General features: G+C 57.4%; 51 protein-coding genes and 1 tRNA gene (2 of these 52 cut by a window edge). 28 read left to right on the top strand and 24 right to left on the bottom strand.

The window, feature by feature from the left end:
• Positions 1–484, top strand: partial view of a hypothetical protein gene (locus ACT2B1_RS14955; RefSeq protein WP_050602987.1) — the 3' portion only. Its footprint begins 20 nt before the window's first position; the window shows 484 of its 504 coding nt (coding positions 21–504); its start codon lies beyond the left edge, outside the window; the stop codon is at positions 482–484.
• 361 nt (positions 485–845) lie between these two features.
• Here ACT2B1_RS14955 and ACT2B1_RS14950 read toward each other — a convergent pair whose 3' ends face one another.
• The 6 genes from ACT2B1_RS14950 to ACT2B1_RS14925 all read right to left on the bottom strand — a co-directional run bounded on the left by ACT2B1_RS14950 (position 846) and on the right by ACT2B1_RS14925 (position 8,850).
• Complete coding sequence (locus ACT2B1_RS14950; RefSeq protein ID WP_481668034.1) at positions 846–2,711, bottom strand: AMP-binding protein; 1,866 nt, start codon at positions 2,709–2,711, stop codon at positions 846–848.
• A gap of 412 nt (positions 2,712–3,123) precedes the next feature.
• On the bottom strand, positions 3,124–4,281 hold the full coding sequence (locus ACT2B1_RS14945; protein WP_481668033.1) for a HupE/UreJ family protein: 1,158 nt from the start codon (positions 4,279–4,281) through the stop codon (positions 3,124–3,126).
• A gap of 19 nt (positions 4,282–4,300) precedes the next feature.
• Positions 4,301–5,464 carry a dipeptidase gene (locus ACT2B1_RS14940; protein WP_481668032.1) on the bottom strand — a complete coding sequence of 388 codons (1,164 nt, stop codon included), beginning with the start codon at positions 5,462–5,464 and terminating at the stop codon, positions 4,301–4,303.
• A gap of 134 nt (positions 5,465–5,598) precedes the next feature.
• Positions 5,599–5,997: a GYD domain-containing protein gene (locus ACT2B1_RS14935; RefSeq protein ID WP_481668031.1), complete on the bottom strand. Its 399-nt coding sequence runs from the start codon at positions 5,995–5,997 to the stop codon at positions 5,599–5,601.
• A 58-nt stretch (positions 5,998–6,055) separates the two neighbouring features.
• Entirely contained in the window at positions 6,056–7,408 is a 1,353-nt protein-coding gene (locus ACT2B1_RS14930; RefSeq protein ID WP_282121510.1) for a metal-dependent hydrolase family protein, read from the bottom strand.
• 68 nt (positions 7,409–7,476) lie between these two features.
• Complete coding sequence (locus ACT2B1_RS14925; protein ID WP_481668030.1) at positions 7,477–8,850, bottom strand: metal-dependent hydrolase family protein; 1,374 nt, start codon at positions 8,848–8,850, stop codon at positions 7,477–7,479.
• Positions 8,851–8,969: 119 nt separating this feature from the next.
• Between ACT2B1_RS14925 and ACT2B1_RS14920 the strand changes: the two genes are divergently transcribed.
• From ACT2B1_RS14920 to ACT2B1_RS14905, 4 genes are all read left to right on the top strand, one after another.
• On the top strand, positions 8,970–9,965 hold the full coding sequence (locus ACT2B1_RS14920; RefSeq protein ID WP_481668029.1) for a helix-turn-helix domain-containing protein: 996 nt from the start codon (positions 8,970–8,972) through the stop codon (positions 9,963–9,965).
• 331 nt (positions 9,966–10,296) lie between these two features.
• On the top strand, positions 10,297–10,494 hold the full coding sequence (locus ACT2B1_RS14915; protein ID WP_050602984.1) for a helix-turn-helix transcriptional regulator: 198 nt from the start codon (positions 10,297–10,299) through the stop codon (positions 10,492–10,494).
• Between the two features lie 22 nt (positions 10,495–10,516).
• Positions 10,517–11,125: a hypothetical protein gene (locus tag ACT2B1_RS14910; RefSeq protein ID WP_050602983.1), complete on the top strand. Its 609-nt coding sequence runs from the start codon at positions 10,517–10,519 to the stop codon at positions 11,123–11,125.
• A gap of 86 nt (positions 11,126–11,211) precedes the next feature.
• Entirely contained in the window at positions 11,212–12,873 is a 1,662-nt protein-coding gene (locus ACT2B1_RS14905) for a DNA polymerase (protein WP_481668028.1), read from the top strand.
• Positions 12,874–13,575: 702 nt separating this feature from the next.
• Here the strand turns inward: ACT2B1_RS14905 and ACT2B1_RS14900 are convergent.
• Positions 13,576–14,019: a hypothetical protein gene (locus ACT2B1_RS14900; protein WP_170768127.1), complete on the bottom strand. Its 444-nt coding sequence runs from the start codon at positions 14,017–14,019 to the stop codon at positions 13,576–13,578.
• Positions 14,020–14,056: 37 nt separating this feature from the next.
• On the bottom strand, positions 14,057–14,425 hold the full coding sequence (locus tag ACT2B1_RS14895) for an antibiotic biosynthesis monooxygenase family protein (RefSeq protein ID WP_170768125.1): 369 nt from the start codon (positions 14,423–14,425) through the stop codon (positions 14,057–14,059).
• A gap of 103 nt (positions 14,426–14,528) precedes the next feature.
• Between ACT2B1_RS14895 and ACT2B1_RS14890 the strand changes: the two genes are divergently transcribed.
• From ACT2B1_RS14890 to ACT2B1_RS14870, 5 genes are all read left to right on the top strand, one after another.
• Positions 14,529–15,017, top strand: coding sequence for a MarR family winged helix-turn-helix transcriptional regulator (locus tag ACT2B1_RS14890; protein ID WP_170768124.1), 489 nt, complete (start codon positions 14,529–14,531; stop codon positions 15,015–15,017).
• 180 nt (positions 15,018–15,197) lie between these two features.
• Positions 15,198–15,623, top strand: a complete 426-nt coding sequence (locus ACT2B1_RS14885) for a hypothetical protein (RefSeq protein WP_481668027.1) — start codon at positions 15,198–15,200, stop codon at positions 15,621–15,623.
• Between the two features lie 79 nt (positions 15,624–15,702).
• Positions 15,703–16,557 carry a terminase large subunit domain-containing protein gene (locus tag ACT2B1_RS14880; protein ID WP_050602974.1) on the top strand — a complete coding sequence of 285 codons (855 nt, stop codon included), beginning with the start codon at positions 15,703–15,705 and terminating at the stop codon, positions 16,555–16,557.
• Positions 16,557–17,345, top strand: a complete 789-nt coding sequence (locus ACT2B1_RS14875) for a hypothetical protein (protein ID WP_481668026.1) — start codon at positions 16,557–16,559, stop codon at positions 17,343–17,345. The genes ACT2B1_RS14880 and ACT2B1_RS14875 overlap by 1 nt, the downstream gene beginning before the upstream one ends.
• 74 nt (positions 17,346–17,419) lie before the next feature.
• Entirely contained in the window at positions 17,420–17,848 is a 429-nt protein-coding gene (locus ACT2B1_RS14870) for a hypothetical protein (RefSeq protein WP_481668025.1), read from the top strand.
• A gap of 149 nt (positions 17,849–17,997) precedes the next feature.
• Here ACT2B1_RS14870 and ACT2B1_RS14865 read toward each other — a convergent pair.
• A tRNA-Gln gene (locus ACT2B1_RS14865) sits at positions 17,998–18,072 on the bottom strand.
• A 311-nt stretch (positions 18,073–18,383) separates the two neighbouring features.
• Between ACT2B1_RS14865 and ACT2B1_RS14860 the strand changes: the two genes are divergently transcribed.
• Complete coding sequence (locus ACT2B1_RS14860; RefSeq protein WP_171241508.1) at positions 18,384–19,292, top strand: haloalkane dehalogenase; 909 nt, start codon at positions 18,384–18,386, stop codon at positions 19,290–19,292.
• 11 nt (positions 19,293–19,303) lie between these two features.
• Here ACT2B1_RS14860 and ACT2B1_RS14855 read toward each other — a convergent pair whose 3' ends face one another.
• Positions 19,304–19,825, bottom strand: coding sequence for an SH3 domain-containing protein (locus ACT2B1_RS14855; protein ID WP_171120126.1), 522 nt, complete (start codon positions 19,823–19,825; stop codon positions 19,304–19,306).
• 138 nt (positions 19,826–19,963) lie between these two features.
• Between ACT2B1_RS14855 and ACT2B1_RS14850 the strand changes: the two genes are divergently transcribed.
• From ACT2B1_RS14850 to ACT2B1_RS14830, 5 genes are all read left to right on the top strand, one after another.
• A complete protein-coding gene (locus ACT2B1_RS14850) occupies positions 19,964–20,950 on the top strand; it encodes a 2-hydroxyacid dehydrogenase (protein ID WP_481669028.1) in 987 nt (328 codons plus the stop codon).
• Positions 20,951–20,995: 45 nt separating this feature from the next.
• Entirely contained in the window at positions 20,996–22,789 is a 1,794-nt protein-coding gene (gene ggt / locus ACT2B1_RS14845; RefSeq protein WP_171241507.1) for a gamma-glutamyltransferase, read from the top strand.
• A gap of 24 nt (positions 22,790–22,813) precedes the next feature.
• The gene (locus tag ACT2B1_RS14840; RefSeq protein ID WP_171241506.1) at positions 22,814–24,226 is read left to right on the top strand and encodes an FAD-binding oxidoreductase; all 1,413 of its coding nucleotides are present in this window, start codon (positions 22,814–22,816) and stop codon (positions 24,224–24,226) included.
• A 94-nt stretch (positions 24,227–24,320) separates the two neighbouring features.
• Positions 24,321–25,643, top strand: a complete 1,323-nt coding sequence (locus tag ACT2B1_RS14835) for a hypothetical protein (RefSeq protein WP_481668024.1) — start codon at positions 24,321–24,323, stop codon at positions 25,641–25,643.
• Positions 25,644–25,784: 141 nt separating this feature from the next.
• Entirely contained in the window at positions 25,785–28,292 is a 2,508-nt protein-coding gene (locus ACT2B1_RS14830) for a GcvT family protein (protein ID WP_481668023.1), read from the top strand.
• Positions 28,293–28,575: 283 nt separating this feature from the next.
• On the opposite strand, the gene ACT2B1_RS14825 is transcribed toward ACT2B1_RS14830, so the two are convergent.
• The 3 genes from ACT2B1_RS14825 to ACT2B1_RS14815 all read right to left on the bottom strand — a co-directional run bounded on the left by ACT2B1_RS14825 (position 28,576) and on the right by ACT2B1_RS14815 (position 30,702).
• A complete protein-coding gene (locus tag ACT2B1_RS14825; protein ID WP_481668022.1) occupies positions 28,576–28,911 on the bottom strand; it encodes a carboxymuconolactone decarboxylase family protein in 336 nt (111 codons plus the stop codon).
• Positions 28,912–28,978: 67 nt separating this feature from the next.
• Positions 28,979–29,632, bottom strand: coding sequence for a DUF938 domain-containing protein (locus tag ACT2B1_RS14820; protein ID WP_171241502.1), 654 nt, complete (start codon positions 29,630–29,632; stop codon positions 28,979–28,981).
• On the bottom strand, positions 29,629–30,702 hold the full coding sequence (locus ACT2B1_RS14815; protein WP_481668021.1) for an NAD(P)/FAD-dependent oxidoreductase: 1,074 nt from the start codon (positions 30,700–30,702) through the stop codon (positions 29,629–29,631). The genes ACT2B1_RS14820 and ACT2B1_RS14815 overlap by 4 nt, the downstream gene beginning before the upstream one ends.
• 143 nt (positions 30,703–30,845) lie before the next feature.
• Between ACT2B1_RS14815 and ACT2B1_RS14810 the strand changes: the two genes are divergently transcribed.
• Positions 30,846–31,208: a hypothetical protein gene (locus tag ACT2B1_RS14810; RefSeq protein WP_171127034.1), complete on the top strand. Its 363-nt coding sequence runs from the start codon at positions 30,846–30,848 to the stop codon at positions 31,206–31,208.
• 3 nt (positions 31,209–31,211) lie between these two features.
• Complete coding sequence (locus tag ACT2B1_RS14805) at positions 31,212–32,444, top strand: HlyD family secretion protein (RefSeq protein WP_481668020.1); 1,233 nt, start codon at positions 31,212–31,214, stop codon at positions 32,442–32,444.
• A gap of 27 nt (positions 32,445–32,471) precedes the next feature.
• On the opposite strand, the gene ACT2B1_RS14800 is transcribed toward ACT2B1_RS14805, so the two are convergent.
• From ACT2B1_RS14800 to xdhA, 8 genes are all read right to left on the bottom strand, one after another.
• Complete coding sequence (locus tag ACT2B1_RS14800; protein ID WP_481668019.1) at positions 32,472–34,226, bottom strand: adenylate/guanylate cyclase domain-containing protein; 1,755 nt, start codon at positions 34,224–34,226, stop codon at positions 32,472–32,474.
• A gap of 118 nt (positions 34,227–34,344) precedes the next feature.
• Positions 34,345–35,418, bottom strand: a complete 1,074-nt coding sequence (locus ACT2B1_RS14795) for a BMP family ABC transporter substrate-binding protein (RefSeq protein WP_171120145.1) — start codon at positions 35,416–35,418, stop codon at positions 34,345–34,347.
• Positions 35,419–35,450: 32 nt separating this feature from the next.
• Positions 35,451–36,371 carry an ABC transporter permease gene (locus tag ACT2B1_RS14790; protein ID WP_170384942.1) on the bottom strand — a complete coding sequence of 307 codons (921 nt, stop codon included), beginning with the start codon at positions 36,369–36,371 and terminating at the stop codon, positions 35,451–35,453.
• Entirely contained in the window at positions 36,371–37,453 is a 1,083-nt protein-coding gene (locus tag ACT2B1_RS14785; protein WP_171120147.1) for an ABC transporter permease, read from the bottom strand. The genes ACT2B1_RS14790 and ACT2B1_RS14785 overlap by 1 nt, the downstream gene beginning before the upstream one ends.
• Positions 37,454–37,491: 38 nt before the next feature.
• On the bottom strand, positions 37,492–39,009 hold the full coding sequence (locus tag ACT2B1_RS14780) for an ABC transporter ATP-binding protein (RefSeq protein WP_171120149.1): 1,518 nt from the start codon (positions 39,007–39,009) through the stop codon (positions 37,492–37,494).
• Positions 39,006–39,941, bottom strand: a complete 936-nt coding sequence (gene xdhC / locus ACT2B1_RS14775; RefSeq protein WP_171241498.1) for a xanthine dehydrogenase accessory protein XdhC — start codon at positions 39,939–39,941, stop codon at positions 39,006–39,008. The genes ACT2B1_RS14780 and xdhC overlap by 4 nt, the downstream gene beginning before the upstream one ends.
• A complete protein-coding gene (xdhB, locus tag ACT2B1_RS14770) occupies positions 39,941–42,343 on the bottom strand; it encodes a xanthine dehydrogenase molybdopterin binding subunit (protein ID WP_481668018.1) in 2,403 nt (800 codons plus the stop codon). The genes xdhC and xdhB overlap by 1 nt, the downstream gene beginning before the upstream one ends.
• Entirely contained in the window at positions 42,340–43,737 is a 1,398-nt protein-coding gene (gene xdhA / locus ACT2B1_RS14765; protein ID WP_481668017.1) for a xanthine dehydrogenase small subunit, read from the bottom strand. Before xdhA ends, xdhB begins: the two co-directional genes overlap by 4 nt.
• Positions 43,738–44,081: 344 nt before the next feature.
• On the opposite strand from xdhA, the gene dnaE reads away from it, so the two are divergent.
• The 3 genes from dnaE (at position 44,082) to ACT2B1_RS14750 (ending at position 48,335) form a co-directional block, all read left to right on the top strand.
• A complete protein-coding gene (dnaE, locus tag ACT2B1_RS14760) occupies positions 44,082–47,609 on the top strand; it encodes a DNA polymerase III subunit alpha (RefSeq protein ID WP_481668016.1) in 3,528 nt (1,175 codons plus the stop codon).
• A gap of 90 nt (positions 47,610–47,699) precedes the next feature.
• Positions 47,700–47,915 carry a glycine zipper 2TM domain-containing protein gene (locus tag ACT2B1_RS14755; protein WP_171120159.1) on the top strand — a complete coding sequence of 72 codons (216 nt, stop codon included), beginning with the start codon at positions 47,700–47,702 and terminating at the stop codon, positions 47,913–47,915.
• A gap of 51 nt (positions 47,916–47,966) precedes the next feature.
• Positions 47,967–48,335: a hypothetical protein gene (locus ACT2B1_RS14750; RefSeq protein WP_171241494.1), complete on the top strand. Its 369-nt coding sequence runs from the start codon at positions 47,967–47,969 to the stop codon at positions 48,333–48,335.
• A 4-nt stretch (positions 48,336–48,339) separates the two neighbouring features.
• Here ACT2B1_RS14750 and ACT2B1_RS14745 read toward each other — a convergent pair whose 3' ends face one another.
• A complete protein-coding gene (locus tag ACT2B1_RS14745) occupies positions 48,340–48,534 on the bottom strand; it encodes a SlyX family protein (RefSeq protein WP_171120162.1) in 195 nt (64 codons plus the stop codon).
• 126 nt (positions 48,535–48,660) lie between these two features.
• Here ACT2B1_RS14745 and hisS point away from each other — a divergent pair, with 126 nt between their 5' ends.
• Genes hisS through hisG form a run of 3 tightly spaced genes read left to right on the top strand, consistent with a single transcriptional unit; the run spans position 48,661 to position 51,959 of the window.
• Entirely contained in the window at positions 48,661–50,181 is a 1,521-nt protein-coding gene (gene hisS, locus ACT2B1_RS14740) for a histidine--tRNA ligase (protein ID WP_171241493.1), read from the top strand.
• A gap of 3 nt (positions 50,182–50,184) precedes the next feature.
• Positions 50,185–51,273, top strand: coding sequence for an ATP phosphoribosyltransferase regulatory subunit (locus tag ACT2B1_RS14735; RefSeq protein WP_481668015.1), 1,089 nt, complete (start codon positions 50,185–50,187; stop codon positions 51,271–51,273).
• Complete coding sequence (gene hisG, locus ACT2B1_RS14730; RefSeq protein WP_171127010.1) at positions 51,270–51,959, top strand: ATP phosphoribosyltransferase; 690 nt, start codon at positions 51,270–51,272, stop codon at positions 51,957–51,959. The genes ACT2B1_RS14735 and hisG overlap by 4 nt, the downstream gene beginning before the upstream one ends.
• Here hisG and ACT2B1_RS14725 read toward each other — a convergent pair.
• Positions 51,956–52,387, bottom strand: coding sequence for a DUF1489 family protein (locus ACT2B1_RS14725; protein WP_171120170.1), 432 nt, complete (start codon positions 52,385–52,387; stop codon positions 51,956–51,958). The genes hisG and ACT2B1_RS14725 overlap by 4 nt on opposite strands.
• Positions 52,388–52,516: 129 nt before the next feature.
• On the opposite strand from ACT2B1_RS14725, the gene ACT2B1_RS14720 reads away from it, so the two are divergent.
• From ACT2B1_RS14720 to rpsD, 3 genes are all read left to right on the top strand, one after another.
• On the top strand, positions 52,517–54,799 hold the full coding sequence (locus tag ACT2B1_RS14720; RefSeq protein WP_481668014.1) for an adenosylcobalamin-dependent ribonucleoside-diphosphate reductase: 2,283 nt from the start codon (positions 52,517–52,519) through the stop codon (positions 54,797–54,799).
• A gap of 189 nt (positions 54,800–54,988) precedes the next feature.
• Entirely contained in the window at positions 54,989–55,483 is a 495-nt protein-coding gene (locus ACT2B1_RS14715; RefSeq protein ID WP_171127013.1) for a hypothetical protein, read from the top strand.
• 199 nt (positions 55,484–55,682) lie between these two features.
• Positions 55,683–56,303 carry a 30S ribosomal protein S4 gene (gene rpsD, locus ACT2B1_RS14710; RefSeq protein WP_170325974.1) on the top strand — a complete coding sequence of 207 codons (621 nt, stop codon included), beginning with the start codon at positions 55,683–55,685 and terminating at the stop codon, positions 56,301–56,303.
• Positions 56,304–56,423: 120 nt separating this feature from the next.
• Here the strand turns inward: rpsD and ACT2B1_RS14705 are convergent, their stop codons facing one another.
• Complete coding sequence (locus ACT2B1_RS14705) at positions 56,424–56,885, bottom strand: Lrp/AsnC family transcriptional regulator (RefSeq protein WP_171120176.1); 462 nt, start codon at positions 56,883–56,885, stop codon at positions 56,424–56,426.
• Positions 56,886–56,987: 102 nt separating this feature from the next.
• Here ACT2B1_RS14705 and ACT2B1_RS14700 point away from each other — a divergent pair, with 102 nt between their 5' ends.
• Positions 56,988–57,671, top strand: the 5' end (the start) of a protein-coding gene (locus tag ACT2B1_RS14700; protein WP_481668013.1) for an aminotransferase class V-fold PLP-dependent enzyme. 732 nt of this gene lie beyond the right edge of the window; 684 of the gene's 1,416 nt are visible here — the first part of the coding sequence; it begins with the start codon at positions 56,988–56,990; its stop codon lies off the right edge, out of view.

Genomic DNA, 57,671 nt, shown 5'->3' with positions numbered 1-57,671 from the left:
GGAGGGCTTGCTAGATATTTTCCTTTCGGACGAGGAGATTGCAGAGAAATACCGTGACAAACCGGATCCCCTACGCGGCATCGGCCTTGGCTTGGGCGCATCTGACAGGGCGCGAGAGTTGGTGTTGAAGGGTCTCGAATATGAGCAGCTTGAGATAATATCCAAAGTGCTCGAAAACCAGAAGAGGCAGCCGGGTCGGCCGAGCATAAACGACAAGCGTTTTACAAAACACAGCAAACGAGCGTTTTGTCTCTACGCAATGGCCGAACGCATCAAAAAGGAGCGCGGGATTGCCCCGGACGAGGGATTGGAAATCACGTTGCGCAAGCTCATTGAGGAGACGGAAAAGACATTTCCGACCCACGGCATATTTAAGAAGCCCAAGGATTTCGACAAAATGCGCAAGAGCATCAAACAAGGGTGCAAGGCGTTAGGCATAGAAGATCAGTGGCGGGGTCCACCACTTTCCGACCTAATGAAATAGGGTCTGACCGGATAACCAGAAGATGACGGTAGCGGCGACGCGGATTGCCGACAGGAACAGCTCACCACCTAGGTCATAGCGGTTTGCGATACGACGCCAGTCCTTAAGGCTAGCGAACAAGTTCTCGATCGGATGCCGCTTTGCGGTGGAGGTTGGTACTGAATGTCCGAAATGCGCAGATATGCGGACATCTGGGTAAAACCGTCAGATGACCGAATGGAGCCCATTGCAGCCGTTGTCATGGGAACTGGATTCTGTGATTGCATTTAGCAGCTGAACAATCAAAAGGCTCGCACAATGGCCACCGGCAACACAATATTTTTTTGGGATTGGCAATTTGAGCCGTGTTTAGAGTTGTCCCCTACGATCCCACTTCAACGCGCGTCTCGAAAAGGAAGTCATGAAGCTTCTGTTCAACGCTGGACCTAGACGACGCGTCTGTCTCAGAAAGGCACACTGTGACGCAAAGTCCGCGTGGCCCACCCGCCTCCACTTGCACGTGAGCGTCGGGCAACTTCAGTTGTTCACGAAGCAGATTTGATACTACCAGCTTTGCAGCATCGCACCGCAGACTTGGCTTGAAGATTTTGCCGACTGACGTCAGCGGTATCTCATCAACAATCTTAATGATCTTCGGCCAAGCTGGTCTTTCATCGATAGTGTTCTGAGCATGTGCCACTAGTTCTTCAACGGTAACCTCATCGGATGTGTGGACCTGAATGAAACATATCGGCAGTTCTCCGGCATAGGGATCGGGCATGCCGACCGCTGCTGCCAACGCGACAGCAGGGTGGGTACTCATCGCATTCTCAATCATGACCGGATCGATATTGTGGCCGCTTCGGATAATCAGATCTTTGGAGCGTCCGGCAACATAAAGGCACCCATTCGCATCTTTGTACCCCAAGTCGCCCGAATTCAGGACACCGTCTATGAACACCTCGCTGTTAAATTCTGGAACGCTGTAACCGGGCGACACGTGAGGACCTTTGATGGCTACAACACCGATTTCGCCAATCTCACACACCGCTCCAAGACCACCATCGCTTTCCAGCTTGAGAACGTCGACATTTGTGTAAGGTAACGCCCAGCCAACTGAACCTGCAGTACCTGTACCGCAGAGTGGATCGATACTGATCAATCCGGAAGCTTCCGTCATGCCCAGAATTTCAAAAAGAGTGCAGCCGGTCACTTCCTTGAACTTCTGCCCGACCGCAGGCGGTAGCAATGAAGCGCCAGTCGCGCCCGCCCGCACGTGCGAAATGTCATGATCGCCGATTGGCGTTTGCAAAATCGCCCCAATAGCAGTTGGTACGCCGCCAACAATTGTAACCTTATATTCTGCAACAAGACGCCAAAAGCTTGCGACAACTGCTGGGTTTCGCAGACCGGCAGGAGTCATTACGAGCAGTTCAACGCCTGCCATAAAGCAACTGAGGCCGCCGACAATCGTTCCGGCGACGTGAAAAAGAGGAAAAGTAGCGGTAAATACATCATCAGAGCGAAAGCCGCACATGACAGCTCCCCCGAATGCTGCGACCAGCTGGCTGCGGTGGGTGTGCGCAACGAGCTTTGGCACACCGGTTGTGCCCCCGGTGTGAAAATAGGCCGCCAGATCTGAACCCCTGCGCGCCTCCCCAAAAGTCAGATGATCATCAGGTTGGGCCATCAAAGCACTGGCAAGATCAATAACTCCTTCTTCGGGCGGTGTACCCGGCGGAGAAACGCGCACAAGTACGAGGCCCGGAACCTGCTCCCGCATTGCTAGAGCTTTCTCCCAAATGTCCAGCTGTGGATGAGGGCCAAGAGCAACAAGGATCTTTGCCTCGGAGGCTTTGAGAAGTTCTGCTATGCTCTCAGGCTGCAAAAGAAAATTGATCGGGACAGCGTACCCAGCTGTTTCTGCTCCCCACAAAGTGACGTGGGTTTCAATCAAAGCGGGCAGCATAAACGCAACGCCCGGTGCTTCACCTCCAATCGCTGCAAACAGATTTGCAGCGCGCATTATCTGTCCCAGCAACTGTTTATAGGTCACACGACGCGGCTCTTCGTCTTCAGTTCCGGTCATCAGCATTGTCAGCGCAGTCGCATCAGGATCGCGGTCAGCGCTGTTGATAAAGACATCCAAGATGCTTTGTTCAGGTAAACGCTCTTCAAGCGTCATTTCTTCTTCGAACTCAGAAATATCACTTTGAGTCCTGATCGGCTGTGTGCCCAGATTGACCATGGGATCTCCTTCAACTTCAGGAAAGTGTCACTTGAGCTTTGGTCGAGCAGCCGAACTTTGCAACACCAACATACAAGATAAAGCACAAAAACAAGCCAATCTACGAAAGGCCGCTTTGTCCGCAAGGCGGACATTCAGCGGAATTAACCGAACGTCTGCTTCGAGCCCATACTTGCCGTTACCCCGGTAAGCCGAATCCGACGCGATGGGCAGAAAGCAGCCGTCCGCCGCGTGCTGCACCGATGTCAGCTTCTGTGATTTCGGCTTGTTGTCTTTTGGGTGCTACGGATATTCCCAGTGGCGATTTCGACACGTGTGAACGCGATTTGGGCACTCGAACGCATAGGCTCTTCAAGTGCATTAGGCCGCGAACAACCCAAAGCGGGCTGTCAAAAAACTTGATGCCCAGGCCTTATGTCAACGCTGCAAGAGCCCGCTCGACAGTCCAGAAGGCGCCCACCAAAGCGATGACAAAACTCGCCGGTACCACGATGAGCGATCTGTACCACGGTTCCTTGCGCCAAAGTCCAACAGCCAGAAAGGCTGCCGCTATGACAACCAACTGGCCAATCTCAACGCCTACATTGAAGCCAATTAGCCGGGTCAACCAATGGTCGCCTGATGGGCTAATCTCCTCTAGAACTGACGCAAAACCGAACCCATGGAGCAGACCAAAGAAGAAAATTAGAGTGAAGCGGGCACCGCCTGGTTTGTTGCGCAATATGTTTTCAACAGCGGCATATACAATGGACAAGGCAATTAAAGGTTCAAAGAACCCTGTTGGCAAATCAACAAAGCCTAGCCAGCCGAGGGTCAGTGTCACCGAGTGCGCGACGGTAAAAGCCGTGACCTGCCAGATCAGGTCGCGGACCGTTTGCGCAAATAGGAACAGGCAGAGTACGAACAAGATGTGATCCAGCCCGTAAGGGACGATGTGAATGATCCCCTGCCATGTGAAATACAAGAAGTCGGCCACTGCTGAGCTCAGTGTTGTTTCTTGGGACCCAATAAGGTTCAGTGTCTGGCTGGTTCGTCCAGCCTGCAGCAGCGTGACACTTGGGACCGACACTTCAAGCCGCATATCCCCAAGTAAAGGCGACATTTTGATACTTACTGCGCTGGCACCTTGCGGAGCGTCACCATAACCGACGAAAACCAAGCGGTATTCAGTGCTGTCCGGTGGTCTGTCGAGAACAGCACGGATATCGCGCGGAGATGGAAAGGACAATGCCCGCAATTCGGCCGTATTCCCGTCGAACCGTATGAGCGTCTCTTCGGAGACTTCTGCACGTATTTCTGACAGCGTGGTTTCGATTGTGCCGAGATCCAGCCCGCGCACCTGCTCAACAAGAAATCGGTCGGATCCGTTCAAGCCTAAGTGCCGCTCGAAAGCCTCGATCAAGTCGGCGCTTACGGCAATCTGATAGCTTTCGCCTTCAATGGACAACCGTGCATCGCCCAACTCGAACTTATGTGCGAGAGCGGACTGCGCAAAGAGCACAAGCAAAAACGCAAGGGCTAGTCGGGTGAGCAATAACCCGACCAGCCTTATCAAGCGATGGGAAGTCATGTCTCGCTTTTCTTATCGACTACCCCCAAACCTGCTCGAAGATGCGCGTGAAGTTACCTCCCATCACTTTTTTGACGTCCTCGTCAGAGTACCCGCGCAACCACATTTCATCGATAATGGCCGCATAGATTTTCGCGGCTTCCCCTATGCCAGTTGTGGCCAATTTGTTTACCGCTGCACTGAGCCCGCCGTCGTCGAATTGTTCTGGATTTGACTTCCCAAACTCATAAATCTTAGACCAGTCAAAACCGTCGTCGGAGCTGAGTCCAACGTTGTCGATGCTTGTCAAATCCCGCATGTAGTCAATTCGGTCGACAACGTCCTGAGGACGAGTGAGCTCTGTCTGCGGGCTGATCATTATGAAAGGCAACATACAAAGGCTAACCACACCTCCGGTATCTGCAACCGCTTGAATCCGCTCATCGGAACTTGTCCGCAGGCGGATTTCTCCCTCAGGATAGCCAGAGTAGAGAGCGTGCACGGAAGAGTGCGTTTCGATTACAGGTAAGTCGGGACGCATTTGTTTTGCATATTCGATGGTACTAAGTGCGGTGGGTTCGCTGGCATGTGACGTGTCGACGAGCACTCCATGCCTTTGCATCGCGTCGACGACTGTCTTGCCATAGGCCGAGATTGGCCCTGGGTTCAGGACAAAATTCCCATCACCCGCACGCTGACGCTCGTTGTAGGCCAAGCCCATTGTGCCAAGTCCCATCGACTTTGCCACGGGCATGTAGATGTCCGGCTGGTTGTTGAGAATCTCCGCTGATTGCGAGTTCCAGAAGAAGCCATATTTTCCTTCTTCATGGGCCCGCCGGATATCACCTGCCTTACGCACCACCATAAACCGATCGTCCGCATCGATTTTGCGGAGGTTGTAGCTGGTTTCACGAGCGAATGTGTCGAAGTCGTTGATGCCTTGCGCGGTTGTAACACCCGTCGCCGTGATACCCGCGTCGAGGGCTCTGGTGTAATACTCATCCCACATCTCGGGTCGTGTGGCGGTTTGCTCAAAGTTCGCGTTCAGCGAGTCTATGGCAACAATATCCTTTAGGAATTGAGCCGCCTTGTCGCTGGACTCCCAAACCGGGCTGTATTCGCTGGCCCATGTCATTTTTCCGCAGGTAGCTGACAGGGCAGCTGCTGCGCCAGCAGTTTTCAAAAATGCGCGTCTGTTTTGCATGGTGAAGTTCTCCCAGTTTCGATTGTTTCGATTTTCTAAAGACTTACCTTGTGGCGAGGTGTATTCCCACCGCACGACACTCAATCGAGTTTGTTCCTATCGATCACGCCGTCTTTCATGATCAGAGGCCAACATTACTCCGCCGGTGTCGTAAACTCCGGCACCCGTTTCAGCGCCTCAACCATGTCGGCGCTCGTCATCAATTCAATGAAGGTGTAGTTCTTCAGAACGCCCTGGCTGAGGCGGGCCGCGTACATTGCCTGCACCATACTAGGATCGTCCGGCACCCGCACGGTGACGTAGTTCCGGCCGTCGGCCATGCCCCAGAAATAGCTGATCATCTCACCGCCCATTGCCTCGAGCGCGGCCCCCATGCCCTCGCCCCGGTCGGTGGGGTTTTCGATCATGATCTGCCAAGCTTCGGGAGACGGCTCTCCGATCCCCAGATAGTATCGGCTGCGAGTTTCTTCGGCGCTCACGGCGGTCGCGACTACCAGCACACTTGCAAATGCGGACAATAGAAGTCGTTTCATAGGCTCATCCTTTTCGTTCAACAGCCGACAAAGGGAGGCACCTCCGCCGGTCCAAGAGTCATTCCAGCGTGTTCTTGTAGATCACGCCGTCTTTCATGATCAGATCGAAGTTGTTCTCGTAGTCGGTCATGATCATCGCGTCTTCGACCGGGTTGCCATCGACCAGTAGAATGTCGGCATACGCACCTTCTGCAATCACACCGAGCTGGCCTTCGGGATAGGGGTTGAGTTTGCCTGACAGGGCCAACAACTCACCGGCTTTAGACGTTGCTTGCATAAGAACTTCGTAGGACGACCATTGTTCGAGACGGTACTTGAACTCATCGTTCTGTTTTGTGAGAGCGACAGGATCCCCAATAATGTCGGTTGAAAAGGCGACTTTTTCGATCCCGAATTCTTTCAGCAACCGCATCTGGTTTCTCGCCCCGCCCTGAACCTCGAGGAACTTGGGCGCAGCCAACGGACCAAGCGCTTTGGTGACTGTTTCGGCATCCAGCCCCAGCAGCGAGAAGAATGGCACAACCCAAACATCCGCGTCCTTGATCGCCTGCGCCGACACCTCGGTCATCAATTGTGCATGATCGATGCTCTGCACACCTGCCTCGATGGACCGCAGAATGCCCTCGTCATTGTAGACGTGCACAAGAACGTAAGTATCCCAATCTGCCGCAGCCTTGACTGCAGCTTCCAGTTCTTCCGGTAAGAATTGAACGGTGTGTAATGGGTCTACGCTGGAAGACACACCTCCGCCGGCCATGATCTTGATTTGCGATGCGCCCAGACGCAGCGCTTCCCGCGTCGCCCGCAGAACTTCTGGAACACCGTCAGCAAGAAACTCTACGTGCTGGTTGAAGAATGAGGGCGATGCACCTTCGAAGTTTGGGTGCGGTTCCGTGTAGTGCCGATGCTCGCCATGCCCGGAGGTTTGTGAGATCACAGGGCCGGACGGATAAATTCGCGGGCCGACAGCCTTGCCCCGGTCGATGGCTTTCTGAAGCCCAATCGCCGGTCCACCCGCATCGCGCACGGACGTGAAGCCGCGCAACAGCATCTTTTCCGCCTCGATCGTGGAAACGGCGCCCCAGTACATCCAATCAAAATTGTCCCTGAGGTCCGCAACCGGCTCCGTGATCGCCATGTGCACATGCGCATCAATCAAACCCGGCATTAGGGTGCGACCCCCACCGTCGATGACCTCGGCACTTGCAACCGAAAGAGGTTCGGGTGAGACTTTTGCGATCAGGTTATCGACAACCAGAACATTGGCGTTTTCTATTCGGGCCTCATTTATTCCGTCAAAGACATGCACGTTGGTGAACAGGGTTTGAACAGGTCCATCCTGCGCAAATGACGCGGACGCCGAGAAGGCAACCACACTTGCGGCCGCCAATAACCGTTTTGATGCATTCATGTTCCTCTCTCCCTTAGACAAATTAGTTTGTGCGCGGGGTGCCGAGGTTCCTTCACCCCACGCGACACTCAGTCGAGTGTGTTCTTGTAGATCACGCCGTCTTTCATGATCAGATCGATGTTATTTGTGTAGTCGACCAGTAGTCCGGCATCTTCCACCGGATTGCCTTCAACCAGAAGTAAGTCTGCATAAGCACCGGCTTCGATCACGCCCAGCGGTCCGTCCGTGTAAGGATTTCGAGGACCTGACATTGCCACCAGTTTCGCGGTGTTTGACGTGGCCTGGACCAGGATCTCATGCGACGTGAACCATTGCTTTCTGAGTTCAAATTCTTCGTTCTGCCGGGCCAAGGCCTCTGGCGAGCCGAAGACGTCCGTTCCGAAGGTGATCGTCACGCCGCTTTCTTTTGCCAGACGCATTGACCTGTCGAGCCCTTCGACGACCGGGCGTGATTTTTCAACGGTTTCGGGCGGGAGCGACGCCACGCTCTCGGGAGTTGGCGTAAAGGCCACGGCCTGAGGGTTGTAGATCACATCCGCGTCCCGCATCGCGATCATGGTGTCCAGTTCCGAGATCAACGTCCCATGGTCGATACTGCGAACTCCGGCCTCCACAGCGCGCAGAACGGAGCGGTCCGTATAGGCATGCGCCAAGACGTAGGTGTTCCAGTCCTCGGCCGCATCGACGGCGGCTCTGATTTCATCGAAGGTGAATTGCGCCGTGTCCAGAGGATCAAAGGCGGAGGCGACCCCGCCACCTACGCTGATCTTGATCTGCGTCGCCCCCCGGCGCAACGTTTCTCGGGTGTATGCGAGAACTTCGCTCCGGCCGTCTGCCATGAAACCAAACTCACTTTCAAAGGCATTGCGGCTGCTTCTGTCACGCGTATGGCTTTCGTTGAACGACCGGAAATCCGTGTGGCCGGATGTCTGACTGATGAAGTGACCGCTGGGATAGATCCGCGGGCCCGGAAGAATACCCTCGTCAACTGCTCTGGCGATGCCGTAGGCTGGGCCCCCTGTATCTCGCAGCGTGGTGAAACCGCGCAGGAGCATTTTCTCCGCCTCGCGGCCCACGACAGCACTGAGATATCCCCAGTGCCAGCCGTTCACCGCCTGATTGGGGGCCGCTGGCATCATGATATGGTTGTGGCCATCGATCAGTCCGGGCATCAGCGTGCGCCCACCACCGTCGATGATCTGAGCATTGGCGACAGCCAGCGGTTCGGTCGAGACCTCCGCGATCAGGTTGTCGACGACCAATACGTTAGCATTTTCGATCCGCTCTTCATTGACGCCGTCAAAGACGTGGACGTTGGTGAAAAGGATCGGAAAGCCCTTTTCTTGTGCGGCGCTTGGTGACGCTGTCAGTCCCGCAATGACAAGCGCCGAGGTGACCGCCAATGATCTGAGCAGTGTGGATGGGTGAAATTGCAAACTCATCAATGCATGTCCCTGATTTGTAAATTCTGAACTTGGATGTAGGTTAGCAAGAAGTAGAGAATTTGCGTGTTGTCTTCTCTGGACAATTTCAAATTCCTCAGTCCAGTAGGGATAACTCATTGAACCAATCCAAGACCGCATTAATGACGCTTCCCACAATGCAGTCGAAGTTCTTGGCCGAGGTTTCTGACCGAGCCTGCAAGTTGGGTGCGGACCGCAATCAGATATTGAAGGGGTGTTTACTGCGACCCGAAGTGCTCGATGAACCCAGCCAACCCATTCCTAGCGCCTGCGTTTATCTGGCATCGACACAAGCCGCTGTTTTGTCTGGCAACCCTTACCTTTGCGCAGAAATCGCATGCGAGTATGAATGGAGCGCCGGCTTCGTACCTCCAGTCACAATGAGCGAAAAACCGAGTTTGGGTGATCTGCTGGTCGCTTGGTTGCATTTTGTGGAAACTGTTCAGTTCTCTATGCACTACCAACTGAGTGTTGAAGCAGACCGCGCTTGTTTAGTCGGCAGGCGCTTTCTCAAGGCGTCGCAACCACCCGGACAAGCTGACGCATGGGACGTGGTTTCTTGGTCTGAAATGTTGAAGGCGAGATTAGGAACATTGTGGGATCAAAACGAAATTGAGATTTATGTCTTTGATCCTGGCGCAATTCCATCCGAATTGGTACCGCCGTCCAATGTGAAAAAAAGTGACGCTTGGGGTCTTAGCATGACACTCCCGTCCGCTTGGCTCATGCAACAATCCCCACTTCAGAGAAACACCGCACCGAAAAATGCGATCACGCGGCAACAGCCGCTGGACTTGGTCGCCTTGTTTCGTGTGTTCGATTATTCAGAATGGCCCGGTTTGGATGGGTTGGCTGCCTTTGTGGGAGCGCATCCAAAAGCACTGCAGAGAGAGCTTGGCGGTCATGGAACGAACGGTGCGGAACTCATTGACCGCGCGAAGATGCATCTCGCTGATCTATGGCTTGGAGAAGATACGCGCTACATCACACAAATCGGACGTGACCTAGGGTACAAGAATCCCAGCGCATTCACCCGCGCTTGCCATCGTTGGTTTGAAGCCTCTCCAGACAGATTGAGACGGCGATACACTTAAGACTAAAGCGACTGGTATCTAACGTTTCCAAGAGACCATTTGGGCTCGGAACCCCAATTCCTGCAACTTGCGCCAACGTCAGCTTGGGGCCGAAATCGGAACTCGCCACACTTCGGCTGAACGGCGGTTTTGTCCCGCGTTGCGGTCATAAGAGCGATTTTTCCGAACGTCTGCTGCTGGTGAGATGCTGCCGTTGAGGTCTGAGCGTTTTATCTGTCCAGAACCTAGGCATTTGCCGCCGAAAAACTCCTACCAATTAATTGGCCCCTCCGATGCGACAGGGAACCCTGACAGCTTCGCAGTACCGATAACCATCAGTGAGGTATTGCACATGCCAGACCGAATCCTTCGCCGTCCTGCCGTAGAGGACCGCACCGGCAAAAGCCGCAGCGGAATCTACGAAGCCATCAATCCAAAAAGCCGCTGGTACGACCCGACATTTCCAAAACCCGTGAAGATTGGGCTGCGTTCTGTTGGTTGGTTCGAGAGTGAAGTCAACGAATGGATCAAAGGGCGAATAGCGGCCTAAGGCGCAAGATTGGAGAATAAGCATGACAACCAATTCAAAGAAACTCGCTAGCCCCTTCAACCTCGATGATTTTCTTGTCCCAGTAGAGGAGTTTGAGGCCGCGCAGACCGATGGTTACTTCGAGGTCAGCATCGGTAAGCCAAAGAGGTTCGAGTACTTCCGCGCCCACCCGGTATGGCAGTTCATTGGACGAATTTTTGAGATCGACGGGGACAACGGCCTCGACAAGGAACGCTATCTTCTGGCGCAACACTTAATGCCAGAAGAAACCGAAATCACCGATGACGAGGCGCGTCTCGTCCTTTTGCGACTCCTCGTGACCATCTCTGGCAAGGTGTACCTCTTGCCGACATTCCCTACGTCTGACAACGAGTGGCACAAGTCGGCTATTCGTGCCGTTAAGTCGGGAGAAGAGGCGTGGACCCGTATGTCCTCAATGCGTGCGGAGGGCCGATATCTCGTCAAGGAAGCAGAGGACCAGCAGGCACTTGGTGAGGTCAAATGGCCCGATCAAGTCGATCAAGGCCGCGAGGGTATGATGGAACTGCTCCAGCGCGGGTTCGGGACGGATGGCATCATCACCAACGCTGACCATCCCGCTGTCCGCCGCCACAAGGGCTTGGCCCGGTGATCGACGGGTTCAACCGCTTCCGGGAGATCTGGCTGCTGGACTTTGAATTCCGCTCGCCTTCCGGACACTGCCCCCGCGTTGTTTGCATGGTGGCTCGAGAGCTGCGCACCAACCGCATCTTGCGCATGTGGGAGTTCGAGTTGAGGGGACTGGCGACGGCCCCTTTTTCCGTCGGCGACGACGCTCTGATCGTCTGCTACTTCGCTCCAGCGGAAATGGGGTGCTTCGTTGACCTAGGCTGGCCGCCACCGCGTCACATCCTTGATCTCTACGTCGAATACAAGGCGCTGATGAACGGCCGTAAGCCGTCGCCGAATGGATATGGCTTGCCATCAGCTCTTATGTCCCTCGGCATCCCAACAATCGGCGCGGAATACAAGGATGCCATGCGGGGCATTATAATCGAGCGTGAAACCCATGTCTGGGACGAGGCTGAGCGCCGAGCCATCCTCGCGTATTGTCAATCGGACGTGGACGCCTTGCGTCCGCTTTTTTTTCGGCTGGCCCCGTTCATCACCCGAGGGGGCGATATCACCCTCGCACAGGCGCTGTTCAGGGGTCGTTACATGGTCGCAGTCGCCAGGATGGAGTGGGAGGGCGTGCCTATCGATACGACGCTCGTCGAGCGCCTGAAAGATTGCTGGAAGGACATCCGGCTAGACCTCATCCGGCAGATGGACCGCTTTGGCTTCTACCGAGCGGACGGCACTTTCAGCTTCGCCAACTTCGACGCGTTTATCGAGCAACACGGTCTGAGTTGGCCACGCACCGAGACGGGCCGGGCGAAGATGGACGATGACACACTCAAGGGAATGTTGGCGGCATATCCCCAACTCGCCGAGTTTCGGGAGCTTCGGTCCACGCTCGACAAGCTGACGCTGAACAAATTGGCCGTCGGCCCCGACGGGCGAAATCGGACGATGATCTCGCCCTTCGGTACCGTGACCAGCCGGAATGCGCCGTCCACCACCAAGTTTGTTTTTGGGCCTGCGAAGTGGATAAGGCACCTCATCGTGCCGCCCGAAAGACAGGCCATCGCCTATCTCGACTGGAGATCGCAGGAGATCGCAATCGCCGCCGGTCTAAGTGGTGACCCACAGATGCGGGCGGCCTATGCGACCGACCCGTACTTGTCGTTCGCTATCAGCATTGGCCTCGCCCCGCAGGGCGCGACCCGGCAGACCCACGGGACCGTCCGCGACGCGATGAAGCCGGTCATACTCGGCGTGAACTATGGCCTCGGGGCGCAGTCTCTGGCCCACCAAACGGGTAAGTCGGTCAAAGAAGCCATGCGTCTGCTCGACGCCCACCGCGATACGTATCCGGTGTTCTGGGCGTGGCTGGAGGGCATCATCGAAATGGGTTCCTGCGGACAGGTTATTGAGACTCGGCTTGGATGGCCAGTGCAGCCGCGTTGCGAGAAGTTCCGCAACCACCGGATGCTGCAAAACTTTCCGATGCAGGCGAATGGCGCGGACTGCTTGCGCGTGGCAGCCTGTGAGGTGACAGAGGCCGGACATCGCATCTGCGCACCGGTTCACGACGCGCTTGTCCTGATTGGTGATGCGGAGACCATCCACGAGGAGGCGCGACAGGTTGCGGCTATCATGACCCGCGCCGCGACCACCATCGCCCGGATTGAGGTGCCAGTAGATTGCGCCATCACTATGCCCGGAGAGCGGTACAACGAGCCGCGCGGCAGGGCGATGTTCGACACTGTCCTGGACCAGATTGATGGCAAAGTTTGACCTGTCCAACTTCGCGGTTTCGCCGGAGGAACTGGAAAAAACAACACCGCCGTTATCCGGCGAGGTGCCGCGCCGGATAACGGCGACCCGGTCCAGTACTAAAAAAGGTCCTCCTAATACTGACCCAACCAGGGGCAATGATTTCACGATCCTTTCGATGAAGGACGTACGCCGATATCTTCCGCCGGCCAGTCGACTCTACTGCGCAATCCATCAGCGGATGCGGATGCGGGGTGAGACATGGATTAAGGCTGACGCCAAATTGTTCGAAGCGGCGGGTATCGAGAAGCGTACCGCGAGACGACGCGCCGTGAATGCTCTAGAGACTGTCGGGGCTATAATCGTCAAGAGATCGCCGGGCCGATGCTTCCTTCTAACTTTGGGTTAGGTAACATCCGAGGGTTGATCAAAGGCTTGGCACAAGACCGCTGGAAACGGGTGCCGACCCTGATTAACTAAAGAGGTCATTCAAGCTCGAAGGTGGAAACTTTTCCGACGAGCAGACGTTTGTGCAAGGCGCAGCGATTGACTGCTTTGCGGACAAAGTTGCCATAGGCTAAATGGTTGTTGAGGACCGGTCTCAGCCCTAATCGGACATTCGAAACTGAGCTTTGCAAATCCCGACAAGCGGACATAGCATTAGTTCGCTGCATTTGCTCGAATCTCGGCAATTTCGCCAGTGCTTGGATCAGAATCGAGCTTTCAGCGAAGCCTTCGAATTTTGCCGGTCATCCTTAACCCATCGCGAATGTTCAATCCCATCATCGCGAGGTTGGCTGCGCCAGCGATCAACTCAATCACCTGAACTGTGAAAAAGGTGCTGTCGAACTCGCCAGCAGCGGCTTTGCCAGCCAGAAACCAAGCGGCCGGTACGAGGATCAGCAAGCCGTTCAATGCAATGACAGGCATTCGGGTTTTCTTGGCCTTCGTCAGCGCATCCTTGCGTTTCCGGCCCATTGCCATGCCCGATCCGCCAGCAATCGCCATTGCCGGGATGAGGATGAACATGCCTTTCAGGATCAATGCCTTGACGGTTGCGACCGCTTCATGGCTCGCAAAGAGTTCGCTGGTGGCCGTTGATGTCCAGAAGAGGAGGATCATCACAAAGCCGATGCCCCCTGCGATGGCGTGAATCTTAGTTTTCATAGCGGTTCACTCAAATTGGCTCTTGGAAAGGATTTCGTCAGGCCGTGCAGCAATTCGGCACCGCAACCTTCTCAAACAGATGGGGGGCGGTCACAGCGCTTGAGGGATAATGGCTGAGCTGCTGCTGAAACTCGGGGTTTGAAAACGCCGCGTGGAAATCCGCAACAGACTCCCAGACCGCGTAGTTCAGGTACATGCTGCCGTCGCCAACGGCTTTGTGCAGTTGGGTGCTGATGTAACCCGGTTGCTTCTTCATCCATTGGGCATCGCACTTCCAAGCTTCTACCAAGGCGACTTGGTCAATTGGGTCGACTGTGAAGAGATTGACGAGAACGACGGGTCCAGCGTCGATGTTCAATTGCCGTTCAATGGGAAACTCTGGGTCGAGAGGTTTGAAACTGACCATTTCGGTACTCCTTGAAAGTAGTTTTGATTTGGTGTCATGTTGTCATATTTAGGAAGCATCAAGCACAATGACAACGTGTTGTCAAATAAAATGAGGAGTCGTTATGCCGGATGAACGAAGGACCGAAGAAGGAAAAGCCGTGACAGCCTTGATACTGGATGTGTTTCGGTTGAACGGTCGATTGCAGCTTGCCGGTGATCGCCTCGTATCAGAACTCGGTTTAACAAGTGCTCGATGGCAGATTCTTGGTGCCATCGCCTATTCTGATCGACCGGAATCCGTTGCCTGGCATGCACGGACGATGGGCGTTCACCGGCAGGGCGTACAACGGATCATCAATGAATTGAGCAAAGAAGGCATGGTGGAGTTTCAGCCGAACCCTCACCATAAGCGGGCGCACTTAGTCGTACTGACCCCAAAGGGGCAGGAGTTGTTCGAAGCCGCGATTGCGAGGCAAATCCCATGGGTGAATGAACTTTCGGAAGGCCTGTCGCCAGATGATATTGCGACAGCGCAAAATGTTGTCGACCGTCTCAAAACACGTCTCGAAGAAGCCTCAACGCGGCAAGATCAGAACCCGACCCAAAGCTGACGCTCATAGAGAGTGCGGCACCGGTCAAAGTGGGCTCGGAGCCGTCATTCTCTGCAGCGACTACGAACGTCCGCTTTCGGTGGTAGGCCCGAATTATGTGCCCCGAAACTGACCCTATGCCGCGCGACCAGGTTTGTGCTAACATAGGTCAGCAATGCTAACCTAACATAGGGGGTAACCATGGCTGGTAAAAAGAAGCCAGGTCCCGCAAAATCGCCAATTGGTCGACGAGTGCGCGCGATGCTCGATGCACGGTGCATTGAGGAGGCAGAAGGCATAATCGACGCTGTTATCTCTGCTGCCAAATGTGGAGACATCTCCGCGGCCCAGACACTGCTGAACCGGATCTATCCCCCTAGAAGGGGATGCCTGATCACATTCGAGCAGTTTCCAGTAAACGATGCCAAAGACATCAGGCTGGCCTACGATCACTACGAGCGATTGGCTGCGGACGGAAAGATCAGTACCGATGAGCTCGGACAACTTACCGCTCTCGTTGAGCGGAAGGCGAAGGCGTTTGAACTGATCGAACAGGAACGCCGCATTCAGGAGCTGGAAGATCAGATTTCTGAATTGAAGGCAGGGCTGATGCCAAGGGTCGCCTGAGGTGGCAAAACGAGACAGGCAACTCAGCAAATTGTCCGACGAAGTCGGGCGGCTTTGTACCCTAATGAGTGCGGTGTCTATGGAGGACTATGCCAGCCCTTCTCTTTGGGCTGCCAAGGCATTGGGTCTTGAGCTGGACGATTGGCAAGCTGAAATCATGGAGGCTGAAGCAAATCGGATCTGTGTGGTGGCTAGCCGCCAATCCGGCAAGAGTACCGTTACCGCGGCTCGAGCGGCCTATACTGCTCGCACGAACCCGGGGTTCCGCATCGTGGTAGTCTCTCCAACTTTCCGCCAATCAAGCGCTCTGCGAACGAAGGTTGTGGGCTGCCTTCAAAGGGCTGAAGTGCACCATGGCCAATCGAGAGAAGAGATCCGCCTCTTAAACGGCTCCAGCATCATTGCCCTGCCGGGAGATGATCCGGACAAAGTGCGCGGAGCGACAGCAGACCTGGTCATCATTGATGAATGCGCTTTTGTGAAAGAGGACGTTGCTGCAGCGATACTGCCGATGTTGACTTCAACAGGCGGCGATCTGATCGCCGTCAGCACACCAAATGGACCGCAGGGACTGTTTCACGAGTTGGCGACAGACAAGGATGCGCACGTGATCAATGTACCGGCGGAACGCATTGCTCGGTTTGACGAGGACACGCTTTCCGATCTTCGTACCCGCCTAGGTCCCGCCCGAGCTTCACAAGAACTCGACTGCGCCTTTGTCGTGGCAAATCGTTCTGTTTTCGACGCCAACGCGCTGGCCGCGATGTTTGGGGACGGCGTGGCAACTGCTCCAGATTTGGGCGAGATCAAACTAGCGGCTGCGAAAGAAGATAGTGATATCTCCGCTCAACAGGAATCGGCCAGACGAAGAAAGGAACATAGCGAACTGAGCGGCCTACGACGTCCACACACGGATATGTGGGGGGTCTTCTAATGGCACAGTCTGATCGGACATCGAAGCGCGTTGCTTTCGGCAGGGTTCTCACCGCTGGTGGGGGAGGACCCAACCAACCGGTGGTGGTGATCTGCTCGTCTAGCGTCTGGACTGCCGACGGGCAAAGCAAGGACGGCTATGCTTGGACGTTGCACCCTGCAACCCTTGTTCCACATTGGTGTGTCGTCCGAGATGGAGATGCGCGCACAATCCGGGAGATCGTCGACGCTGATCTCGAAACATGGCGAGAGAGCCGCAATCCCTCGGCACCAGCTGTGGTTCTAAGTGATGTTGGTCAGAACCTTGCCGCATCTGATCTCCTAACAAGCCGCTCTGGCTGGGAAGACCCGACGACTTTCGCAAACGTCCTTGTCAATGGTTCGACATGTGATGGCACTGAGTATGACGTGCATGGCCGACAAATTATCGGCGCCAGATTCCTTGTGTCTTGGTTTGATCGAATGCTCTGGAAGAACCCGAAACACGTCGCTCCGCCTCTAGGGGCATTTGGTGCCCCATGGGTCCAAGACAGGATCATCCTGGCCTTCGATGCGAACGAGTATTCGGTTCCCAACGGCGGGCTTACGTGGGAGGCCGTCGGTCGCGGTGCAGCGTCCGCCGAGGCTCTGACCCGACGCCCGGGCATCGGTGATGCGGATGCACTGGCTGGCCTCTCGGCGGATGAAACCGTGGCGATTGCGCTGATGTTGCAATTTTGGGCGGCCTATAATCATGCGCCGGTCAGAAACGCGGGGCCAATTCACTATCTTGCCCCACACCTGGTCTGATGATTGTTGCCGGTCTCGATCTTGCAAAGCGTTCAGACCATTCTGCACTGGTCATAATCGAAGCCGGTGAAACTATGAAGGTGACGCACGCGTTGCGGCTACCGCACCGTCCTTACCGCGAGCAGATAAAACTTCTCAAGCCTGCCCTGTCTGGTGTTGATCACCTTGCCTTTGATGGCACGGGCGTTGGTGATGCCGTGGGCGAGATGATATCGGACATCAATACAACAGGAGTGGTAACGACCGGCTCTAATTCCAAACCTCGGGTATCCGATGATGGTCGGATCATGATTTCCAAGCAGGCACTGATCGGAGGCATAAGCTCGGCTTTAGCTTGCGGGCAGCTAAGAGTTGCCCCAAACGCTCCGGGGCGCGCAGACTTAGCTGCTGAAATGGCGGCTTTCGTTGCGATTCCCGGATCCAGGAAGATGGATGCCAGTCGAGGTCATCACGACGATTTGGTCATGGCGTTAGGATTAGCGGTGTTGGCGGCATGTTCCTAGCAAGACAAAAGACACAGGTTCAAATGTTAGCCGCAGTTTATCAGAAGGGGTGCGATGCGCTTGTGACGTCGACTTGTGGGGCAAATTGTGGGGCGCAAAAATAAACTAACAAAAGTTATGTTTATAATCAATATTTTAAGTGGTTTATATGGCTGGGGTGGTAGGATTCGAACCTACGATACACGGTACCAAAAACCGCTGCCTTACCACTTGGCTACACCCCAACGGTGAGGCGCTATCTACGATTGTTGTTTGGAGGGTTCAAGACCTTTCCCGCAAAAAAATGAGGAAGGTCTGGAAAAAACTTTTGACCCCAAGGTTGGTGCTCAGAGGTGGCTTTTCTCGGGGTCTTTCTTTGGCACTGTGCCGATTGGCATGCAGTGGGTCTGCGGAGGGCCTAAAAACACTTTCTTGATACGCCCACATAGGAAAATGCCGTTAATTTCATATGGCCTACGGGCATTTGAGTGTTACGCTCAACTTCGTAAAGGGACCAACATTGGCAAGATCCCGGATACCCAATCATAGGTGACACATGAAATTTCTACGCACGCCGGACTCTCGATTTGAAGGTCTGGCTGATTATGACTTTCAGCCGAACTACACTTTGGTCGACGATACTGAGGCGGGAGAATTACGAATCCATCATGTGGATGTAGGGCCTACTGATGCCGATCCGGTGTTGATGATGCACGGAGAGCCGAGCTGGTCGTATTTGTATCGCCATATGATTGCGGGGTTTGTGCAGCAGGGGTATCGCGCTGTTGCGCCGGATTTGATTGGGTTTGGCAGATCGGACAAGCCGACGGAACGTAGCGATTATACCTACGCGCGCCACGTCGCCTGGATGGGGGACTGGCTGCGTCAGGTGGATCTGCGCAATATCACGCTGTTCTGTCAGGACTGGGGCGGGTTGATTGGGTTGAGGCTTTGGGCCGAAATGCCCGACAGGTTTGCGCGCGTTGTCGTCGCCAATACCGCGCTGCCGACCGGCGATCAGCCGATGGGAGAGGCTTTTGATAGTTGGCGCAAATTCAGTCAGGAAGTGCCTGTTTTTCCAGCCGGTGGGATTTTAAAGGGTGGAACAGCGAAACCGTTGTCAGACGCGGCCATTGCGGCTTATGACGCGCCATATCCCGACGAAAGTTACAAGGCGGGGGCGCGGCAATTCCCGATGCTGGTGCCGGCTTCGCCCGATGATCCCGAGTCGGATGCGAACCGGCGGGCGTGGGGTGTGCTGCGCGGCCTGCAAACGCCCGTCCTGACGGCTTTTGGTGCGGATGACAACGTAATGGCTGGGATAGATGCGGTGTTTCAGCGTCTTTGCCCCGGCGCGGCCGGGCAACCTCATGTGATCTTGCCCAATGCGGGTCATTTTCTGCAAGAGGACGTAGGCCCTGAACTGGTAAAGCTAACCTGCGATTTCATCCAGCGCACGTCCTGAGGTGTGCAGGGTCATTCCCGGACTTCCGAAGGGTCGACCCCCCAAAGGTTCGACTTGAGGGTCCAGCCCTTGTATCCGCCAGCCGAAATTCGGCACCAGTCAATGGTACAGCTTCCAAGTCGGGCGACCACGCCGGATTCGAACTGTGCGCTGACCTGCGAGTTCGGGTCCGGGTTGGCATAAACGGGCAGCATGTCAGATTCGATCAGGACTGTGCGAACGCCAGACAACAACGCATAGTGTACCCAGCCGCCGGCTCCGTCGCGGTCCTGAACCTTCCGCCAGTTTCCATATTCGGCGGTGATTTGCAGAGGCATCCCACGGCGTTTGAAGACCCAGTCGATTCGATGGGTCAGGGACGGGCCGCGACGTACATTGCCTTCGGCGGCTTTCATCGAAACATATCGGGGCAACGGCAGATTGGTCACCTGACCGCGCTTGTCCTGCGCGCTGGCAGCGACTGCACCAGCCAGGACCAGAAATGCGGACAAAACCGCCGTCAAACGGCGCTTTGGGGGTAGAATACCACTCACGGACTGTCTGCTCTTGTGCCTGTTGATCTTGTTTCGAAAAAAGGTCGACTCAATGCCTCGGGGGTTCTTGTGCCCCGCCTTATCCTGCGCCACGATGCCATGGCGCGCGAAGGTTTGCAAAGCAGTGGGAGTGCACAGGTGCCAAGAGAACGTCTGAGTGTTGTCGTAACGCGACGGTTGCCCGAGGCGGTAGAAACCCGGTTGAGCGAATTGTTCGATGTTCAGTTGCGGACCGAGGACACCCCAATGTCCCGAGAAGAACTGGTCGCCGCAGTCCAAAGCGCGGATGTCCTTGTACCGACGGTCACAGACACAATTGACGGCGGATTGCTGGGACAGGCGGGTGAAAACCTGCGCTTGATCGCGAATTATGGGGCAGGGGTCGACAATATCGACGTCGCAACCGCGCGGCAGCGTGGAATTCTTGTCTCGAACACTCCGGGTGTTCTGACAGATGATACCGCCGACATGACCATGGCGCTTATACTTGCCGTCACGCGGCGTATCCCTGAGGGACTGTCGGTGATGCAAAAAGGTGAGTGGGAGGGCTGGGCCCCGAACGCCCTGTTGGGTGGCCGCATCGGTGGCCGCCGTCTTGGTGTTTTGGGCATGGGGCGCATTGGTCAGGCCGTGGCGCGCCGGGCCAGCGCCTTTGGGATGCAGGTTCATTACCACAACCGCCGCAGGCTTCGTCCCGAAACGGAACAAGAGCTTGAAGCGACCTATTGGGAAAGCCTTGATCAGATGGTTGCGCGAATGGACGTCATCTCGATCAACTGCCCGTCCACACCGTCCACGTTCCACCTGATGAATGCGCGGCGATTGAAGCTGATGAAACCTTCGGCGGTAATTGTGAACACCTCGCGGGGAGAAGTGCTTGACGAAAACGCGCTAACCCGTCTGATCCGGTCCGGCGATATCGCGGGGGCTGGATTGGACGTTTACGAACACGGGACGGACGTGAACCCGCGCCTGCGGCAGTTGCCGAATGTCGTCCTGCTGCCGCATATGGGATCGGCCACACTGGAAGGGCGTATCGAGATGGGTGAGAAAGTCATCATCAATATCAAGACGTTCGAAGATGGCCACCGCCCACCGGACCAGGTGGTTCCTGCAATGCTGTAGGAATGTGCGGCAGCCCGCAAATTTACGTTTTTTCAGGAGGATAATATGAAAAGAAGTCTGATTTCAGGGTTGTTCGCGACCGCAATGGCAATTTCCGGCCCTTTGTTCGCACAAGAGACAGCCGACGCTGTTGCCCCCGAAGGTGCCTCCGAAGGGAAGGTTCAGGGCCTGACCGAAGAAGTGATCGCCTCGCTTGAGGCGAAACTGGCTGGCGCGCCGGTTTCTTCGCAGAATTGGATGGTGGCCGCCGCGAACCCGTTGGCCGTTGAAGCCGGGGCCAAGGTATTGCGGGCCGGTGGATCGGCTGCGGATGCGATGGTAGCTGTACAAGTTGTGCTTGGCCTGGTCGAGCCGCAGTCGTCCGGACTGGGCGGTGGGGCGTTTCTTGTTTGGTACGACGCCGCTACTGGCGAACTGACGACGCTGGACGGGCGCGAAACCGCGCCGTTGGAGGCAAATCACCGGCTGTTCCAAGATGAAAATGGCGAACCGTTGAAATTCTTTGACGCCGTCGTGGGTGGTCTGTCGGTGGGCACTCCGGGCACGCCTGCTTTGCTGGAAGAGGCGCACCGGCGCTGGGGCCGCAGCCCGTGGCCCAGCCTGTTCGCCGATGGGATCGCGCTGGCTGACGAAGGGTTTCTTGTATCTCCGCGTTTGGCCGGCCTTGTGGAAAAAGACGCCGAACGCCTGTCGCGTTTCCCGGCGACCGCCGCGTATTTCCTGCCTGATGGGGCGCCATTGGCACAGGGCCAGCGCCTGATGAACCCCGACTATGCGGACACTCTGCGCGTTCTTGCCAGCGAAGGATCAGCGGGTTTTTACGGGGGCGAGATCGCCGCAGGTATCGTCAACACGGTGCGGAGCGCACCGGGGAATCCGGGGATTCTGTCCGGAATTGACTTGGCGCTGTATCAGGTGATTGAACGCGAACCCGTCTGCGCAGCGTATCGCGCCTATGAGGTGTGCGGAATGGGGCCGCCTTCCTCTGGTGCGCTGACTGTGGGTCAGATTCTGGGCATGCTGGATGGCTATGACCTGGCGGCGATGGGGCCCGAGGATATCAATACGTGGCGACTGATCGGCGACGCCTCGCGTCTGGCTTTTGCGGATCGCGGGCGGTACATGGCGGATCACGACTTTGTCCCGATGCCGACAAAAGGGCTGGTTGATCCGGCCTACCTGTCGGAACGTGGCGCCTTGATGAGCGGCGATGCGGCTCTGATTGATGCAGCACCCGGGAACCCCGAATTCGAGCATTCGTCGAATTGGGCGGATGACGTGTCGCTGGAATTGCCGTCGACCTCTCATATCTCGATCGTTGACCAGTATGGGAACGTCCTGTCGATGACCACAACGATCGAAAACGGGTTCGGATCCCGATTGATGACCAACGGGTTCTTACTGAACAATGAACTGACGGATTTCTCGTTCAAAACCCACAGCAATGGTGTTCCGATCGCGAACCGCCTTGAACCGGGCAAACGCCCCCGTTCGTCGATGAGCCCGACCATCGTAATGCAGGATGGCAAACCGGTTCTGGCCATCGGTTCACCCGGTGGAAGCCGGATTATTGGTTATGTTGCCAAGTCAATCATTGCGTGGGCGGATTGGGGCATGGACGTGCAGCAGGCACTGTCGATGCCCCATCTGGTCAACCGTTTTGGCACCTACGATGTCGAACAGGGCACATCGGCCGAGGGGTTTGTCGATGCGCTGACGACCCTGGGATACGAGGTTAATCCACGTGACCTGACCTCGGGGCTGCACGCCATCGAGATCGGGGACGTTTTGACAGGCGGTGCCGATCCACGCCGCGAAGGGATTGCGCTGGGCGAATAGCCCGGCGTTTTAGGGGGGAACACCATGGCGCAAGCAGTTGCATTGCCGCGGAACGAGGCTGGCATTCAGACGGTCGTTGGCCTTCTGAAGTCTACCTTCGGGGATCGTCTACAAACAGGGCAGGCGATCCGCGAACAGCATGGGCATACCACGACTTGGATTGAAAATCAGTCCCCGGACGCCGTGGTGTTCCCGCATTCGACCGAAGAAGTATCTGAGATCGTCAGACTTTGCGCCGAACACAAGGTCCCAGTGATCGCCTTTGGCACGGGGACCTCGCTTGAGGGGCATGTGAACGCGCCCGCCGGTGGGATTTCGGTCGACCTGACCCAGATGAACAAGGTGCTGAAAGTCAACGCCAGCGATCTGGATTGTGTCGTGCAGCCCGGTGTGACGCGCGAAGACCTGAACACATTCCTTCGTGATCAGGGGCTGTTCTTTCCCATCGACCCCGGTGCGAATGCCTCTTTGGGGGGGATGGCGGCAACCCGGGCGTCAGGGACCAACGCGGTACGCTATGGGACCATGAAAGACAACATCCTCAGCCTCGAAGCTGTCATGCCCGACGGTCAGATTATTCGTACCGGTCACAGGGCCAAGAAGTCCTCTGCTGGGTATGACCTGACGCGGTTGCTGATCGGTGCTGAGGGAACGCTTGGTATCATTACAGAGATCACGTTGCGTCTTCAGGGTATCCCCGAGGCGATCACCTCGGCGCGGTGTTCCTTCCCAACGGTTGATGCGGCCTGCCAAGCTGTAATGATGACGATCCAGTACGGCGTGCCGGTCGCCCGGATCGAGTTACTGGACGAAATGTCAGTGAAGGCTGCGAATGCCTATTCCAACCTGACCCTGCCGGAAACGCCATTGCTGCTGCTCGAATTTCACGGATCGGAAGGCGGTGCAGTTGAGCAGGCCGAAACCTTTGGTCAGATCGCCGAGGAATTCGGGGGTACAGATTTTGCCGCGACGTCAACGACGGAAGAGCGGAACAAGCTGTGGCAAGCCCGGCACGACATGTATTGGGCGTGTCTGCAACTGCGCCCTGGTGCACGCGGAATCTCGACTGACGTATGCGTACCGATCTCACATCTGGCAGAGTGTGTGACGGCAACGCAGAACCGTGCGAGTGAACTGGGGCTGATGGCCCCTATGGTTGGGCATGTGGGTGATGGAAACTTCCATACGCTGCTCCTGATTGACATGGACAACCCTGACGAGGTGGCCAACGCCGAAGGATTTGTGGGCTGGCTCAACGACCTTGCCATCTCAATGGAGGGGACATGTACCGGTGAACACGGGATCGGACAGGGCAAGCGCCCGTATCTTTTGAAAGAACTGGGGCCAGCCGTTGCCTATATGGGCGCCATCAAAAGGGCGTTGGACCCCGATAACATTATGAATCCAGGAAAGATTTTTCCTTCATCGAATTATTGATAACGTTGCGGAAGCGTCGCGCCTAGGACACAAGGATGCCCAAATTCGCCTGTATCAGTTACCGCAACGAGCAGTAATTTTTTCAGGTATTCAAATGGGCGTATTACGGATTGTCGGATTTGCGTTGGTCGTTGTTTTGGTCATTGCCGGGCTCGACTACTATCAGCAGGATAAGAAACGCGCGGATACGTTGTCGGCCAGCGGCTATATCGACACGATCAAAGAGCGTTTCGCACTGTTTAACGAAGAGCTTGATGCCGAGCAGATTGAACGCGACCGTAAGCAGCGTTGGCGCGCCGGAAGCGAACCCTATGCCCCGAAATCGGGCGAAGACTGGGTGCGCCGCGCAATTGTGGATCGCGACTATACCCGTGATGCCCGCGAAGGTGTTCTTCAAAACGGTATTAGCGAGGCCGCCCGCCCGCTAGCCAAGCAGGTGGCGGTGCAGAAGGTGCAGCAACTGGCTGAAAAGCTGGATCGCACCAGTTGGGTCTATGAAAACGGCACGCATACAATCTGGCTTCAGGTCTCACTGAAAGAGGACGCGCGGTCCAACACCCTGACAGGCAATATCGTGCGATCCGTTGACACGCTGGGCCAAAGCGGTGCCGATTATGCCCCATTCGCAATTGTCGGTGGCGTGGCCTACTTTCAATTCAAGCAGAACAAATACAGCGTGATCACCGTGAATGACCGGTCCTTCTGGTCGATGGTCACGGCGGGTATCACGGAACTGGATGCTCCGGTCGAGTTTGACATCTACAAAGGCACGCTTGGCCTTGGTCAGGAGGTCCGGATGCAACTCTATTCCAACGCGCCCCCGCATGAGGTCAGGAAGTTTCTGGCGAAGCTGGACTATGACGGTATGAATGCGTTGCTTCGCAAGCCGGTACCCGGTGTTAGCAACGACAGGACCACGAACCTCGAGACCGAGGAAGAGCTGGCGATCGAAATGGCAGGCCTTCGTGGTGAGTTCATGAAGCTGCGGGCTGAACTGGCGCGGCTTCGACTTGACAACATCAACGGGCTTTCGCTTGTCGCGAACACCCTGGCTGCGCAATACGGGTTGCCGGGCGATACGTTCGACTTGACCGCAAACAAGATCAAATCAGCGGATGATCTGATCCAAGTTGGTTATCGCACCGGCCTTACCTCTCTTCTGGATGGTGAGGTTCAAAAAGCCGACGCGGAAGGCGGAAACATGTTCGGCCGTCTGTTTGCGTCATTCAAAGGTGGCGATAACCCGCAAGAAGCAAGCAGCAAGGGCGGTGGCTTTCTGGATGGGCTGAAGTCCATGTTCCAAAATAGCGAAACCGCGCAGGCGCCCGAGGTCCGCGTCAACAAGGGTGGCGCGGGTCTAGTCAGCAAATGCGCCACCAAGGACGCCTTCAAGACCTGCACGCTGACTGACGGCTAAGAGATCGAAACCAGACACGGAAAAACGACCCCCAGCAATCCGGGGGTCGTTTTTTTTATATCACTGGTCGGATGAATGTCGCGCCGAGCCCCTCAAATGCGCCATATGGTGTCAACTTGATTCAAGGGGAGACGCCCGGTTATGAAAACCCAAGTCAAAGCACTGGTCGTAGGCGGTGGCGCCGTTGGGACCTCGATCGCTTATCATCTGGCCAAAGCGGGCTGGGATGACGTGATGCTGATTGAACGGGACGAGCTGACATCGGGCTCGACCTGGCACGCGGCGGGGCTGCTGCCGCTGTTCAACATGTCCTATGCGACAACTCACATCCACAAATACTCTGTCGATTTCTACAAGCAGCTTGAAGAAGAAACCGGCCTGAACGCGGGCTTTGCCGTGGTCGGCAACCTGCGCATGGCACAAACGCAAGAGCGTATGGACGAATACATGCTCTATGCCTCAACCGCCGAGACCTGCGACGTCGCATACGAGTGGCTGACACCCGAGCAGATCAAGGAACGCTGGCCGCTGATCGAAACTTCGGACTTGAAAGGTGCGATTTATCATACCGAGGACGGCTACATTAACCCTGCCGACGTAACGCAGGCCATGGCCAAGGGTGCCCGTCAGCGCGGTGTGGACATTGTCCGCAAGATGCAGGCCGATGCCTTCCACTGGAACGGCACCCATTGGGAAGTCACCTGCACCAAAATGGTGGAAAAGGGCGGCAATCTGGTCGAGAGCGACGAGCAGGTGGTGATCACCGCTGAACACGTCGTGACCGCTTCGGGCAACCACGCACAGCGTACCGCCAAGATGCTGGGCATCAAGATGCCCGCGATCCCAGTCGAACACACCTTCATCGTCATGGACAAAGACCCTGAGTTGGTCAATTGGCGCGAAGCAGGCAACCCGGAACATCCCGTTGTGCGCGACGCCGACAATGAATCTTATGCCCGTGAAGAGCGTGGTGGCTGGATTCTTGGCATCTACGAGCACGGCGCCCCTGCGCGCTTTGAACACGGTGTGCCGGACAGCTTCCGCGCGGACCTTTTCCCGCTGGATCTGGACCGGATCGCGGATCAATACATGGCGATGGCCGAACGCGTTCCGTCCTGCGCCGAATCCGGCCTGAAAGACGATTTCAACGGTCCGATCTGCTATACCCCCGACGGCAACCCCCTGGTTGGTCCGGCTCCGGGCCTGCGTAACATGTGGCTGGCCGAAGGATTCTCGTTTGGTATCACGGCTGCAGGCGGCACCGGATACTATCTGGCACAGATGATGGTCGATGGCGAAGCCGAGATCGACATGGCCTCGCTGGATCCCAAACGCTACAGCAGCAACTGGATGACGACCGAGTTCGCCGCGCGCAAGAACGAAGAGTGCTATGAGCATGTCTACATCCTGCACCACCCGGATGAAGAGCGTGAAGCCTGCCGTCCTCTGCGCACCGTCCCGGCCTATGACCGCCAGAAAGCGCGCGGCGCTCAGTTCGGTTGGGTTAACGGTTGGGAACGCCCGAACTATTTCGGCCCCGTTGATGCACCCGACAATTTCGATAAGGAAAGCCGCTCGTTTCGCCGCGGTGGCTGGTGGAAACATGCGGTGGAAGAAGCCAAGGCGATCCGCGAAGGCGTTGGCCTGATCGACGCGTCGGCCTTCACCAAGCACGTCGTTAAAGGCCCCGGTGCGACCCAGTTTCTGGATTGGTTCACCTGCAACAAACTGCCCAAGGTCGGTCGTATCAACCTGACCTATGCGTTGACATCACACGGCACCACCCGCACCGAATACACCATCGTCCGCAATGGCGAGAACAACTACTATCTCGTCTCTGCCGGCGCCTGGACCGAATATGACGCGGATTATCTGCTCAAGGCGGCTGAGGACAAGATGGTGGAGTTCGGCTACATCGAGATCCAGGACGTGACCACCCAGTGGGGCGTCTTCGCAATCGCCGGACCCAAGTCGCGTGACGTTCTGAAAGAGGTCATCAAAGACGCCGATCCGGAAACCGCACTGTCCAACAAGCGTTTCCCGTGGCTGTCGGCCCGTCAGATCGAATTGGGCATGTGCCCCGTGAACGCAATCCGCGTGGCCTATACCGGCGAACTGGGTTGGGAATTGCACCACCCGATCGAGATGCAGAACTACCTGTTCGATCTTCTGGAAAAGGCGGGTGAGAAACACGGTATCAAGTTGGTCGGCGCCCGGGCCCAGAACTGGCTGCGTCAGGAAAAATCCTATCGCGCCTTCGGCACTGAACTTGGTCGCGATGCGACCCCGCTTGAGGCTGACCTGCCGCGCTTTGTCGACCCATCCAAGGAATTCTACGGTAAGGCCAAGCTGGAAGAGACCGGCGTACGTGTGAAATGCTGCACCCTGCTTATCGACGGGCCGGAAGATGCTGACCCGTGGGGCCGCGAGGCGCTATATACGCCGGAAGGTGAGCGTGTGGGTCGTCTGACCTCGGGCGGCTATTCCGTGGCCTTCGAGAAATCCATCGGGATGGGTTATGTGACGCCCGAATTGGCGGTTGAAGGCACCAAGCTGAAGGTTAAGATCCAGGATAAGCTGTGGGATGCGGTTGTCACCTGTGACAGCCCCTACGATCCGAAAAACGAGACCATCCGTAAGGACGGTTGATCCCGTACGATGTTGTTGGCAGCGCCCAAGAAATGCGCCGCCTGCAGCGGCCCATGCCTCCGGCGGAAGTATTTCTAAACAGAAGAGGCGGGGGCTGGAAAATGATCCAGCCCCCCCTGCTTTTGGCAAGGGGGGCCTTCTCCTGTTACGGCCATCGGCGCTTCCGCCTGTACCGCAAGAGATTTTGTGGCCTCAATATGTTAAGAAACCGTTTCTTCTTCTGTTCAAAATACTTCCGCCGGAGGCAAGCCTGCGTATGCAGGCTTTTTGCGGGTAAAGGCGTTCAGACCAACAATTCGTCAAAACACTCCAGAGCTTTGGCTGCATACATCATCGACGGTCCTCCGCCCATTTGGATAGCCATAGCAAGTACGTCCGAAACCTCTTCTCGGGACGCGCCTGACTTGGCCAAGGCTTCTGTATGCAATGTGATGCAAGGTTCGCAGCGGATAGCGATTGACATACCTAGCGCAATGAATTCCTTAGTCTTGTAGTCAAGCGTTCCGCTTTTTTTGACCGTTTCTCCCAAGGACCCAAACGCGCGTGCTGTTTCGGGGATTGCGGTGTTGAGAGTGCGTAGTCCCTTGCGGGTGTCCGTTAGCTTTTCCTGCCAAGTCATGTCTATCCTCATTCACATATGGTAAGCGGAATGTGAATGAGAATACGTGTTCGAACTTTGATCTTGATCAGGTCTGGGGTTTTTCGGCGACGAAGGCGAGGTTGTTTGCTGGCATGTCGATCAACCCAATAACATTCAGTCCCTGTGCGCACATTTCCGCCGCGATGTCCTCGTCATTCTTGTAGCCGATTTCGCCGTCTTGCTGCACCAACGCGTCATGGAAACGTTGATCCCCGTCACTGGTGAGAGTCCCCGATCGCATGAACGGCCCATAGAGGACAAAGCGCCCTTCTGGTGACAGGGTAAGTGCGGCCTCTGAGATCAGCGTTTGGGTCTCTCGCCAACTGATCAAGTGGGTCAGGTTGATCAACACGATCAGGTCCTGCCCGGCGAAGTGTTGGTGCCACCCGTCAGACGTCGCGTCCAGTGCAGCGGCGTCCGTGGTATTGGGCAGATCTCGGCAATACGCGTTAATGCTGGCGCGCCGCTCTGGGTCGACTTCTGTTGGTTGCCAGTGAAGCTGTGGTAGGCGCTGTGCGAAGGCGCTGACATGCTGTCCGGTGCCGCTGGCTATTTCCAACGCCCGACCTTGGGTGGGTGCCCACCGCACCAAGAGGTCGCACAGCACGTCTGAATTACGGGACGCAGCGGGTGCAACTAGCCGTCCATCTTCGCCTTCGGTGGCAACACTGGCATTTGAAGGCAGGTTTCGTTTCCTCATTGGCATAACCTTTCCGGTTTCAGAGCCCGAACACTGGCGTCATCCAATTCGGGCATGTGGCCGGTCGCAAGATCGGCCACCAGCTTCGATGCGGCTGGGGCAGTCTGGAACCCATACCCTCCCTGACCAGCGGACCAGATAAATGTTGGATCTACGGGATCAGGGCCAAGAACCAGCGTGCCGTCAGGCGCAAAGCTGCGCAAACCAGCCCAGTTGGCCTCGACCCGAGTGACAGGTTCGGTAACCATCTCTTCATATCTGGCCAGACCTTCGGCCAGAACCATGTCGTCAGCATACGCATCGTGTGGAGGGACCGGATCAGCCTCGGACGGTGAGACAATCAGTTTCCCGGCATCGGGTTTCGCATACCAGGCCTCCTGTACGCCCAGAAGCATCGGCCATTCGCGCAGGTTGTGACCGGCCGGGGCCGGCAATCGTGCCATCGACCGACGGCGGGGTGAAATGCCGATTGGGGCAATACCAGCCATGATTGCAATTTCATCGACCCACGGGCCTGCTGCATTCACAATATTTCGGGAATCGTAAGTCTGCCCGGCGCTGACAATCCAGTGTCTGTCTTTGTGTATGGCTGTGACCTTGTTTCTGGTCAGGACCTTTCCGCCATTGGCACGGATCACACGGGCAAAGTCCTGCAATAGCCTGTCGGTATCAATATCAAACGCACCGTCGCTGATCGCGGTAAACCCCACTGAATCAGGGTTCAGGATTGGAACGCGGTCACGGGCTTCTGCAACGGGCAATACCTGCATGTTCAAATCGACCACATCGCGGGCGAATACGTCTTGCTGGTTTTTTCCTCCGATCAGCATCAGGCCCCTCGGCGTGAGGTATCCACCATTTTCTGAGGCCAGAAACTCTGCACTTGCCTTGTTCAGCGCGACGACCGAGTCAGGACCGTAGCTTTCTTCAAACAACGCCGCCGACCGCCCAGAGGCGTGATACCCAAGCACGTCTTCTGCCTCGAGCACGATGACCTTACCGTGAAGTGACAGCCGCGCGCCTGCGCTGAGACCTGCTATTCCGCCGCCGATGATCAGGAAATCAATCATTTAACCCCTTTGCGATGCGCATGGCGCTTTATTTGCGAAAGTGTCAGCGAACTTTAAGCAGGGTTGAATTTGCGCATCAACCCATCCAAACAAGGATCAACCAATTAGAGGAGGGCAGGGTGAGTACCGCAGACCTACACCCAATGGCCACGGGGCATATTCCGTCCTATGTGACACAGGCGGATGGCAGTGATTTTCTTTTGACGTTTATGTTTTTTTTCACGGTTGGGGTCATCATCCTGATTGGTGTGGGCTATTTCACACTCCATTCGATCCCGGAAAAAATTGCGCATGAATCCAACCACCCTCAGTTTCAGCTAGTGGGCATTCTGGCGCTGCTGGCGCTGTTCACTCATAATGGGCTGTTCTGGGTTGCCGCTATTCTGGTGGCCGGGTTCCAGTTCCCTGACGTTGCAGCACCGCTTAGGGCGATTGCCGATGCGATCCGATCTTTGGGCAAGCCCGAGGCCCAACCTTCCGAGCCGCCCGTGCAGCAGGAGCCGTAAGTTATGCTTGAGACGTTGATGTGCGCACTGATTACGGTGCTGCCTGACTATTTGTTCCGCCGCTATGTGCAGGGCAAGCGGATCGGTCATGAGATCACGCTGTTCACCATGTGGTATGAGCTGCGCTGGGGCCTGACCACCTGTGCCATTCTGGCGCTGACCGTGATCACCACGCTGTTCTACTTTCACCCGGCCAGCAAAACAGCGGCCTCGTATTTCCGGACGGTGACGATCCTGCCGCAGTTGGGCGGTCGCGTATCCGAGGTTTATGTGACGAATAACCAGCAGGTTGTCGCAGGTCAGCCGATCTTTCGGATCGAGGACTTCACCCAAACCGCCATGGTCGAGGCCGCCCGGGCAGAAATTGCGCAGGTGCAGGCGTCCTTGAAAGTGGCCGAGACTGATCTGGCCGAAGCTGAGGCGGGAATCGCTGGCGCCAAGGCTGCGCTGGATCAGTCGCTGGAGGACCTTGAGCGTAACACTACCCTGCGGGACGAAGGCTCCAGTGCGGTGCGCCTGGCCGAGATTGACCGGCTGGAAAACCTTGTGGCCGAGCGTGAGGCACAATTGGTTGCTGCCCAAGCGCGGCGTGCGGCTGTGCGGCAGCAGATCGAAGAGCTGATCCCGGCGCAAATGGCCAGTGCCACTGCGCAACTGGACGCCGCAATGACCGAGCTGGAAAAGACCGTGATCAACGCGGGCGTCGCTGGCCGGGTGGAACAGTTTGGCTTGCAGGTCGGCGACTACGTCAGTCCGCTATTGCGGCCAGCGGGTATCCTTGTTCCCTCGCAGTCGGGCCATAACCGGTTTCAGGCGGCGTTCAACCAAATGTCAGCGCAGGTCATCAAGCCCGGCATGATCGGAGAGCTGGGTTGCATGACCAAACCTTTCACCGTGATCCCCATGGTGGTGGTTCAAGTGCAAGACGTGATCCCTTCGGGCCAAATTCGGCCTACCGACGAGTTGCGAGATGTTCAGACAAATACAGTCCCGGGATCTGTTCTGGTTTACATGGAGCCGCTCTACAAAGGCACGACCGATGACATCCCACCGGGCAGTAATTGCCTTGCGAATGTCTATACCGACAATCACGAACGGCTAGAGCACGAAGAGTTGGGCTTTTGGCAATCAGCCGCCCTGCATGTGATCGACACGATCGGAGTGGTCCACGCTGCAGGCCTGCGCCTGCGCTTGATCCTGATGCCGGTGAATACGCTGGTGCTGACGGGGCACTGATTTCAACTTAGTCTGGCCGGGTACACGTTATCCGGCCAGACCGTTGCGGTGCAGCCCCGCAAAAACCTTTTCGTTACGGGCGTCGTCGTAGGGCCGCCAGTCCCGCATCCGGTCGACATAACCCTCGGACGGGCCTTCGCAGGCGGCCAGAGCTTCTTGCGCTTCACCCACGCGGTCCAAGGCGGCAAGGCAGATGGCGCGGCGATACAGCATGTTGGGATCGTTGGGGCGCACATTGACGGCGCGATCTGCCCAGTCCAACGCTTCGATATTTTCACCCGCAACCAGATACATTCGGGCAATTGCCCAGAAATAGAATCCGCGGTCAGGTTCCCGCGGAGACAAGGCCAGAGCCTTGCGTATTTCCTCGACTGCCTGTGGGCCGATACTGGGATCGGCAAGTTCGGACCGGTTGAAATAGGCCAGTTTAGCGCGTGTGAAAAAGGGGTTAAGGCGGATCGCGTATTCCAATTCCTTGAGGCTTAATGCTTTTTCTCCCTGCCAGACATAGGCTGTCGACATCACATAATGCGCAAACGGAGATTTATTTGCTAGCTCCAGCCCCTTTTGCGCAGCGGCCATCCCCTTGTCCAAAACATCCTTTGAGCGTTCGGACGCACCAAACCCATATTCCTTAAGATAGGCCCATCCCAACCCAGCCCAGGCCTCACCATAGTCTTCATCCAGTGCCACAGCGGACTGAAACTCAATCGGTGCCGCTTGCAAATCTTCCAGCCCAGGCTTTCTAAGTCCCGACATCCCCCTCAGGTACCTTTCCCATGCCCCCAGATGGTCGGGGCGTTTGCGGCGAATGCGGTCGATCTCGCCCTCGACCAGCTCGGTGTCCAATGCGGTAACAACACGCAGGGTGATGTCGTCCTGAATCTCAAACACATCTTCGAACGGCCGGTCGTATTTCTCGGACCAGAGGGCAAGTCCGGTCGATCCCTCGATATATTCCACGGTCACCCGTACCCGTGGACCCGACCGGCGCAGTGTTCCGGTCACAAGGTATTGCGCCCCCAGGACCCTCGCAGCGTCTTCGACACTCAGTTCTGGGTTCAGGGACAGGCTGGACGCGCCCGAAACAACCGGCACTCGACCCATCTGTTGCAGCCCCGAGATGATGTCTTCAGCCAGCCCTTCGGCAAAAAAGGCATGTCCGGGATCGGGGGAGTGATTCTGGAAAGGTAATACCGCAAGGGTCGGCGGCCCGGTTCGGATCGCAGGTTGGGACGGCACGGGCGATATCCCTTCGGCCTGCCAGCGAAACACGGTCAGAGGGCGCGAGATGTTCTTGAGTTGATGTTGACCATCATGTGTCAGGTTTTTTGTCTTACCCTGCGGCAGCGCATCGACAAATGCCAGCGAGGCGGCCAGTCCCCCGGCGTGGCAAAGCCCTTCCAACCGGGCGGCAATATTGACGCCGTCACCCAGAATGTCCTGATCGTCAACGAACACATCCCCAAGATGTGCCCCAATGCGCAGCAGAATGCGCGCGTCCGGTGGCTGCTGCCGGGCCTGGGCTGCGGCCTCGGCCTGAATGCGCATCGCAGCGGTTAGCGCCGCTTCAGGCTCCGGGAATTCGGCCAGAAAGCCGTCGCCCATCGTTTTGACCAATCGCCCCTGATTTTGATCCAAAGCGGGAGAAATGATCGCGTTCCGCAGTTCGCGTACAGCGCGCAGGGTTCCGACCTCATCGGTTTCTGTCAGATGGGCGTAGCCCAACACATCCATGGCCAGAATGGCGGCACGTCTTTTGCCGTCCAGAAAATCCTCCATCGGCGATCCCTCGCAAGCCGTGCCTTGGGCTATCTTACGCGGTTTGCGCCATGAATGCATGACAAGAAAAAAGCCCGCCAAACGAGGCGGGCTTTGTCTCACACTATATACGCGTGGCTTACTGCGGAATTTCGCCCTCCAGCCCCTCGACGTAGAAGTTCATGCCAGCCAGTGTGCCGTCATCGGCGGTTTCGCCGTCCGCCAGCCAGTCGCTGCCGTCCTGCTTTTTGATCGGGCCGGTGAAGGGGTGGTATTCACCAGCAGCCATTGCGGCTTTCAAAGCCAGCGCTTCTTCTTTGACGTCAGCAGGCACCGCGTCGGAGATCTCACCGATTGCGACCATGCCTTCGCGGATACCATCCCAGGTGTTCGCGCTTTCCCAGGTTCCGTCCATCACGGCCTTGGTCCGGGCGATATAGTAGGGGGCCCAGTCATCAATGATCGACGATACGCGCGGGAAGGGGGCGTATTCGCTCATGTCCGACGCCTGACCAAAGGTGACAACATTGCCGGCCTCTTGCGCGGCGGCCTGCGGCGCGGTCGAGTCGGTGTGCTGCAGGATCACGTCTGCGCCCTGTTCGATCAGAACGGTGGCAGCGTCAGCTTCTTTTGCGGGGTCGAACCAGGTGTAGGCCCAGACAATCTTGAATTCGACATCCGGGTTCACGGCCTTGGCGTGCAGATAGGCCGAGTTGATGCCGCGGATCACTTCGGGGATCGGGTACGAGCCGATATACCCGATGATGTTCGACTTGGTCATTTTGCCCGCGATGTGACCCTGTACGGCGCGGCCCTCGTAGAAGCGGGCCGAGTAGACCGAGACGTTGGGCGCGGTTTTATAGCCGGTCGCGTGCTCGAACTTCACGTCGGGGAATTTCTTGGCAACGTTGATCGTCGGGTCCATGTAGCCGAACGAAGTGGTAAAGATCAGGTCCGCGCCTTCCAGCGCCATCTGTGTCATTACGCGTTCCGCATCCGGGCCTTCGGGGACGGATTCAACGAAGACGGTTTCAACCTTGTCACCGAATTCCTCTTCAACGGCCAGACGGCCCTTGTTGTGCTCATACGTCCAGCCGCCGTCGCCTACGGGGCCGACATAGACAAAGCCGACCTTGGTTTTGTCTTCGGCCATGGCGCCTGTCGCCAGACCCAGCGCCATTGCCGCGCTTGTCAGAAGTGAAGTGAATTTCATGTAGTTACTCCCCAAGTTGGTTCAGTTGGCCTCTAGTGCGAGGCATGGAAGGTCCGGCCCAGTGAGGCAGGTGCGCTGCTCTTGTCGGCCGAAAGGATCACAAGCACAAGGATCGTGATGATATAGGGCGACATTGCCAGATACTCGACAGGAATGGCAACGCCTGCTGCCTGCAAATTAAGCTGCAACACGGTGATACCGCCGAACAAATAGGCACCCAGCAAAGCGCGCCACGGTTTCCAACTGGCGAAGACCACCAGCGCAAGGGCGATCCAGCCGACACCGGCCGTCATGCCCTCGGTCCATTGCGGCACGCGAATAAGGCTGATGTAAGCGCCACCCAGACCCGCGCAGGCGCCGCCGAACAAGATCGCCATGATACGGATCTTGATGACCTTGTAGCCAAGCGCGTGGGCCGCGTCGTGGTTTTCGCCGACCGCGCGCAGGATCAGGCCGACGCGGGTGTATTTCAGCGTGGCCCAAACCGCCGCAGTCAGAGCAATTCCGACGTAAAGGATCGGGTCGTGCTGGAACAGGATCGGGCCGATAACCGGGATATCGCTGATCAGCGGGATGTGAATATCCCCCATGCTGGGCGGTTTGATCCCCACATAGCTTTGACCCAGAAGGGCGCTGAAACCCAATCCAAACAAGGTGAGCGCAAGGCCACTGGCAACCTGGTTGGCCAACGCAACCTGCGTCAGCAGCACAAACAACAGGGACAGTACCGCGCCGCCGATCGCCGCAGCGATAAAGCCCAGCCAAGGTGATCCGGTCTCGACCGAGATTGCAAAACCGCTGATTGCGCCGACGATCATCATGCCCTCGACACCGAGGTTTAGAACACCTGCTTTTTCGACGACCAGCTCTCCGATCGCGGCCAAAAGCAGGGGGGTTGCGGCCACCATCAAAGAGGCGACCAAGAGGACGGGGTTGATTTCACCAAGGTCCATTACGCTACCTCGCTACGGGCCGCACGGATGCGGTAGTTGGTCAAAAGATCGAAGGCCAGCAGGAAGAACAGAAGCATCCCCTGGAACACCTGAATGGCGGCGGCAGGCAGGCCAAGCTGGGACTGCGCGATTTCACCACCGATATAGGTCAGCGCCATCAGGCCACCGGCCAGCAGGATACCCACCGGGTGCAGACGACCGAGAAAGGCCACAATGATCGCGGTGAAGCCATAGCCGACGTTGAAGTCGATGCTGACCACACCTGAAGGTCCCGAAACCTCGAACATTCCGGCCAGTCCTGCCAATGCGCCGGAAACGCCCAAGCAAAACAGGATCAGGCGGGCCGGGTTCACGCCTGCGAATTTCGCAGCGCGCGGTGCCTCACCCGTCAGGCGGATGTGAAAGCCCAGCATGTGACGGTTGAGCAGGACATAGGCAAAGATCACGGCGATCAGCGCTGTCACCACACCCCAGTGCATCCCGGACCCGGCGATCAGTTCCGCGTTATGCGCACTGTCATAGGCTTGCAGGTTACGCGATCCGGGAAAGCCGAACCCTTCGGGGTTTTTCAGCAGACCCAGCGAAACCGAGGCCAGCATCTGTTCGGCCACATAGACCAGCATCAGCGAAACAAGGATTTCATTGGTGCCAAAGCGAACCTTCAGAAAGGCAGGGATCATTGCCCAGAGCCAGCCACCGAACGCACCGGCAATCACCATGATCGGAAAGATGTAGAACGCGTCCAGCGGATAAAAGGCCAGACCTGCACCTGCGCCAAAGATGGCGCCCATGATGTACTGCCCTTCGGCGCCGATATTCCAGATACCGGCCCGAAAGCCCAGCGACAGGCCAATGGCGATCAGCACCAGCGGCGCACCTTTCACAAGAAGTTGCGGGCGGTAGTAAAAGGCGAACTCACCAAACAGCGGTTCCCAGAAAATGGTACCGATGGCTTCGACCGGGTTCTTACCCAAAATGGCGAACAGGATGCCGCCGAAAAGCATGGTCGCCACTACCGCGACCAGAGGGGTGGCATAAGACCACGCCTTGGACGGCTGAGGCCGTTTCTCCAACACTATCATCTACTCACACCCCCGTTTTCATCTTTTTCTGTAATGCTTTAGACATGGGCTACCTCCATGCCGTGTGCGCCACCCATCATCAGGCCGATTTCGTCTACCGTCAGCCCAGTGGTCGGGCGGGGTGCGCTTAGTCGTCCTTCGTTCAAGGCCGCGAAACTGTCTGAGATTTCCATCAGTTCATCCAGATCCTGACTGATGCAGATGACCGCTGTGCCCTTGGCCGCCAGGTCCAGAATGGCCTGCCGGATCGAGGCTGCCGCCGCCGCGTCCACACCCCAAGTGGGTTGGTTCACGACCAGAACGTCCGGGTTTTGCAGAACTTCGCGTCCGATCACGAATTTCTGCAGGTTCCCGCCCGATAGCGATCGCGCGGCGTTCTCTGGCCCCGGCGTGCGTACGTCGAACGCCTCGATAATCTTTTCCGCAAAGTTCTTGGTGTCGGCCCACTTCAGGAACCCATTGCTTTCCAGTCCTTCGCGGACAGAACCCGTCAGCAGGGCGTTTTCCGTCAGGCTCATGTCCGGTGCGGCCGCGTGGCCCAGACGTTCTTCGGGCGCGGTCAGCACGCCCAGCTTGCGTCGCGCGGTGGGGCCAAGCTTGCCAATCGGTTGGCCGTTGAACTTGATCGCATCAGCTGTTGTCTGGATTTCACCCGACAAAACGCCCAGTAGTTCGTCCTGACCGTTCCCGGCGACACCACCAATGCCCAGAACCTCGCCCTTGCGGACGGTCATGTGTACATTGCGCAGCGCCGTGCCAAACTCGGAAGGCGAGGGCACCGACAATCCGCTTACATCCAGCGCGACGTCGCCAAATTCTCGGCCACCGCGTTCAGGTGTTTGTAGGGTCGAGCCCACCATCATTTCAGCCATGTCACGGGCCGAGGTTTCAGCCGGAACACATTCGCCGACGTTCTTGCCCAGCCGCAGAATTGTGGCGTGATCGCAGAGCGTGCGGATCTCTTCCAGCTTGTGCGAAATATACAGGATCGAGGTGCCCTCGGACCGCAGTTTGTTCAGGGTCTCAAACAGGATCTCGACCTCTTGCGGGGTCAGAACCGATGTGGGTTCGTCCATGATCAGCAGCTTGGGATCCTGCAACAGACAGCGGATGATCTCGACCCGCTGACGTTCGCCCGCCGACAGATCGCCGACGGTGCGAAACGGGTCCAGAGGCAGGCCGTATGTTTCGGACACTTCGCGGATACGCGAGGCCAGATCGCCCATTGGCGGCGGGTTTTCCATCCCCAGCGCAATGTTTTCGGCCACGTTCAGCGCGTCAAACAACGAGAAATGCTGGAATACCATCGCGATCCCGTCAGCCCGCGCCGCACGCGGTTCGGGTGGTGCAAAGGGCTGGCCGCGCAGCAGCATCGTGCCGCTGTCGGGTTTCACCAGCCCATAGATCATTTTCACCAGCGTGGATTTGCCCGCGCCATTCTCGCCCAACAGGGCGTGAACTTCGCCTTCGCCGATGTCAAAAGACACCTGATCATTGGCCACGACGCCGGGATAGGCTTTAGTCAGCCCTTGTAAGCTTAGGAGTGGAGTGGTCACGCGCTCAGGTCCTTCTTCAACTCGTTCTGCCGGGCGGGGCGCAGCAATTGTGCTGCGACACCAACGGCGATCATCTGCGGGTGTTTGCCCAGACCGGGGTCACCGATGGGGCAGGTGATCCGGCTAATCCGTTCGGGCGAGTGCCCAAGGGCGGCCAGCCGCGACCGGAATCGCGCCCACTTCGTAGCCGAGCCGATCAGCCCGGCAAAGCCGAAACCGTGCGTCAGCAAACGGTTGCAAAGTTCCAGGTCCAGATTGTGGGAATAAGTCAGAACCAAATGCTCGGCATCACGCGGGGCATGACGGACAAGTTCGGCGGGTTTTGCGGCGGGTACAGCCGTAACAGATGCCGGGATATCGCCGGGAAACCGTTCCGGGCCGGTATCGACCCATGTGATTGCCAGCTCAGGCAGCGGTGACAGAACATCGACCAATGCGCGCCCGACATGGCCAGCGCCCCAAATCCACAGCTTGCGGGTCGGTTTGTGGACGGGCTCAACCATCCAACCGTCAAGAAGGTGGGGCTGTGGAACTGTTCCTTGTCCGCGTACCTGTGCCATCAACCGTTTGACTGACAAGGGCATTTCGGCGCCGGACGCTGAACGTGCGATGATCGTGTCGTCCAGCGCGTTCACTGCATCAAGGTCATAGACCTCGGTCAATAACGAGACTGCGCCACCGCAGCATTGCCCAAGATCGGGACCAAGCGCGTGCTGCGTCAGACGGGACGGCACAGTTTGAGTGCGCGCCGTTTCTGCTGCTTGATATTCCAGCGTGCCACCGCCGATCGTGCCGGATTGCCCGCCCTGCCAGACCAGCATGGCGGCACCGACTTCGCGCGGGGATGACCCCTTGATCGCAGCGATGACGACCCGGGTGACTTTCCCGTGGGTGTTGACCGCCTCCCTCAAAGCCTCAAGGTCAAATCCCATCAGATGTCTCCCTTCATCCGTTGAATGCCATGCCAGACCTGTTCAGCCGTGGCGGGGGCATCCAGCGCGGGATAGCTGTCTCCGCACGCGGCGACCGCATTCGACAGCGCCAGCCATGCCGAGATACCCAGCATAAATGGTGGCTCACCCACCGCTTTCGAGCGATAGATTGTGTCCTCGCGGTTCTCGCCATTCCAAAGCGCTACGTTGAAAATGTCGGGCCGATCCGAACAGGCCGGGATCTTGTAGGTCGAGGGGGCGTGCGTGCGTAGATTGCCCTTGCCGTCCCAGACCAGCTCCTCGGTCGTCAGCCATCCCGCGCCCTGCACGTAGCCGCCTTCGACCTGCCCGATGTCCAACGCCGGGTTCAGCGATGCGCCCGCGTCATGCAGGATATCGGTGCGCAGGATGCGGTTCTCACCGGTCAGAGTGTCCACCGCGACCTCGGTGATCGAGGCCCCATATGCGAAGTAGAAAAACGGGCGCCCACGGCCTGCGATCCTGTCCCATTCGATCTTGGGAGTTTTGTAGTACCCCGTGGCGGACAGGCTAATCCGGCCCTGATAGGCCAGCGCCGCTGCCTCGGCAAAGGTATAGCGTTCTTCGCCGACCGAAACGTGGCCATCCGTGAAGGTGACTGTCGACGGATCGGCCTGATGCCGCTCGGCCAGATAGTCAGCCATCCGGTCACGGATCGTGTCGCAGGCGGCTTTGACGGCCATGCCGTTCAGATCACTGCCCGAGGATGCCGCAGTTGCCGATGTATTCGGCACCTTGGCGGTGTCGGTTGCGGTGATCTTGACCATGTCCAACGGAATCCCGAACCGTGACGCAGCCACTTGCGCGACCTTCTGGAACAGGCCCTGTCCCATCTCGGTACCGCCATGGTTCAGATGGACCGAGCCGTCCTGATACACATGCACCAGCGCGCCCGCCTGATTGAGGTGGGTCAGCGTGAAGGAAATCCCGAACTTCACCGGAGAAAAGGCGATGCCCTTCTTGATCACGCTGTTCTCGGCATTCCATTTTTCTATCGCTGCCTTGCGCGCCGCATAGTCACTGGATTTCAGCAACGCTGCGGTCATGCCGTGCAGCTCAAAATCGCTGACTTCCATGCCGTAAGGCGTGGTATTGCCGCCAGCGGGAAGAGGGCGCAAAGGCGTGTCGCCCATCTCAACAGCGCCGCGGCTGGTCAGGTCTTCATGCGGGTCGGGATGGCCGAGTGGTTTGTCGGCTGGTTCACCTTCGACCACCTTGTGCGCGGGTTCATAGTAGTTCCGGCGTCGCAGTTCCACAGGGTCCAATCCAAGCGCATGCGCGGCGTGATCCATCACGCGTTCGATCCCGACCATACCCTGAGGGCCACCGAACCCGCGATAGGCGGTGGCGGATTGGGTGTTTGTTTTCAGTCGGTGGCTTTCAATCCGCGCGTTGGGCAACAGATAGGCGTTGTCGGAATGCAGCATCGCGCGGTCCGCCACGGGCAGGGACAAGTCCTGCGCCCAGCCGCAGATGGCGTGGTGCAGGAACGATACGCCCTGAATATGACCGTTATCATCGAACCCGGCTTTGTAGGAAATACGGAAGGCATGGCGTTTGCCGGTGATGATCATGTCATCATCGCGATCATAGCGCATCTTGCAGGCCTTACCCGTCGCACGCGCGGCCACGGCACATGCTACGGCCAAAGCGTTGCCCTGACTTTCCTTGCCGCCAAAGCCGCCACCCATCCGGCGGGTTTCCACGCGAACAGCGTGCATTGGAACGCCCAAAGCGTCGGCTACCTTGTGCTGAATCTCGGTCGGGTGCTGGGTCGAGCTGTGGACCAGCATGTCCGCGCCCTCGTTCGGCACGGCAAGTGCCGCCTGGCCTTCCAGATAGAAATGCTCCTGCCCGCCGAGTTCAAACGACCCTTCGATTACATGAGCCGCGTCCGCAATGGCCGCACCCGCGTCGCCCTTGGCATAAACGCGCGGACCGTCCTCGAACCGGCTGTCGGCGGCCAGTGCATCTTCGATTGTAAGGATCGGAGTTTCCTCAGCATAGTCGATCTTGCCCAGACGCGCGGCCTTTCGCGCGGCCAGATGGCTGGTGGCGACGACTAGAAATACCGGCTGACCGACATAGTGAACGGTTCCGTCCGACAGCAGCGGTTCATCATGGATTGAAGGTGAGACATCGTTGGCAAAAGGCAGGTCATCAGCCGTCATGACCATGACAACCCCATCAGCCGCTTTTACAGCCGACAGGTCCATGCCTGATATCTTGCCCTTGGCGATCGGGCTGAGGCCAAAGGCCAGGTGCAGGCTGCCCTTGGGTGTGGGGATGTCGTCCACGTACCGCGCAGAGCCAGAAACATGCAGTGGGGCTGCGTCGTGGGGGAGGGGTTTGGTCACGCTCATGCCGACACCTCCAACACGTTGGTCACTTCGCCCTGATCTTCGAGGAAATAGCGCTCGAGCATCGCTTTAGCGGTTTCCAGACGATAAGTGGCCGAGGCGCGCATGTCCGTGAGTGGTTGGTAGTCGTCGGCAAAGGCAGGCAGCGCGGCCTGAATGGTCGCAGCGGTCCATTGTTTACCGATCAATGCGGCCTCGACATGGGTTGCCCGTTTCGGCGTGCCGGCCATTCCGCCAAACGCGATCCGCGCTTGGGTTACGGTGCCCTCTGAAACGGTGATATTGAAACATCCGCAGACGGCCGAGATATCCTGATCGAACCGCTTGCTGAGCTTGTATGCCTTTAGGCGGTCCGCCTGTCGCGGGAAGCTGACGGCCTCAACGAATTCTCCGGGTGCGCGGTCTTGTTTGCCGTAGTCGATGAAGAAGTCTTCCAGCGGCATCGAGCGTCGCTCGTCGGCTTTGCGCAGATGCAAAGTTGCGCCAAGGGCAATCAAGGCAGGCGGGTTGTCCCCGATGGGCGATCCGTTGGCGATATTACCCCCCACGGTCGCGGCGTGGCGGACCTGTACGCTGGCATAACGACGGATCATCTCGGCGTAAGAGGGGTGGAGGTCGCTCAGAACCGCGCCCATCCGGTTCATGTCGACCATGGCGCCGAAACGAATTTCTTCGTCGGTGATCGTGATCTGTTTCAAGTCTTCGCAGCGGCTAAGGAAAATCACCGGGTCGAGATCACGCAGTTGTTTGGTAACCCAAAGGCCCACATCCGTGGCCCCGGCGACCAACGTCGCATCGGGGTATTGCGCATAAAGCTCTGCCAGTTCGTCGGCGGAGTTGGGGAGGTAGGGGGGCTCTGCCCCCCGGCCTGCGGCCTCCCCCCGAAGTATTTTTGAACAAGAGAAGGTTTGGTCGCCGGTGATCCATTCCGGGACGGGGTGCTGTTCGGCGGCCTCGGCTGCGCGGATGATTGGGGCATAGCCGGTGCAGCGGCAGAGGTTGCCAGCAAGCTGCGTATCGTAGTCGGTTGTGCCATTTGCGTGGCTTGCGACCATCGACATCACAAAACCGGGGGTGCAAAAGCCGCATTGCGATCCGTGCAGGTCGACCATGGCCTGTTGCACCGGGTGGGCGTCACCATTTGGGCTGCTGGCGCCTTCGACAGTGCGTACCGCTTTGCCATGCAGTTGCGGGAGGAACAGGATACAGGAGTTCAGCGCCTTCGCGCCGCCCTCATCCGTGACCATGACGGTGCAGGCCCCGCAATCGCCTTCGTTGCAGCCCTCTTTGGTGCCGGTCAGGCTGCGATCGTCGCGCAGCCAGTCCAGCAGGGTGGCCGTCGGATCAACATCCGACAGCTCCACTGTCTCTCCGTTCAGAAGAAACGTGATATCCATTCGTGAAACCCGTCGCCTTACCCGGTTGCGCCCTTGGGTGCCCTCCTTCGATGCGACGTAGAAAGAGTGGCGGGCGGATAGCTTGCCGTCAGATGTTAGAAACAGCGTGCCTTATCTGGCAAGAAAAACTGCCTGTGATATGTACCATTGACCGTATCTGATGGAGAATCTTTTGGTCTCGCTGCCAATTAGTCATTTGTTATTAAACATATTTTTGAAGTGGCAGCGCTGCCATTCCCGAAGCACCTTCTGGAAAAGCCGAATAATAGACGCCGATTTTTTAGGCATTGAAAGGGTGCGGTTCGCGCTTTTGCCGGGCCGCAGGCTGGGATAGCGTAGCGGTCATGAGTAGTACCCCTCGATTCATTCACCTCCGCGTTCACACCGAATATTCCCTGCTGGAAGGCGCTGTGCGGCTGAAAAAGCTGCCGGGTCTGTGTGAAAAGATGGAGATGCCCGCCGTCGCTGTTACTGACACCAACAGCATGTTCTCAGCTTTGGAGTTTTCCGTGACAGCCAGTGGCGCGGGTGTGCAACCGATCATGGGGTGTCAGGTTGATCTGACATATGTTCAGGCGCAACCCGGCGAAAAGCCCAAAGCACCCGCGCCACTGGTGTTGTTGGCGCAGTCTGAGGTTGGTTATGAAAACCTGATGAAGCTCAGTTCATGCTTATACGTGGACAAGGGCGGGCAGTTGCCGCAGGTCACGTTGGAGGAATTGGCGGATCGGTCAGATGGCTTGATCTGCCTGTCCGGCGGCCCGGATGGGCCAGTTGGTATGTTGCTGCAACAGGGGCAGCGCCCGGCGGCGGAGGCCTTGGTGGATCGGCTTGCCGGTATGTTCCCGGATCGCCTTTACCTTGAATTGCAACGCCATCCTGGTGAGGGTGGACAGCCCGAGGCAGAACGCCTGACCGAGCGTGGTCATGTCGAGATGGCCTATGCCAAGAACCTGCCTTTGGTCGCCACCAATGATGTCTATTTCCCGACATCAGATATGTATGAGGCGCATGATGCGCTGATCTGTATCTCGGAGGGTGCGTATGTCGATCAGCAGGACGGTCGCCGCCGCCTGACAGCGCAGCACTATTTCAAGTCGCAGCAAGAGATGACGACGTTGTTCGCTGATCTGCCCGAGGCGATTGAAAACACGGTTGAAATAGCGCGACGTTGCGCCTTCATGGCCTATCGCCGCGATCCGATCTTGCCCAAATTTGCCGATGACGAGGTGGCTGAGCTGCGCCGTATCGCCAACGAGGGGTTGCAGAAACGTCTGGCAGTGATCCCGCATGCGGTGACGCCCGAGGAATATCAGGAACGGCTGGATTTCGAACTTGGCATCATCGAAGGGATGGGGTTCCCCGGCTACTTCCTGATCGTTGCGGATTTCATCCAATGGGCCAAGGACCACGACATTCCCGTCGGGCCGGGGCGGGGGTCTGGCGCGGGTTCGTTGGTGGCATATGCACTTACGATTACCGACCTTGATCCGCTGCGCTACAGCTTGCTGTTTGAACGGTTCCTGAACCCCGAGCGGGTCTCGATGCCCGACTTTGATATCGACTTCTGCATGGATCGCCGCGAAGAAGTGATCCGCTATGTTCAGCAGAAATACGGGCGCGACAAGGTGGGGCAGATCATCACCTTTGGTGCGTTGCTGTCCAAGGCTGCCGTGCGCGATATCGGGCGAGTGCTGCAGATGCCTTACGGGCAGGTGGATCGCCTGTCGAAGATGATCCCGGTCGAAGGGGTCAAACCCGTCTCCATCGAAAAGGCGCTGAAAGACGAACCCCGTCTGCGTGAAGAAGCGCGCAACGAGGAAGTCGTGGACCGGCTGCTAACCTATGGCCAACAGGTCGAGGGGCTGCTGCGGAACGCCTCGACTCATGCGGCGGGGGTTGTGATCGGGGATCGGCCTTTGGACGCGCTGGTGCCTCTGTATCAGGATCCGCGCTCGGACATGCCCGCAACCCAGTTCAACATGAAATGGGTTGAACAGGCCGGGCTGGTGAAATTCGATTTTCTGGGTCTGAAAACGCTGACGGTGATCCAGAACGCGATGGACATCATCTTCAAATCCGGGCGACCCCTGCATATCGCCGCCGATGGCACCGAGCTTTACGAACCGGCAGAGGGGGCCGAGAACCAGATCAACGCCATCCCGCTGGATGATGAGGCGACATATAAGCTCTATTCTGCGGCCAAGACAGTGGCGGTGTTCCAGGTGGAATCCTCGGGCATGATGGATGCGCTCAAGCGCATGAAACCCACTTGTGTCGAGGATATCGTGGCCCTTGTGGCGCTGTACCGCCCCGGCCCGATGGAGAACATCCCGACCTATTGCGAGGTCAAGAACGGGCAGCGGAAAATCGAATCCGTGCATCCGCTGATTGACCACATCCTTGAGGAAACGCAGGGCATCATCGTTTATCAGGAGCAGGTTATGCAGATCGCTCAGGTCATGGCGGGGTACAGCCTTGGCGGCGCGGACCTGCTGCGCCGCGCGATGGGTAAAAAGATAAAAGAGGCGATGGACGCCGAACGCCCCAAGTTTGAAAAGGGTGCGGGTGAAAACGGCGTGGACGCCAAGAAGGCATCCGAGGTGTTCGACCTGCTGGAGAAATTCGCCAACTACGGCTTCAACAAATCCCACGCGGCGGCTTATGCGGTGGTCAGCTATCAGACCGGCTGGCTGAAAGCGAACCACCCGGTCGAGTTCATGGCCGGTGTCATGAACTGCGATATCCACCTGACCGACAAGCTGGCTGTCTATTTCGAAGAAGTCCGCAAGGGGCTGGAACTGCCCTATGTGCCGCCCTGCGTGAACCGGTCCTTGGCGACGTTCGACGTGGTTGAAGGGCATCTGGTCTATGCGTTGGGCGCGCTGAAAAACGTGGGCGTTGAGGCGATGAACCTTGTGGTCGATGGACGTCGCGCCGGAGGAGCGCAGGATGAAACGAGCGATAAGCCTTTCGTGAACCTGTTCGATTTTGCCCGCCGGGTGGATTTGAAAAAGGTCGGTAAACGCCCACTTGAGATGATGGCACGGGCGGGGGCGTTTGATCAGCTCGACAAGAACCGCCGCCGCGTGTTCGAAAGCCTTGAGCAATTGGTGCAGTATTCAGCCGCGATCCATGATCAGAAGAATTCAAACCAGGTGTCCCTGTTCGGCGAGGCCGGGGATGATCTGCCTGAGCCGCGCCTGTCCACTACGCCGGACTGGTTGCCAGCCGAACGTCTGAGCGAAGAATTCAAGGCCATCGGGTTTTACCTGTCGGGCCATCCGTTGGACGACTACATGCCCGCATTGAAGCGCAAACAAGTGATGACGCTGGATGAGGTAACGGAAAAGGCGCGCTCTGGCCCGTTTATTGCGAAAATGACAGGCGTGGTCGCCGGGCGGCAAGAAAGGAAATCCGCCAAAGGCAATCGGTTCGCCTTTGCGCAATTGTCTGACCCAACGGGCGCGTATGAGGTGACGCTATTCTCTGAAACGCTTGAGAAGTCGCGGGAATATCTGGAAACTGGCGCACAGGTAGTTTTGACCGCCGAAGCCACAATGGAGGCTGATCAGTTGAAGTTGCTGGGTCGGTCGGTAGGCCCAGTAGATACGGTCGTGGCCGATGCGGGGGCCACCGGTCTGCGCATTTTTGTGGACGAAGAACAAGCCCTGCCCACCGTGGCCAAAGTGCTGGAGGATGCGGCGGGTGCTGCCAAAAACGCCGCGCGCGGGCCGATCCAATTGTTGTTGATGGCCCCCGGCCTGCCAGGTGAGGTCGAGATGGAACTGGGACATGATTTTCCGATCAACCCGCAGATCAAGGGGGCAATCAAATCTCTGGACGGTGTCATGTCGGTTGAGGAAATCTGAAAACCCACGGTTCATTGCCAGAAGACGCCTGTCGGGGTAGGCTGGAATTCTGTTGAAATTCATTTGGGTTAAGTCGCGGGAGGACGCCAAATGGGAAATTCCAGGCTGTATTTCAAAATATGGGTGGTCGCGGTTGCAACCTCGCTGGTTCTGATGCCGGCGACACAGGCGCTCGCGGACAAGAAAAAGGAAGAAGACGCGATCAAGGGCGCTTTGATAGGCGCAGGGGTCGGAGCTTTGGTCGGTGACGGCAAAGGTGCGGCGGCTGGCGCGGTTGTCGGGGCCATAATCGGTGCCAACAAGTAGTATCCGGACCTGTCGGACCGAGTGCAAAAGCTATATTCGAAAGGACTTGATATGCGTTTTCACGTATTCACGCTGGTTTCAGCCGCTGCGTTTTTGGCGGTGCCTATGGCAGCTAAGGCCGACGACGAAGCTGATCAGATGAAGCAGGACGCTTTGCCGTTGATGTATCACACCTGCGCCTCGGTCATTGAAGAGGCGGACGGGAATGACGAATATGTTCTGGATGTCGTCGGCAAGATGACGGCTTTGTCTCTGTATAATCGGCAGATCGACATTGAGGCATATGCGGCGTCCGACGAAGACAAGGCCAGACTACGCGAAACCTTTCTGGCCGCGCTGACCGAAGGATGTGATGGTGACGAGGACGCGCTGTTGGGTGGTGTGGTCGATTCAGCGGTGAAAAAGACCTTGGGATTGTAAGTCTTCAGTAATGCGGCGGGCGTTCGTCGCCAAAGACGACACCGCCGGACCCTTCTTGTGCCCGTTCAGCCTCGCGTTGCAATAGCATCTCGACGCGTCGGGTCAGGCGGTCGATCTCGGATTGCTGGGCCGTGACGACTGCGTTCAGATCTTCGACCGTGCGGGTCAGGTGGGCGATCTGTTCTTCCAGATGCTGCATGGGGATCTCCTTTGGGCGTGGTCATAGCGGCACGGGCGGACCATGACCAGCGAAAGCGCGCCTTGCCCCGATGCGGGGCATGGGATAGACCGCGCGCGGAACACTAAACGCCCAAGGACGCCCCACATGGCCAAGCCCAAGAAACAGCCCCGCCCCAAGGCCGTAACGCCAAAAGGGTTCCGCGACTATTTCGGCCAGGAAGTCTCGCAGCGCGCGCAGATGCTGCAGACGATTGCGGACGTCTATCATCGCTATGGGTTTGACGCGCTAGAAAGCAGCGCCGTGGAAACGGTCGAGGCACTTGGCAAGTTCCTTCCGGATGTGGATCGTCCGAATGAGGGTGTGTTTGCGTGGCAGGAATTCGACGAGGGCGGGAATGGCGACTGGATGGCCCTGCGCTATGACCTGACAGCACCCTTGGCCCGTGTCTATGCGCAGCACCGCAACGACCTGCCGACGCCCTATCGCCGCTATGCGATGGGTCCGGTCTGGCGGAACGAAAAGCCGGGGCCGGGGCGATATCGTCAGTTTTATCAATGCGATGCGGATACAGTTGGCACGGCGTCGATGGCTGCGGATGCCGAGATTTGCGCGATGCTGTCGGACACGTTGGAGACCGTGGGAATTCCGCGCGGCGACTATCTGGTGCGGGTGAATAATAGAAAGCTCTTGAATGGTGTGATGGAAGTAGCGGGTGTGTTGGACCCAGAAAATCCCGAAAAGCACTCGTTTGAGCGAGGAATTGTTCTCAGGGCCATCGACAAAGTCGACCGTTTGGGCCCGGTCGGAGTTCGAGAACTCTTGGGCGAAGGTCGTCGCGATGACAGTGGTGATTTCACTCAAGGTGCGGGACTCACTGAGATTCAAAAATCGCTTGTTATGGCATTTGTTGCGAACGATACGAAAGGTTCGCCGAGCTTAAGCGTTATTTCGGACATTGTTCGCGGTGGCGGCACGGACAAGTTTTCTCAAACGGGAATGGATGGGGTTCGGGAACTCGAAGAAATATCCGAATTGCTTGAGGCGCAAGGCTATGGCCCTGACCGCATTGTCATCGACCCCTCGGTCGTACGTGGACTGGGCTACTACACCGGACCGGTCTATGAGGCTGAACTGACTTTCGAGATTTTCGACGAGAAAGGCCGCAAGCGGCAGTTCGGGTCGGTCTCGGGCGGTGGTCGCTATGACGATCTGGTAAAGCGATTCACTGGACAGGAAGTGCCCGCGACCGGTGTTTCCATCGGTGTCGACCGGCTGTTGGCCGCCCTGCGCGAAAAGGGCCGGATCGCGGCGCAGGCCAAAGGCCCCGTCGTTGTCACGGTAATGGACCGCGACCGTATGGCCGATTATCAGGCTATGGTGGCCGAGCTGCGCAATGCTGGCATCCGGGCCGAGGTTTATCTGGGCAACCCCAAGAACTTTGGCAATCAGCTGAAATATGCGGATAAGCGGAACTCACCCATCGCGGTGATCGAAGGTGGCGATGAAAAAGCCAACGGGATCGTGCAGATCAAGGACCTGATCCTTGGGGCCAAGATCGCCGAAAGCGCCACGCTTGAGGAATGGAAAGAACGCCCCAGCCAGTTCGAGGTACCACGCGGTGATCTGGTCGCCAAGGTGCGTGAAATTCTGGACAGTCAGGACTGACCCATGCCCAACCGTTCCCAGATACAAGCCCGCGCCGCGATGATGCGCGTCAGGTTCGAGGCGGCAGGCGCGCAGGTCGTGGACCCTCCGCTGCTGCAACCTGCGGACACACTGCTGGACCTTTACGGCGAGGACATCCGCGCGCGCGCCTATGTGACCTCGGACGCGTTGCGGGGCGAACAGATGTTGCGCCCGGACTTCACCCTGCCCGTGGTGCAGATGCATATGTCAGACGGGGCCGAGCCAGCGCGCTATACCTATTCCGGTGAGGTTTTCCGCTGTCAGGAGCACGACCCGGACCGTTCGAATGAATATATTCAGGTCGGGTACGAGGTATTCGACCGCAACGACCCCGCAGGCGCGGATGCGGAAGTTTTCTCGTTATTTGCGCTGCAATTGCGTGGCTTGCCGTTGCGCGCGGCGACCGGGGATATCGGTATCCTGACCGCCGCCGTTGCGGGTCTGAAAACCACCGACCGCCGCAAAGCCGCGCTGATGCGGCACCTGTGGCGGCCTCGCCGCTTCCGCGTTCTTTTGGATCGCTTCGCTGGTCGCAAGCCCGGCCCGGAAGGGCGTGACACTCTGCTGGATGCCAAAGACCCACTTGCCAATGAAGCGCCTATGATCGGCAAACGCCGCGCCGCCGAGATCGAGGCGCGGATCGCCGCGCTGCGCGAAGATCGCGATACGCCTCCGATTTCGGATAACGAATTGGTCGGGCTGGAAACCCTGTTGAACGTGCGCGAAACGATGCCCTTCGCACTGGAACAATTGCGAGATGTGGCGGTGGATTTACCGCAGATCACCCCGGAGTTGGACAGGCTCGAGGCGCGGGTCGCGTCGCTGCAGGCGCGTGGCGTGGATGTGGAGCGGTTGGATTTCGAAGCTGCCTATGGCCGCACGTCAATGGAATATTACGACGGCTTTGTTTTCGGTTTTTACGCCGAAGGTCGCCCCGACCTGCCGCCCGTTGCAACTGGCGGGCGCTATGACGCGCTGACCCGGCAGTTGGGGAACGGGGCCGAAATTCCGGCCGTAGGTGGCGTCATTCGCCCTGACCTGATGCTTGAAATCGAGGAGGCCGCGCAATGAGTTTGAAACTGGGCGTGCCCTCGAAGGGCCGGTTGATGGACAAGACCTTTGGCTGGTTCGAAAAGCGCGGCATCACCCTGTCGCGCAGCGGATCGGACCGGGAATACGCGGGTAAAGTCGATGGGATCGACGGTGTTTCACTGATCCTGCTATCCGCAGGGGAAATCCCGCGCGAACTGGCCGCTGGGCGCATTCATCTGGGTGTGACCGGTATTGATCTGGTGCATGAGAAACTGCCGCGCTGGGAACAGCAGGTCGAACAGATATCACAGCTTGGTTTTGGCAAGGCGGACCTGATCATCGCGACCCCCGCCTGTTGGGTGGACGTGGATACGCTGGACGATCTGGATGCGGCGGCGGCAGCCTTCCGCAAAACTCATGGTCACCGGCTGCGGATTGCGACCAAGTATCACCGGCTGGTGCGGGAATTTCTGACGGATGCGGGCGTGGCGGATTATACGCTGGTCGACAGTCAGGGCGCGACCGAGGGCACCGTGATGAACGAAACCGCCGAGGCGATTGCTGACATCACCTCGACCGGGGAAACCCTGCGCGCGAACCACCTGAAAATCCTGACCGACGGGCTAATCCTGCAATCGCAGGCAACGCTATGGCGCAGCCGTGTGGCCAAGTATGAGGCTGAGGACAAAGCCGTTCTATCCGAACTGCTGGACCGCCTTAGCTAAAGCAACCCGATATCCGCCAATGCGCGGTTCAGATCGTCGGGCAGGGCGTCGTCTTGCTCGCGGCCCTTGGGCAGATCGGCCGGAGTATCCTCGGGTTTCAGATAGCGCCAGCCTTGAAAGGGGCGCTTCAGGGCGTTCTGGGTGCGGTGTACTTCGGGGTCCAGTACGATCGCGCAACGACGGATGCCGTCCTCGCCCCGAACCTCGTCCAATCGCAAGATGCGCTGGCGGCATTGGATCACGCCTTTGATCACCCAATAGATTGATCCGCCGTTCAGAATCTCGGTCTCGCGTTTGGGCCACATGCGGGTGACATGGCGCGGGCAGCCGTCCTCATAGAGCGGTTTACGGCTGTCCTGCCACGCCATCAACGTATCGACGCTTTCCGATCCGACCGAAAGTTTGATGAGGTTTACGTACTTATCCACAGCTTTCCCACAGAGTCGTCCCAAGGCCCACCCCTATATTGTAGCTTGCATGGCGATGCTATCAAGGTGTTGTGGTTTTGTTGTGATTTGAGGTAGTCTGGATACCTCTTTCAGGACAGGGAATCACCAATGAGCCGCTTTGCCGCCCCCATCGCCGAGCAGATCTGGGACATGAAATACCGCTTCAAGCAGGCGGATGGCACACCTATTGACCAAACCGTCGAGGATAGCTGGCGGCGCATCGCCCGCGATCTGGCGCGTGTGGAAAAAGACGCGGCCCATTGGGAGGACAAGTTCTTTGAGGCGCTGGAGGATTTCAAATACCTCCCCGCGGGACGCATCACCGCGGGCGCCGGGACCGCGCGTCAGGTAACGCTGTTCAACTGTTTTGTCATGGGCACTATTCCCGACAGTATGGGCGGCATTTTCGATATGCTGAAAGAGGCCGCACTGACGATGCAGCAGGGCGGGGGGATCGGTTACGATTTCTCAACCATCCGACCACGCGGCGCGGATGTGCATGGCGTAGCTGCGGATGCCTCTGGCCCGCTGTCGTTCATGGATGTGTGGGACGCGATGTGCCGCACCATCATGTCTGCGGGTTCGCGCCGTGGGGCGATGATGGCGACGATGCGCTGCGATCACCCGGACATCGAACAGTTCATCACCGCCAAATCCGACCCCGCCCGTTTGCGCATGTTCAACATGTCGGTGCTGGTGACGGACCCGTTTATGGAAGCGGTCAAGGCCGATGGCCCGTGGGAATTGGTCTTTGGCGGCAAGGTCTATCAAACGGTGCAAGCGCGTGATCTGTGGAACAAGATCATGCAGGCTACCTATGATTATGCCGAGCCGGGCGTGATCTTCATTGACCGCATCAATCAGGCCAACAACCTCAGCTATGTGGAAACCATCGCGGCGACGAACCCTTGTGGCGAGCAGCCCCTGCCGCCATATGGCGCGTGTCTGCTCGGCTCGATCAACCTTGCGCGGCTGGTGGCGGAACCCTTTGAGGACGCCGCCCATCTGGATGAGGCTGCATTGCAGGAACTGGTCGCCACAGCCGTCCGTATGATGGACAACGTGGTGGATGCGTCGAAATTCCCGTTGATCGAACAAGAAGCCGAGGCGCAGGACAAGCGCCGCATCGGGCTGGGTGTGACCGGGCTGGCCGACGCGCTGCTGATGTTGGGTCTGCGCTATGGCTCGGACGAGGCGGCGCGTCAGACCGAACGCTGGTTGCACGCGATCGCCCGCGCCGCGTATCTGGCGTCGGTCGATTTGGCGAAGGAAAAAGGGGCGTTCCCTTTGTTCGACGCCGAGAAATATCTGGCCAGCGGCACGATGCAGCAGATGGATGAGGATGTACGCGATGCCATTCGCGAACACGGCATTCGTAACGCTTTGCTGACCTCGATCGCGCCGACGGGGACGATATCGCTTTATGCGGGTAACGTATCTTCGGGGATCGAGCCGGTCTTTGCCTATGCCTACACGCGCAAGGTGCTGCAGAAAGATGGCTCGCGCACCGAAGAAGAGGTCGTGGATTATGCCGTGCAGATGTGGCGCGACAAGTTCGGCGATACCGCCCTGCCCGATTATTTCGTGAACGCGCAGACGCTGTCCCCTTCGGATCACGTCAAAATGCAGGCGGCGGCGCAGAAATGGATCGACAGCTCGATTTCCAAGACGATCAACTGCCCCGAAGACATCAGCTTTGACGCCTTCAAAGACGTCTACATGCAGGCCTGGGATCAAGGCTGCAAAGGCTGCACGACCTATCGTCCGAATGATGTGACCGGATCGGTCCTTACGGTTTCTGAAAGCGCGGAAAAGGTCCCGGGCGAGAGCGCTGACGCGCCGCACGAGGTTGATGGCGGCGACGTGATCTACATGTCCGAACCGCTGGACCGGCCGCAATCGCTGGAGGGGTCGACCTACAAGCTGAAATGGCCCGATAGCGAGCACGCGATCTACCTGACCATCAACGATATCGTGATAGGTGGGCGTCGTCGTCCGTTCGAGGTGTTCATCAACTCGAAAAACATGGAGCACTACGCCTGGACGCTGGCACTGACCCGGATGATCTCGGCCGTGTTCCGGCGTGGTGGTGATGTGTCATTCGTGGTGGAAGAGCTGAAGGCCGTGTTCGACCCGCGCGGCGGGGCCTGGGTTCAGGGCAAGTACATCCCGTCGATCCTTGCTGCGATTGGTGGCGTCATTGAACAACACCTTATCAACATCGGATTTCTGGAAGGCGAGGGAATGGGCCTAAAGTCCGACCCGCAGGCGCAAGTGGTGAACATGGATGGGCCACGCGGCAAGGCGTGCCCGTCTTGCGGGCAGTTCGATATGGTAATGATCGAGGGCTGTATGACATGCCGAAGCTGCGGGCATTCCAAATGCGGCTAAACGATCTGTTATAAGGTGGCTATAATGACCCTTTCGCCGGCGGGATAGTTTCCCGCTGGCGTCCAAAAGTTGAATCTCTTTAGCCACATTTTTGTTAACAGTATGTTAACGTCTCTTTTCTGCCAGATTCTTCGCTGATAAGAACGACCACGTGAGCAGTGACGTGTTGAAGGGTGCGGGCGGTACAAAATGAGAGCCGGACAAAGCGGTCGTGTAGTCATCCAATGGAAGCAGACGGAACTCGATGGGCTCGAGGCCGCACCTCTTTCGTTTCTGAACATCGGTGCTGCATGGTCTTGGCGGGGCCAGGCAATGATTTTGGTGGGCCCGGTTGAGCAGGCGGCGTCACAGACGGTGGTCATGCCGAACCAGTTTCTGTCGATAGATGATCTGGATAGTTCTGAGACAGGAGTAGTCGTTCTGACCAACGGTGCGCAGGAATTCACCGGTGTGCTGTATTCTGTACTGGACGAGCCAGCACCGGTTCTTGTCTTCGACAATGGATGCCCGGCCCGCGATCAGGACTATTGGGTGAGCGAACTTGTTCAGTTGCGGCAGTACAGCGGCGAGGCCGTTTCTGGCGATGATCGGGTCGTTGCGTTTCCTGGAAGATTGCAGGCAAATGCGGACCACCGCGAGCTTGCGCCCCTGCCTGCGGTGAATGTGGGTACCGCGCTGGACTAAGCGACCGGCAAAAGGTTTCTGAAAACTCTGGTTATGTGTCAATCGGTGTGTTGACTCTGCCGCTTCTGCGGATATAAGCGCGGCTTCATTGGTGTTGGTGGCCCCCGCAAGGGGATGCCTGTCATGGGGGAAACCTCAAGAGGACAACGCCCTTCATAGTGGCCTGCATGGGCCTCGACCTAATCGAAGGAGATCAGCCGTGACCAAACGCACGTCTGCCAAGTACAAAATCGACCGCCGGATGGGCGAAAATATCTGGGGTCGTCCGAAATCCCCGATCAACCGTCGCGAATACGGTCCCGGCCAGCACGGCCAGCGCCGTAAGGGCAAACTGTCGGACTTCGGTCTGCAGCTGCGCGCCAAGCAGAAGCTGAAAGGCTACTATGGCGACCTGACCGAGAAGCAGTTCCGCCGCATCTACGCCGAAGCCGAGCGTGTCAAAGGCGACACCGGTGAAAACCTGATCGGTCTGCTGGAGCGTCGTCTGGACGCCGTCGTCTACCGCGCCAAGTTCGTTCCGACCGTGTTTGCCGCACGTCAGTTCGTGAACCACGGCCACGTCAAAGTGAACGGCAAGCGGGTCAACATCCCCAGCTACCGCGTCAAAGAAGGCGACGTGATCGAAGTGCGCGACAAGTCCAAGCAACTGGCTGTTGTTCTGGAAGCTGTTGCTCTGGCCGAGCGTGATGTGCCTGACTACATCGACGCTGATCACTCGAAAATGACCGCGACTTTCGTTCGTGCACCGGGCCTGAGCGATGTGCCTTACCCGGTCATGATGGAGCCGAACCTGGTCGTCGAATTCTACGCGAAGAACTAATCTTCGCCGATACACATGATCCAAAGGGCCGCGCTTTCAGCGCGGTCTTTTTTTGTGGGGGCTCTGCCCCCGTCGCTGCGCGACTCCCCCGGGATATTTCTGGCCAGATGAAGAGGCGGGTCAGATCGGCAGCGGTCGACCTTCGGCAATAGCTTCCATTGCGAAATACGAGGTCACACTGTCCAGTTCGACTTTTTCGATCAAACGCTGATAGACCTTGTCATAGGCCACCATGTCTTCGGTCACCACTTTCAGTTGATAGTCATAGTCGCCGCCGATCCGGTGGAAATCCACAACTTCGGGAATGGTCAGAACGTGGCTTCTGAAAGATTGTAGCCATTCCGCAGAATGGTGCCGGGTGCGTAGCATGACAAAGACAATCAGGTTTAGGCCCAATTTCTCGCGCGAGATTCGGGCTGATGAGCCGGTTATTACCCCATCCTCGTTCAACGCCTTCAACCGGCGCCAACATGCGTTCTGCGACAGCCCGACACGATCTGCCAATTCCCGCTGTGACAAGGTCGCGTCCTTCTGAAGCTCACGCAGTATTCGATTATCTATTTGATCTATTTTTTTCGACATACCTAATCATATGACACAAAAAATCGAAAAACTACCAAAAGAACGGTGAAATTTATTTGAGTAACATCAATCATATTTGATGGTACAATACGGAGCCATAAAATGACCCTATCCAGATTTCGCGCAGCACTAGAAGCCACCACTCCTATCACAAGTCTGCGTGACGGATTGATCGGAGAGAATGCTCTGATTCCTGGTCTACATGGGGATGTTCCGCTGGTTTACGCGGATTATGTCGCCTCGGGTCGGGCGCTGCGGCAGGTCGAAGAGTTTGTCGCTGAACATGTGCTGCCATTTTATGCAAATAGCCATACCGAGGCTTCCTATTGCGGGTCCTACATGACCCGTCTGCGCCGTGAGGCACGCGCAGAGATCGCTCGCATTGTTGGTGCCAAGGAAGAGGACGCGGTGATCTTCACTGGGGCCGGCGCCACTGCGGGTCTCAATCGGCTGGTCAGTCTGCTTGGTGTGGAGGCGGCTGACCGGCCGGTTGTATTTATCGGGCCTTATGAACACCATTCCAACATTCTGCCCTGGCGCGAAAGCAAAGCGCGTGTGATCGAGATTCCTGAGGCACCGGAAGGTGGCATCGACCTCGACGTATTGGAGAGGATGCTGGTAGATCATGCCGCGTCGGATTTGATCATCGGGTCATTCTCGGCGGCATCAAATGTGACCGGCATCGTTACCGACCCGGATCCTGTGATCCGACTGCTCAAGGCTCATGGGGCTTTGTCAGTTTGGGATTATGCGGGGGGCGGGCCGTACCTGCCAATGGACATGGGG

The sequence above is a fragment of the Ruegeria sp. S263 genome (assembly GCF_056780525.1).
The sequence above is the reverse complement of the archived record's forward strand: the minus strand, read 5'-3'. Positions and strand labels throughout refer to the sequence as shown.

What these genes read in the sequence shown, in the direction of transcription:
- ACT2B1_RS14950 (WP_481668034.1), bottom strand. Translation starts at nt 2,711, where the DNA reads ATGGTCAATCTGGGCACACAGCCGATCAGGACTCAAAGTGATATTTCT.
- ACT2B1_RS14945 (WP_481668033.1), bottom strand. Translation starts at nt 4,281, where the DNA reads ATGACTTCCCATCGCTTGATAAGGCTGGTCGGGTTATTGCTCACCCGA.
- ACT2B1_RS14940 (WP_481668032.1), bottom strand. Translation starts at nt 5,464, where the DNA reads ATGCAAAACAGACGCGCATTTTTGAAAACTGCTGGCGCAGCAGCTGCC.
- ACT2B1_RS14935 (WP_481668031.1), bottom strand. Translation starts at nt 5,997, where the DNA reads ATGAAACGACTTCTATTGTCCGCATTTGCAAGTGTGCTGGTAGTCGCG.
- ACT2B1_RS14930 (WP_282121510.1), bottom strand. Translation starts at nt 7,408, where the DNA reads ATGAATGCATCAAAACGGTTATTGGCGGCCGCAAGTGTGGTTGCCTTC.
- ACT2B1_RS14925 (WP_481668030.1), bottom strand. Translation starts at nt 8,850, where the DNA reads ATGAGTTTGCAATTTCACCCATCCACACTGCTCAGATCATTGGCGGTC.
- ACT2B1_RS14915 (WP_050602984.1), top strand. Translation starts at nt 10,297, where the DNA reads ATGCCAGACCGAATCCTTCGCCGTCCTGCCGTAGAGGACCGCACCGGC.
- ACT2B1_RS14910 (WP_050602983.1), top strand. Translation starts at nt 10,517, where the DNA reads ATGACAACCAATTCAAAGAAACTCGCTAGCCCCTTCAACCTCGATGAT.
- ACT2B1_RS14905 (WP_481668028.1), top strand. Translation starts at nt 11,212, where the DNA reads ATGGTGGCTCGAGAGCTGCGCACCAACCGCATCTTGCGCATGTGGGAG.
- ACT2B1_RS14900 (WP_170768127.1), bottom strand. Translation starts at nt 14,019, where the DNA reads ATGAAAACTAAGATTCACGCCATCGCAGGGGGCATCGGCTTTGTGATG.
- ACT2B1_RS14895 (WP_170768125.1), bottom strand. Translation starts at nt 14,425, where the DNA reads ATGGTCAGTTTCAAACCTCTCGACCCAGAGTTTCCCATTGAACGGCAA.
- ACT2B1_RS14890 (WP_170768124.1), top strand. Translation starts at nt 14,529, where the DNA reads ATGCCGGATGAACGAAGGACCGAAGAAGGAAAAGCCGTGACAGCCTTG.
- ACT2B1_RS14885 (WP_481668027.1), top strand. Translation starts at nt 15,198, where the DNA reads ATGGCTGGTAAAAAGAAGCCAGGTCCCGCAAAATCGCCAATTGGTCGA.
- ACT2B1_RS14880 (WP_050602974.1), top strand. Translation starts at nt 15,703, where the DNA reads ATGGAGGACTATGCCAGCCCTTCTCTTTGGGCTGCCAAGGCATTGGGT.
- ACT2B1_RS14875 (WP_481668026.1), top strand. Translation starts at nt 16,557, where the DNA reads ATGGCACAGTCTGATCGGACATCGAAGCGCGTTGCTTTCGGCAGGGTT.
- ACT2B1_RS14870 (WP_481668025.1), top strand. Translation starts at nt 17,420, where the DNA reads ATGAAGGTGACGCACGCGTTGCGGCTACCGCACCGTCCTTACCGCGAG.
- ACT2B1_RS14860 (WP_171241508.1), top strand. Translation starts at nt 18,384, where the DNA reads ATGAAATTTCTACGCACGCCGGACTCTCGATTTGAAGGTCTGGCTGAT.
- ggt (WP_171241507.1), top strand. Translation starts at nt 20,996, where the DNA reads ATGAAAAGAAGTCTGATTTCAGGGTTGTTCGCGACCGCAATGGCAATT.
- ACT2B1_RS14840 (WP_171241506.1), top strand. Translation starts at nt 22,814, where the DNA reads ATGGCGCAAGCAGTTGCATTGCCGCGGAACGAGGCTGGCATTCAGACG.
- ACT2B1_RS14835 (WP_481668024.1), top strand. Translation starts at nt 24,321, where the DNA reads ATGGGCGTATTACGGATTGTCGGATTTGCGTTGGTCGTTGTTTTGGTC.
- ACT2B1_RS14830 (WP_481668023.1), top strand. Translation starts at nt 25,785, where the DNA reads ATGAAAACCCAAGTCAAAGCACTGGTCGTAGGCGGTGGCGCCGTTGGG.
- ACT2B1_RS14825 (WP_481668022.1), bottom strand. Translation starts at nt 28,911, where the DNA reads ATGACTTGGCAGGAAAAGCTAACGGACACCCGCAAGGGACTACGCACT.
- ACT2B1_RS14820 (WP_171241502.1), bottom strand. Translation starts at nt 29,632, where the DNA reads ATGAGGAAACGAAACCTGCCTTCAAATGCCAGTGTTGCCACCGAAGGC.
- ACT2B1_RS14815 (WP_481668021.1), bottom strand. Translation starts at nt 30,702, where the DNA reads ATGATTGATTTCCTGATCATCGGCGGCGGAATAGCAGGTCTCAGCGCA.
- ACT2B1_RS14810 (WP_171127034.1), top strand. Translation starts at nt 30,846, where the DNA reads ATGGCCACGGGGCATATTCCGTCCTATGTGACACAGGCGGATGGCAGT.
- ACT2B1_RS14805 (WP_481668020.1), top strand. Translation starts at nt 31,212, where the DNA reads ATGCTTGAGACGTTGATGTGCGCACTGATTACGGTGCTGCCTGACTAT.
- ACT2B1_RS14800 (WP_481668019.1), bottom strand. Translation starts at nt 34,226, where the DNA reads ATGGAGGATTTTCTGGACGGCAAAAGACGTGCCGCCATTCTGGCCATG.
- ACT2B1_RS14795 (WP_171120145.1), bottom strand. Translation starts at nt 35,418, where the DNA reads ATGAAATTCACTTCACTTCTGACAAGCGCGGCAATGGCGCTGGGTCTG.
- ACT2B1_RS14790 (WP_170384942.1), bottom strand. Translation starts at nt 36,371, where the DNA reads ATGGACCTTGGTGAAATCAACCCCGTCCTCTTGGTCGCCTCTTTGATG.
- ACT2B1_RS14785 (WP_171120147.1), bottom strand. Translation starts at nt 37,453, where the DNA reads ATGATAGTGTTGGAGAAACGGCCTCAGCCGTCCAAGGCGTGGTCTTAT.
- xdhC (WP_171241498.1), bottom strand. Translation starts at nt 39,941, where the DNA reads ATGGGATTTGACCTTGAGGCTTTGAGGGAGGCGGTCAACACCCACGGG.
- xdhB (WP_481668018.1), bottom strand. Translation starts at nt 42,343, where the DNA reads ATGAGCGTGACCAAACCCCTCCCCCACGACGCAGCCCCACTGCATGTT.
- xdhA (WP_481668017.1), bottom strand. Translation starts at nt 43,737, where the DNA reads ATGGATATCACGTTTCTTCTGAACGGAGAGACAGTGGAGCTGTCGGAT.
- dnaE (WP_481668016.1), top strand. Translation starts at nt 44,082, where the DNA reads ATGAGTAGTACCCCTCGATTCATTCACCTCCGCGTTCACACCGAATAT.
- ACT2B1_RS14755 (WP_171120159.1), top strand. Translation starts at nt 47,700, where the DNA reads ATGGGAAATTCCAGGCTGTATTTCAAAATATGGGTGGTCGCGGTTGCA.
- ACT2B1_RS14750 (WP_171241494.1), top strand. Translation starts at nt 47,967, where the DNA reads ATGCGTTTTCACGTATTCACGCTGGTTTCAGCCGCTGCGTTTTTGGCG.
- ACT2B1_RS14745 (WP_171120162.1), bottom strand. Translation starts at nt 48,534, where the DNA reads ATGCAGCATCTGGAAGAACAGATCGCCCACCTGACCCGCACGGTCGAA.
- hisS (WP_171241493.1), top strand. Translation starts at nt 48,661, where the DNA reads ATGGCCAAGCCCAAGAAACAGCCCCGCCCCAAGGCCGTAACGCCAAAA.
- ACT2B1_RS14735 (WP_481668015.1), top strand. Translation starts at nt 50,185, where the DNA reads ATGCCCAACCGTTCCCAGATACAAGCCCGCGCCGCGATGATGCGCGTC.
- hisG (WP_171127010.1), top strand. Translation starts at nt 51,270, where the DNA reads ATGAGTTTGAAACTGGGCGTGCCCTCGAAGGGCCGGTTGATGGACAAG.
- ACT2B1_RS14720 (WP_481668014.1), top strand. Translation starts at nt 52,517, where the DNA reads ATGAGCCGCTTTGCCGCCCCCATCGCCGAGCAGATCTGGGACATGAAA.
- ACT2B1_RS14715 (WP_171127013.1), top strand. Translation starts at nt 54,989, where the DNA reads ATGAGAGCCGGACAAAGCGGTCGTGTAGTCATCCAATGGAAGCAGACG.
- ACT2B1_RS14705 (WP_171120176.1), bottom strand. Translation starts at nt 56,885, where the DNA reads ATGTCGAAAAAAATAGATCAAATAGATAATCGAATACTGCGTGAGCTT.